The sequence below is a fragment of the Sphingobium agri genome, from assembly GCF_023051225.1.
Taxonomy (GTDB): domain Bacteria; phylum Pseudomonadota; class Alphaproteobacteria; order Sphingomonadales; family Sphingomonadaceae; genus Sphingobium; species Sphingobium agri.
On record NZ_JALKHS010000011.1, the window covers coordinates 1 to 57,671 of the forward strand.

General features: G+C 62.9%; 49 protein-coding genes and 1 tRNA gene (1 of these 50 running past the window's edge). 24 read left to right on the plus strand and 26 right to left on the minus strand.

The genetic code is table 11. From position 1 onward, the window contains the following. Positions 1-303: NAD(P)(+) transhydrogenase (Re/Si-specific) subunit beta (locus tag MU848_RS13730; RefSeq protein WP_247229521.1), on the plus strand; the 303-nt coding region annotated here is incomplete at its 5' end. Between the two features lie 83 nt (positions 304-386). After that, positions 387-581, plus strand: a complete 195-nt coding sequence (locus MU848_RS13735) for a hypothetical protein (RefSeq protein WP_201515942.1) — start codon at positions 387-389, stop codon at positions 579-581. 361 nt (positions 582-942) lie between these two features. Here the strand turns inward: MU848_RS13735 and MU848_RS13740 are convergent. Beyond that, positions 943-1,017 (minus strand) — tRNA-Gln (locus MU848_RS13740). A gap of 125 nt (positions 1,018-1,142) precedes the next feature. Between MU848_RS13740 and MU848_RS13745 the strand changes: the two genes are divergently transcribed. Further along, entirely contained in the window at positions 1,143-1,664 is a 522-nt protein-coding gene (locus tag MU848_RS13745) for a MarR family winged helix-turn-helix transcriptional regulator (protein WP_201515943.1), read from the plus strand. A 67-nt stretch (positions 1,665-1,731) separates the two neighbouring features. Next, complete coding sequence (locus tag MU848_RS13750) at positions 1,732-2,046, plus strand: hypothetical protein (RefSeq protein ID WP_247233330.1); 315 nt, start codon at positions 1,732-1,734, stop codon at positions 2,044-2,046. A gap of 19 nt (positions 2,047-2,065) precedes the next feature. Here MU848_RS13750 and MU848_RS13755 read toward each other — a convergent pair whose 3' ends face one another. From MU848_RS13755 to MU848_RS13770, 4 genes are all read right to left on the minus strand, one after another. Continuing rightward, positions 2,066-2,893 (minus strand): transglutaminase family protein, encoded by an 828-nt coding sequence (locus tag MU848_RS13755; RefSeq protein WP_247233338.1) that lies wholly within the window; start codon positions 2,891-2,893, stop codon positions 2,066-2,068. 147 nt (positions 2,894-3,040) lie between these two features. Continuing rightward, positions 3,041-4,882, minus strand: a complete 1,842-nt coding sequence (locus MU848_RS13760) for a response regulator (protein WP_247233340.1) — start codon at positions 4,880-4,882, stop codon at positions 3,041-3,043. Continuing rightward, a complete protein-coding gene (locus tag MU848_RS13765; protein WP_247233348.1) occupies positions 4,872-5,735 on the minus strand; it encodes a CheR family methyltransferase in 864 nt (287 codons plus the stop codon). The genes MU848_RS13760 and MU848_RS13765 overlap by 11 nt, the downstream gene beginning before the upstream one ends. Further along, a complete protein-coding gene (locus tag MU848_RS13770) occupies positions 5,732-8,830 on the minus strand; it encodes a response regulator (protein ID WP_247233350.1) in 3,099 nt (1,032 codons plus the stop codon). The genes MU848_RS13765 and MU848_RS13770 overlap by 4 nt, the downstream gene beginning before the upstream one ends. Before the next feature lie 243 nt (positions 8,831-9,073). Here MU848_RS13770 and MU848_RS13775 point away from each other — a divergent pair, with 243 nt between their 5' ends. Together MU848_RS13775 and MU848_RS13780 are read left to right on the plus strand one after the other, a co-directional pair. Then, positions 9,074-10,387 (plus strand): MFS transporter, encoded by a 1,314-nt coding sequence (locus MU848_RS13775; RefSeq protein WP_247233352.1) that lies wholly within the window; start codon positions 9,074-9,076, stop codon positions 10,385-10,387. Positions 10,388-10,576: 189 nt separating this feature from the next. After that, a complete protein-coding gene (locus MU848_RS13780; RefSeq protein ID WP_201515948.1) occupies positions 10,577-10,867 on the plus strand; it encodes a hypothetical protein in 291 nt (96 codons plus the stop codon). Positions 10,868-10,973: 106 nt separating this feature from the next. Here MU848_RS13780 and MU848_RS13785 read toward each other — a convergent pair whose 3' ends face one another. The 4 genes from MU848_RS13785 to MU848_RS13800 are packed head-to-tail and all read right to left on the minus strand — an operon-like array spanning position 10,974 to position 15,608. After that, positions 10,974-11,762 (minus strand): DeoR/GlpR family DNA-binding transcription regulator, encoded by a 789-nt coding sequence (locus MU848_RS13785; RefSeq protein WP_247233354.1) that lies wholly within the window; start codon positions 11,760-11,762, stop codon positions 10,974-10,976. Between the two features lie 19 nt (positions 11,763-11,781). Continuing rightward, positions 11,782-13,026 (minus strand): MFS transporter, encoded by a 1,245-nt coding sequence (locus MU848_RS13790; RefSeq protein ID WP_247233356.1) that lies wholly within the window; start codon positions 13,024-13,026, stop codon positions 11,782-11,784. After that, complete coding sequence (gene lldD, locus MU848_RS13795) at positions 13,023-14,177, minus strand: FMN-dependent L-lactate dehydrogenase LldD (RefSeq protein WP_247233363.1); 1,155 nt, start codon at positions 14,175-14,177, stop codon at positions 13,023-13,025. The genes MU848_RS13790 and lldD overlap by 4 nt, the downstream gene beginning before the upstream one ends. A 12-nt stretch (positions 14,178-14,189) precedes the next feature. After that, positions 14,190-15,608: an FGGY-family carbohydrate kinase gene (locus tag MU848_RS13800; RefSeq protein ID WP_247233365.1), complete on the minus strand. Its 1,419-nt coding sequence runs from the start codon at positions 15,606-15,608 to the stop codon at positions 14,190-14,192. Between the two features lie 89 nt (positions 15,609-15,697). Between MU848_RS13800 and MU848_RS13805 the strand changes: the two genes are divergently transcribed. Beyond that, complete coding sequence (locus tag MU848_RS13805; RefSeq protein ID WP_247233367.1) at positions 15,698-17,809, plus strand: bifunctional rhamnulose-1-phosphate aldolase/short-chain dehydrogenase; 2,112 nt, start codon at positions 15,698-15,700, stop codon at positions 17,807-17,809. Positions 17,810-17,832: 23 nt separating this feature from the next. Next, on the plus strand, positions 17,833-19,125 hold the full coding sequence (rhaI, locus tag MU848_RS13810) for an L-rhamnose catabolism isomerase (protein ID WP_247233369.1): 1,293 nt from the start codon (positions 17,833-17,835) through the stop codon (positions 19,123-19,125). A gap of 117 nt (positions 19,126-19,242) precedes the next feature. On the opposite strand, the gene MU848_RS13815 is transcribed toward rhaI, so the two are convergent. Next, on the minus strand, positions 19,243-19,593 hold the full coding sequence (locus MU848_RS13815) for a winged helix-turn-helix transcriptional regulator (protein WP_247233377.1): 351 nt from the start codon (positions 19,591-19,593) through the stop codon (positions 19,243-19,245). 101 nt (positions 19,594-19,694) lie between these two features. Here MU848_RS13815 and MU848_RS13820 point away from each other — a divergent pair, with 101 nt between their 5' ends. From MU848_RS13820 to MU848_RS13845, 6 genes are all read left to right on the plus strand, one after another. Further along, complete coding sequence (locus tag MU848_RS13820; protein ID WP_247233379.1) at positions 19,695-20,603, plus strand: NAD-dependent epimerase/dehydratase family protein; 909 nt, start codon at positions 19,695-19,697, stop codon at positions 20,601-20,603. Then, positions 20,600-21,385 carry an SDR family NAD(P)-dependent oxidoreductase gene (locus MU848_RS13825; protein ID WP_247233381.1) on the plus strand — a complete coding sequence of 262 codons (786 nt, stop codon included), beginning with the start codon at positions 20,600-20,602 and terminating at the stop codon, positions 21,383-21,385. The genes MU848_RS13820 and MU848_RS13825 overlap by 4 nt, the downstream gene beginning before the upstream one ends. A gap of 7 nt (positions 21,386-21,392) precedes the next feature. Beyond that, positions 21,393-22,229: an SDR family NAD(P)-dependent oxidoreductase gene (locus tag MU848_RS13830; RefSeq protein WP_247233383.1), complete on the plus strand. Its 837-nt coding sequence runs from the start codon at positions 21,393-21,395 to the stop codon at positions 22,227-22,229. Between the two features lie 8 nt (positions 22,230-22,237). Further along, entirely contained in the window at positions 22,238-22,660 is a 423-nt protein-coding gene (locus MU848_RS13835; protein ID WP_247233385.1) for a nuclear transport factor 2 family protein, read from the plus strand. Between the two features lie 114 nt (positions 22,661-22,774). After that, positions 22,775-23,845: a type III polyketide synthase gene (locus MU848_RS13840; RefSeq protein WP_247233387.1), complete on the plus strand. Its 1,071-nt coding sequence runs from the start codon at positions 22,775-22,777 to the stop codon at positions 23,843-23,845. After that, positions 23,845-24,924 carry an NAD(P)/FAD-dependent oxidoreductase gene (locus tag MU848_RS13845; protein WP_247233388.1) on the plus strand — a complete coding sequence of 360 codons (1,080 nt, stop codon included), beginning with the start codon at positions 23,845-23,847 and terminating at the stop codon, positions 24,922-24,924. The genes MU848_RS13840 and MU848_RS13845 overlap by 1 nt, the downstream gene beginning before the upstream one ends. Here the strand turns inward: MU848_RS13845 and MU848_RS13850 are convergent. Then, positions 24,911-25,627 carry a methyltransferase domain-containing protein gene (locus tag MU848_RS13850; protein ID WP_247233396.1) on the minus strand — a complete coding sequence of 239 codons (717 nt, stop codon included), beginning with the start codon at positions 25,625-25,627 and terminating at the stop codon, positions 24,911-24,913. The two genes, MU848_RS13845 and MU848_RS13850, sit on opposite strands and share 14 nt — an antisense overlap. A gap of 96 nt (positions 25,628-25,723) precedes the next feature. On the opposite strand from MU848_RS13850, the gene MU848_RS13855 reads away from it, so the two are divergent. Further along, positions 25,724-26,128 carry a DUF2147 domain-containing protein gene (locus MU848_RS13855; protein ID WP_247233398.1) on the plus strand — a complete coding sequence of 135 codons (405 nt, stop codon included), beginning with the start codon at positions 25,724-25,726 and terminating at the stop codon, positions 26,126-26,128. On the opposite strand, the gene MU848_RS13860 is transcribed toward MU848_RS13855, so the two are convergent. Both MU848_RS13860 and MU848_RS13865 read right to left on the minus strand, forming a co-directional pair. Then, entirely contained in the window at positions 26,125-26,961 is an 837-nt protein-coding gene (locus tag MU848_RS13860; protein ID WP_247233405.1) for a class I SAM-dependent methyltransferase, read from the minus strand. The two genes, MU848_RS13855 and MU848_RS13860, sit on opposite strands and share 4 nt — an antisense overlap. A 5-nt stretch (positions 26,962-26,966) precedes the next feature. Next, positions 26,967-27,167: a hypothetical protein gene (locus MU848_RS13865; protein ID WP_201515961.1), complete on the minus strand. Its 201-nt coding sequence runs from the start codon at positions 27,165-27,167 to the stop codon at positions 26,967-26,969. 421 nt (positions 27,168-27,588) lie between these two features. Here MU848_RS13865 and MU848_RS13870 point away from each other — a divergent pair, with 421 nt between their 5' ends. Both MU848_RS13870 and MU848_RS13875 read left to right on the plus strand, forming a co-directional pair. Then, complete coding sequence (locus MU848_RS13870) at positions 27,589-28,083, plus strand: hypothetical protein (protein WP_247233407.1); 495 nt, start codon at positions 27,589-27,591, stop codon at positions 28,081-28,083. A 146-nt stretch (positions 28,084-28,229) separates the two neighbouring features. Further along, positions 28,230-30,254 (plus strand): elongation factor G, encoded by a 2,025-nt coding sequence (locus MU848_RS13875; RefSeq protein WP_247233409.1) that lies wholly within the window; start codon positions 28,230-28,232, stop codon positions 30,252-30,254. Here MU848_RS13875 and trxC read toward each other — a convergent pair whose 3' ends face one another. The 4 genes from trxC to MU848_RS13895 all read right to left on the minus strand — a co-directional run bounded on the left by trxC (position 30,255) and on the right by MU848_RS13895 (position 35,051). Continuing rightward, positions 30,255-30,692 (minus strand): thioredoxin TrxC, encoded by a 438-nt coding sequence (gene trxC, locus MU848_RS13880; protein ID WP_201515964.1) that lies wholly within the window; start codon positions 30,690-30,692, stop codon positions 30,255-30,257. 17 nt (positions 30,693-30,709) lie between these two features. Next, on the minus strand, positions 30,710-32,746 hold the full coding sequence (locus tag MU848_RS13885; RefSeq protein ID WP_247233412.1) for a M3 family metallopeptidase: 2,037 nt from the start codon (positions 32,744-32,746) through the stop codon (positions 30,710-30,712). Positions 32,747-32,840: 94 nt separating this feature from the next. After that, entirely contained in the window at positions 32,841-34,187 is a 1,347-nt protein-coding gene (locus MU848_RS13890) for an amidohydrolase (RefSeq protein ID WP_247233413.1), read from the minus strand. Between the two features lie 63 nt (positions 34,188-34,250). After that, the gene (locus MU848_RS13895; protein WP_247233415.1) at positions 34,251-35,051 is read right to left on the minus strand and encodes an SDR family NAD(P)-dependent oxidoreductase; all 801 of its coding nucleotides are present in this window, start codon (positions 35,049-35,051) and stop codon (positions 34,251-34,253) included. Positions 35,052-35,159: 108 nt separating this feature from the next. Between MU848_RS13895 and MU848_RS13900 the strand changes: the two genes are divergently transcribed. The 4 genes from MU848_RS13900 to MU848_RS13915 all read left to right on the plus strand — a co-directional run bounded on the left by MU848_RS13900 (position 35,160) and on the right by MU848_RS13915 (position 37,994). Next, positions 35,160-35,972: an SDR family NAD(P)-dependent oxidoreductase gene (locus tag MU848_RS13900; protein WP_201515967.1), complete on the plus strand. Its 813-nt coding sequence runs from the start codon at positions 35,160-35,162 to the stop codon at positions 35,970-35,972. A 197-nt stretch (positions 35,973-36,169) separates the two neighbouring features. After that, on the plus strand, positions 36,170-36,634 hold the full coding sequence (locus MU848_RS13905; RefSeq protein ID WP_247233417.1) for a hypothetical protein: 465 nt from the start codon (positions 36,170-36,172) through the stop codon (positions 36,632-36,634). Continuing rightward, complete coding sequence (locus tag MU848_RS13910) at positions 36,634-37,089, plus strand: phage holin family protein (protein ID WP_247233424.1); 456 nt, start codon at positions 36,634-36,636, stop codon at positions 37,087-37,089. Before MU848_RS13905 ends, MU848_RS13910 begins: the two co-directional genes overlap by 1 nt. Beyond that, positions 37,086-37,994 (plus strand): DUF3618 domain-containing protein, encoded by a 909-nt coding sequence (locus tag MU848_RS13915; RefSeq protein WP_247233426.1) that lies wholly within the window; start codon positions 37,086-37,088, stop codon positions 37,992-37,994. The genes MU848_RS13910 and MU848_RS13915 overlap by 4 nt, the downstream gene beginning before the upstream one ends. Positions 37,995-38,053: 59 nt before the next feature. Here MU848_RS13915 and MU848_RS13920 read toward each other — a convergent pair whose 3' ends face one another. Both MU848_RS13920 and MU848_RS13925 read right to left on the minus strand, forming a co-directional pair. Then, the gene (locus MU848_RS13920; protein ID WP_247233428.1) at positions 38,054-38,446 is read right to left on the minus strand and encodes a VOC family protein; all 393 of its coding nucleotides are present in this window, start codon (positions 38,444-38,446) and stop codon (positions 38,054-38,056) included. Positions 38,447-38,516: 70 nt separating this feature from the next. Then, positions 38,517-40,940, minus strand: a complete 2,424-nt coding sequence (locus tag MU848_RS13925) for a TonB-dependent receptor (protein WP_247233430.1) — start codon at positions 40,938-40,940, stop codon at positions 38,517-38,519. Between the two features lie 330 nt (positions 40,941-41,270). Here MU848_RS13925 and MU848_RS13930 point away from each other — a divergent pair, with 330 nt between their 5' ends. Further along, the gene (locus MU848_RS13930) at positions 41,271-42,692 is read left to right on the plus strand and encodes an NAD-dependent epimerase/dehydratase family protein (RefSeq protein ID WP_247233433.1); all 1,422 of its coding nucleotides are present in this window, start codon (positions 41,271-41,273) and stop codon (positions 42,690-42,692) included. 167 nt (positions 42,693-42,859) lie between these two features. On the opposite strand, the gene MU848_RS13935 is transcribed toward MU848_RS13930, so the two are convergent. From MU848_RS13935 to MU848_RS13950, 4 genes are read right to left on the minus strand one after another with little or no spacing between them, the layout of a single operon-like run. Beyond that, a complete protein-coding gene (locus MU848_RS13935) occupies positions 42,860-45,295 on the minus strand; it encodes an alpha-L-rhamnosidase-related protein (RefSeq protein WP_247233435.1) in 2,436 nt (811 codons plus the stop codon). A gap of 5 nt (positions 45,296-45,300) precedes the next feature. Next, positions 45,301-46,308: an alpha/beta hydrolase gene (locus tag MU848_RS13940; RefSeq protein WP_247233437.1), complete on the minus strand. Its 1,008-nt coding sequence runs from the start codon at positions 46,306-46,308 to the stop codon at positions 45,301-45,303. Beyond that, a complete protein-coding gene (locus MU848_RS13945) occupies positions 46,305-49,175 on the minus strand; it encodes a glycosyl hydrolase (RefSeq protein WP_247233439.1) in 2,871 nt (956 codons plus the stop codon). Before MU848_RS13945 ends, MU848_RS13940 begins: the two co-directional genes overlap by 4 nt. 3 nt (positions 49,176-49,178) lie before the next feature. Continuing rightward, positions 49,179-51,398, minus strand: a complete 2,220-nt coding sequence (locus MU848_RS13950; protein ID WP_247233442.1) for a glycoside hydrolase family 3 C-terminal domain-containing protein — start codon at positions 51,396-51,398, stop codon at positions 49,179-49,181. 157 nt (positions 51,399-51,555) lie between these two features. On the opposite strand from MU848_RS13950, the gene MU848_RS13955 reads away from it, so the two are divergent. Further along, positions 51,556-52,206 (plus strand): TetR/AcrR family transcriptional regulator, encoded by a 651-nt coding sequence (locus MU848_RS13955; protein ID WP_247233444.1) that lies wholly within the window; start codon positions 51,556-51,558, stop codon positions 52,204-52,206. Positions 52,207-52,264: 58 nt separating this feature from the next. Then, the gene (locus MU848_RS13960) at positions 52,265-52,576 is read left to right on the plus strand and encodes a hypothetical protein (protein ID WP_201515976.1); all 312 of its coding nucleotides are present in this window, start codon (positions 52,265-52,267) and stop codon (positions 52,574-52,576) included. Positions 52,577-52,783: 207 nt separating this feature from the next. Here MU848_RS13960 and MU848_RS13965 read toward each other — a convergent pair whose 3' ends face one another. The 3 genes in view from MU848_RS13965 to MU848_RS13975 are tightly spaced (at most 2 nt apart) and all read right to left on the minus strand, a layout consistent with a single transcriptional unit that may run on beyond the window. After that, a complete protein-coding gene (locus MU848_RS13965; RefSeq protein WP_247233454.1) occupies positions 52,784-55,864 on the minus strand; it encodes an efflux RND transporter permease subunit in 3,081 nt (1,026 codons plus the stop codon). Positions 55,865-55,866: 2 nt separating this feature from the next. Beyond that, entirely contained in the window at positions 55,867-56,946 is a 1,080-nt protein-coding gene (locus tag MU848_RS13970) for an efflux RND transporter periplasmic adaptor subunit (protein ID WP_247233462.1), read from the minus strand. Continuing rightward, a protein-coding gene (locus tag MU848_RS13975) for an efflux transporter outer membrane subunit (protein WP_247233464.1) crosses the window boundary here: on the minus strand, positions 56,943-57,671 show its final stretch. Its footprint extends 732 nt past the window's final position; 729 of the gene's 1,461 nt are visible here — the last part of the coding sequence; the start codon falls outside the window, past its right edge; it ends in the stop codon at positions 56,943-56,945. Before MU848_RS13975 ends, MU848_RS13970 begins: the two co-directional genes overlap by 4 nt.

Sequence of the window (57,671 nt, forward strand, 5' to 3'; positions counted from 1 at the left end):
GACCTGGACGACATCAACCCGGAACTGCCGCAGGCGGATGTTGCGGTGATCATCGGCGCGAACGATACGGTGAACCCCTCGGCACGCGACGATCCCCAGAGCGCGATCGCGGGCATGCCGATCATCGAGGCGGACAAGGCCAAGTCGGTGTTCGTCATCAAGCGTTCGATGAACGCAGGCTTTGCCGGGATCGACAACCCGATCTACTATAACAGCAACACCCAGATGCTGTTCGGCGATGCCAAGGACATGGTCGGCTCCATCGCCAAGGAACTGGCAGGCGGCGGAAGCGGCCTCCACTGAGCCCCGCCTAAGGGGTCGGCTTTAGGTGAACTCTTCGGCTCTGCGGAGTTCGGAGGGATGGCAGAGGAGGCTAAGAAGGAACGGTGGTTGATGCCATCCGCCAGTTCAATGATCCCGCCTGTCAGATGCTGGAGGAGCGCAACGCTCAATACTGCTCCAGCCGGGGGGCTGCCCGAGCCTTGGCTGATTACCGCAAGGACGGCATGGCCCCTAACGAGGCCGAGCAGGAGATGCTGGGCTACATCCGGTCAGAGAGTCTTCCTGAGCCGCAGCGGTGATGCGGAAAAAGCCATCAAGATGACGCAAGGAGAGCTGTGGGATCCAACCCTTCAGCGCTCCCCCTCTTCGCGCTCTACGGCTCAGGAAAGCCCGTTAGTCCCAGCTAAAAAAATGCGAAGCGGTTTTCCCGGACTCTCTTTCGCTGCCCTGTGGGCTGGGAGGCTGGCGGGACGCCTTCGGAGATCGCAGCGATGCTTGGTTGGACGGTGACGACAGCGAACAGAATGCTTGATGTGTATCAGGCGATGACAGCGGCCTTGAGCAACTCGGCGGTCGCTAAATTGGAGGCTCGCAAGGCATGATTGGTGCGGAATGCCTGTGATAAAATCAGCGGAGATGGCTGAAACCCGCAGAAAACCTTGGCTGGGGCGGCAGGATTCGAACCTGCGCATGGCGGTACCAAAAACCGCTGCCTTACCGCTTGGCTACGCCCCAGCATGCGCGCGGCGGTGCCGGGCGCGGGGACGGCATATAGCGTCTCTTGCGCGAAAGGAAAGCCTAGTCATCACAGACTTGCTCCGCCAATATGCGGGCGTCAAACCCTTCCTGGAACGCCCGGCATGAATGCAAATAGTTCGCCCGCCAATGCACCGGCTTCGCAGGTCACGCCTGCCTCTCCCCTGTTCCTGCGGGAGGACGAAATCCGGCGCGGGATCGAGATGCTGTATTTCGGCTACTCCGCCTTGACGCGGTCCATCGATGATGGGCTTGCGGCGCAGGGGCTGGGGCGTGCGCATCACCGTGCGCTGTATTTCATCTCGCGCCAGCCTGACCTGACGGTAAAGGAATTGCTGCGCCTTCTGTCCATCACCAAACAGTCGCTTGGCCGCGTCCTCAACGACCTTGTGGAGCGCGGCTATATCGAAACCCGGCAAGGGGCGAATGACCGGCGGCAAAAACTGCTTCGGCTCAGTGCCTCGGGCAAGGCGCTGGAGGCTGAATTATTCCGTGCCCTGCGTGAAAAGATGGCGGCGGCCTATGCGCAGGCGGGGCAGGGCTCCGTCACCGGCTTTTGGCGCGTGTTGGAAGGATTGATCCCGGACGTCGACCGGTCCATGGTGTTCGGGTTGCGCAGCCGCTGACTGGCGAGCAACCATAATGTCTTGCGGTGGTTAAGTTCAGGCACTCTGCGGTAAGATGAGGAAGATCATGAGATTATCACTTCTGGCTGGCCTGGCGATCTCGGCGGGCATGAGCCTGTCCGCTTGCTCGGAAAAGGCAGCCGACAGCCTTGAGAATGCGGGATCGGCGATCGGTAATGATGTCAGCCGGGCAGTGGATCAGGCGGGCGAGAAAATCGACAACGGCCTCGACGATGCGGGGCGGGCGTTTGATGAGGGCGCAAATGAAGTCGGAGCTGCGAGCCGCAATGCAGCTCAGGATGCCCGGCGCGAAGCACGGGAAGCCAAGCAGGACGCGGGCGCCGCTATGGAGCGCGCCGGGAATGACCTCAGGCGGGATTGAACCCGCACCGGGCAGGGCTTTAGGCCTGAGATTGGCCGGACAGCTGGCTAAGCGCCGCTGCGACATAGCGGCGGCGTTCAGGGTCGCGGCTGATCTCCAGCATGGCGCATAGGCTCGCGCGCGCCGCCTCGACCTCGCCATGCACCAGCTGCAAGCGGGCAAGTGCCCACCAGCCGGCGTCATGTTCAGGCGCGACCACGGTCATCCGCTCATATATGGTGCATGCCCGCCATGTATCACCCGCATCCTCCGCTCGCGTAGCCTGATTCAGGAGCAGGCGGACGAGGGTCATGCGGTTCGACATCGGCTCGACGGCGGATTGGGCCTGGGGACCGGAAATGGCGGCCCTCGTCAACAACTCTGACAATTGTTCAGCCTGCACCAGTGCGCCACGCCGGAAGGGATCGATAATCGCCGGAGCATCCTCAGGCCCGATGCTGACCAGGACATGTCCAGGCGTATTGAGGGCGTGGGAACGCCATCCCGCCCGCCGCGCGGCTGCGACATAGAGGATGGACAGGCTGACCGGCAGCCCCAGCCGCCGGTCCAGCACCCGCACCATGTCCGCGTTCAGCGGTGCATCATAGCTCTCACTATCACCCGCGAAGCCGAACTGCGTGCCGATTACGCGCGCGAGCAGGGCGCCTTGGGCCTCACCCGATTGCAGCTCATCGTCCCCGGCGCCGGACCGCTCCGCATCGATGGCTTTGCCGATCCCGCGCAGCAGCTCCAGATAGGGTTCAACGTCGATCCCTTCATGATCGAGCGCGCTCAACATCAGCGCGGCGCTGTCGAGTTCGATCTCCTCATCGGCCAGCAAACCGAGATAGGCGATGCTCTCGTTCATCGAAGCACCGATGCGGCAGGAATGGAGGGAACCCGCGGCTCCCGGAAACTCACGGTCGAAAAACTTGCCATGCCCTGTAGATGGGGTCGCTCACGCCGCTTTCCACCAACCTATGAGGAAAAAGACGCTGGCGGGACAGGAAAGGCATTATTGTACAGCAATGGGTGGCGCTGCGAGGAGGACGATGTCGGCATCTTCGCACAGCTTCGCCGCACAATTCAATAATGCCTTGGGATCAAAGGGTTTGCCTATCAACATCCGGTCCTGAAAGTCCTCGGGCAGGCTTTCCCGGCCATATCCAGTCACAAAGGCGAAGGCGATGTTCCTCTGCGCCAGTGCCGCGCCAACATGATCGACGGACATGCCCTGCAAATTGCCATCGAGCAGCGCAGCGTCGAAGTCGGCGCTCTTGATCAATGCCAGCGCTTCTTCGGCCGAGCCAGCGATCGTCACCCCTCCGGCCCCGCCATCCTCCAACAGGCTTGCAATTTCCATCGCCACCAGCGGTTCATCCTCGATCACCAGGAAAGCGCGCCCGGTGATCGCGCCGCCTTCAGCAGCATTCAGCTCTTCGCCGAGATTGATCCCCGGACTTGCGATGTTGACCCGGCTGATGCGCGGCCCCCTGGGCAATGTCATGGTCCAGCAAACGCCGCTTTCCTCATAGCTCACGCGCGCCTGCCCGCCTTCCGCCTTCAGGCTGCGTTCGATAAGAGCGGTGCCAAATCCTCTGCGGGTGGGCTCGGCAACGCGCGGACCACCGCTTTCTGCCCAACGGATCGACAGATGCTCACGCTCCATCTTCCACGACAGCGACACGGTGCCCGCCGGTGTGCAAAGCGCGCCATATTTATGGGCATTGGTCACAAGCTCGTGCAGGATGAGAGCGACATGCAGCGCCAACTCGGGCGCCAGCTCCAGTTCCGGCCCTTCGATCTGCAACTGCCCTAGATCGATGGCGCCAATGTCGATCTGGCCATTGACCAGTTCGCGCAAAGACGCGCCCTGCCATGTGGTGCTGCTGAGCAAGGAGTGCGCGCGCGCAAGGGCATGGATGCGCCCTGTGAAGGTCGGGGCAAAGTCGGACGGACCCGAGGAATGGCGCAAGGTCTGCACGGCGATGGCCTGCACCGACGCCAGCGTGTTCTTGACCCGGTGGTTCAGTTCCCCGATGAGCAGGCGCTGCGTCTCTTCCGCGCGCTTCCGTTCGGTCACGTCGAGAATCTGGACATTGACGGACACGATCCGTCCCTGCCCATTGAGCAGTGCCGAACAATAGCATTCGCATTCCAGCGTCAGCCCTTCGGCCGTGCGCATGCGCAAATGCTGGACGGCGCGAACGCTGCGCCCGGCGATCAGGTCGCTCATCAACCCATCGAACGCGGCCTCATCATCGGGGTCGATCCATTTGAGTTCGCTCGTCTTGAACCCGGCCACTTCCGGCGATCGCCATCCGAACAGCCGCTCGGCGCCATTGGACCAGCCTATGATGTGGCGTGCCGCGTCAAATTCGATGATCGCGAGCGGCGAATTGTCACTATGCGCGTGCAGCCGGGCGAGGGCGGCGGCAATCTCGTCACGCTGGCGGGCCAGTTCCTCCCGCTGCCGGAAAAGCTCGACGAAGACGGCGGTCTTGTTCCGCAGGATATGCGCATCGACGGGCTTCAGCAGATAATCGACGGCGCCCGCCTCATATCCCCGAAATCGCCGCCTTTCATCGGTGGCGACGGCCGTCAGGAAGATGATCGGCACCCGGCGGGTCCGCTCGGTCCCGCGCATCAATTCGGCAAGCTCGAAACCATCCATGCCCGGCATCTGCACGTCCAGCAGCGCCAGCGCGACATCATGCACCAGCAGCAGTTCGAGCGCCTGCACGCCGGACCGCGCCCTCAGCAGCTCTACGCCTTCTCCAGCGAACAGAGCCTCCAGCGCGAGCAGATTCTCCTCGACATCATCGACCGCCAAGATCTTGGGCTTTTCATGCTGCATGGCGCAGATCCTCCAAGTCCTTCACATTGCGCCGGTAGATTTTCTCTGCCTCATGGAAATCCGCAAAGGCTGCGGAGTAGCGGGAGAAGCGGAGCGTCTCCTTCGATCCCAATCCCAGAAATCCGCCCCGCACCAGCGCTCCGCCGAACAGCCCGAGCGCCCGGTCCTGCAATTCGCGATTGAAATAGATCAGCACATTGCGGCTCGACACCAGTTGCACTTCGGCGAACACCTGGTCACTGGCCAGATTATGTTCGGCAAACACCGCGCGGCGGCGCAGCGTCTTGTCGAACACGGCCGCGCCATAGGCAGCGGTATAATAATCGGACAACGACTGCTTGCCGCCTGCCAGCCGGTGATTTTCCGTAAACTGCGCGATCCGGTCGAGGTCATAGATCCCTGCCTCCGCCTTCTTGAGCGCGGCGGGGCTGATGTCCGTGCAATAGAAGATGGTTCGATCCTCCAACCCTTCTTCCCGGAAAAGGATCGCCAGCGAATAAAATTCCTCGCCATTGGCGCAGCCTGCGATCCAGATCTTGAGCGAAGGATAGGTGCGAAGGTGTGGCACCACTAATTCCCGCAACGCCCGGAAATAGGCGGGGTCGCGGAACATCTCGCTCACCTGGATGGTCAGGAAGCCCATCAGGTCGGCGAACACCGCCGGGTCGCGCAGCAGGAGATGCTGAAGCTGCGACAGGCTTTCGCACCCATGCCGCTGCTGTGCCCGCGCCAGCCGCCGGTGCAGCGACCCACGCGAATAGCCGCGAAAGTCGTAATGATAATGCCGCCAGAGCGCCTCCAGCAGCAGGTCAAGCTCCAACTCCTCGTGGAGTGCGAATATCTCCTCGCTCATCGCGGCATCCACACGCGGGTGAGGCTCAGCAGCTTGTCGACGTCCAGCGGCTTGGCCAGATAGTCGTTCGCGCCAGCGTCCAGGCAGTCCTGCTGGTCTCGCGCCATGGCCTTGGCGGTGAGCGCGATGATGGGCATCTGCCTGCCCCATGGCTGGGACCGGATTTCCCGCGTGGCCGTGAGGCCATCCATCTCCGGCATCATCACGTCCATCAGCACCAGATCGACAGGATCGGAAAGGCCGCGCGCCGCCTCGTCCAGCGTCTGGAGCGCCTCCCGACCATTACGTGCGATCCGCACCTTGGCCCCATGCGGCTCGAATATGGAGGTGAGGGCATAGACGTTGCGGATGTCGTCCTCGACCACCAGAATTTCGCGTCCGTCCAACGCGGCGTCGCGGTTCAACGATTTGGCGATCAGCGCCTGCTGCGGTTCCGGAAGGTCGGACACCACCTGATGCAGGAACAGCGTCACCTCATCCAGCAAGCGCTCGGGCGATTTAGCGCCCTTGACGATGATCGACTTGCTGTAGCGCCTCAGCCGCATTTCTTCTTCGGGAGCAAGGTCGCGGCCGGTATAAACGATGACGGGCGGGAAACCGACAGCCTCGTCGGCGCTCAGCCGCTCCAGCAGATCGAGGCCGGACGCGTCGGGCAGGTTGAGGTCGAGCACCATGCAATCGAATGTCTCGCGGCCGAGCAGATCGAAACATCGCGCGGCGGAATGCGCCTCGACCGTCTCGACATCACGCGACGCGAGCAACAGCTTCACGCTCTCGGCCTGCTGCGCATCATCCTCCACCACCAAGACGCGGCGCAGGCGCTGGGACATGCGCGCTTCCAACCCTTCCAGCATATCGACCAGAGCGTCGCGCTTCACCGGCTTGAACAGATAGCCGATCGCGCCGCTGGACAGCGCCGCCTGACTATCGTCATCGACGGATACCACATGCACCGGAATATGGCGCGTACGCACGTCGCGCTTGATCCGGTCGAGCACCGAAAGGCCGGTATGATCCGGCAGGTTCATGTCCAATATGACGGCATTTGGCACATATTGCCGCGCCATCAGCGCGCCTTCGTCAGCGGTGGTCGCGATCAGGCATTGAAAATTCAGTTCGTGCGCGACATCGCAGAGGATCTTGGCGAAGACCGGATCATCCTCGACGATCAGGATGACGCGCGCATCGCCCGACAGCGTTTCCCGGTCGTCCTGCGCGGCCGGGCCTTTGCGGCGGCGGGCAGGCTTAGGGTTGGACGGGGCAGGGCGGAACTGTTCGACCGGCCGCAACATCTCTGCGGAACTGCTTGCCGCATCATCATAGCGCTCGGGCAGGATCAGCGTGAATGCGCTGCCTTCGCCAGCGATACTCTCCACCTGCACTTCGCCGCCAAGCAGGCGGGCGAGTTCGCGCGAAATGGAAAGACCAAGGCCGGTGCCGCCATATTTGCGGCTGACGGTGCCATCGGCCTGGCGGAAGGCTTCGAATATCACTTGCTGCTGTTCGGGCGGGATGCCGACGCCCGTGTCCCGCACGGTAAAGGCGATCCTGCCGTTGGCGGCTGCGTTCACGGCCAACGTGACTGATCCCGTCTCGGTGAACTTGATGGCGTTGGACAGGAAATTCTTCAGCACCTGTTCGATCCGCTGGGGATCGCTGTCCATTTCCGCAGGCGCGCCCGGCTCCTGCTTCACGCTGAACGCAAGGCCCTTCGATTTTGCGGACGGCGCGAAGACCGCCTCCATCTTTTCGGTGAGCGCACGGATGCTCATGCGGCGGGTATGCAGTTCCAGCTTGCCCGCCTCGATCTTTGAAATGTCGAGAATATCGTTGATCAGCGTCAGCAGGTCATTGCCTGACGTCTCGATCGTCTCGGCATGCCGTACCTGCTCTGGCGACAGGTTGCCGCCGCGATTTTCCGCCAGCAATCGCGCCATGATAAGCAGCGAGTTGAGCGGCGTGCGCAGTTCGTGGCTCATATTCGCCAGGAACTCGGACTTGTAGCGGCTCGCCTGTTCCAGCTCGCCAGCCTGGTTTTCCAGCGATCGCTGCGTCCGCGTCAGGTCGTCGCGCTGGATTTCCAACTGCCGCGCCTGTTCTTCAAGCTGGGAATTGGTCTGTTCCAGCTCCGCCTGCTGGGTTTCCAGCCTGGCGGCCGATTCCTGCAACTGGCGGCTTTGCTGCTCCAGCTCTTCATTATTGGCGCGCAGCTCCTCGCTTTGCGCCTGCAATTCCTCGGCCTGCTGCTGCGTTTCTTCCAGCAGTTCACGCAGGCGCGCACGATATTTGCCTGACCGAATGGCGACGCCCAGCTGCGCACCGATCCTGTCCAGCAATGCCTGTGCTTCGCTATCGGCGTCCTTGGGCAAGCCCAGTTCGATGACGGCGTTGATGGTGCCGTCGGCCTGTGTCGTGCTGATAAGCAGGCTGTCGGGCTTCGATTGGCCCAGTGCCGACCCGTAGGACAGATAACCGTCAGGCACGTCCTTGAGGAAAAAGCTGCGCTTGTCGCGCACCGCTTGGCCCAACAGCCCGTCGCCCAGCGAAAATCGCTCCGGCAGCGGCGCGTCCGCAGGCACCGCATAGGTGGCATAGCGGCGAAAACCTTCCCCATTGGCGATGTACAGCGCGCCCGCCTGCGCCTTCAGATAATCCGCCAGAAATGTAAGCGCGCTCGTCGCCAAAGTATCGAGGGGCTGTTCGCCGCCGACCGCCTTTGCAAGGCCGACCTGTCCGCCTTGCAGCCACTCCTCCCCCGCGATCGCCAGCCGGTTGCGGATGAACAGCACGCCGATGATGGCCAGGACCCAGCAGGTCACGCCTGCCAACGCACGGTTGGTGATCGCGACCTGGGGATCGACGCCCGGGGGCGCCAGCGTGAAGCCGACGATGGTCAGCAGCGTCGCCAGCGCGGTAACGATCAACGGAACCTGCTGCCGCCGCGCCACATAGGAAAGAACGATGGGAAGCAGATAGGCGACCCATACCGCCGTCCCAAGCGGGAAGATGATGTCGGCTGCGAAGGGCAGGGCGAGAAGAACGGCCAGCGCACCATAAAGCCAGGCCTGCGTGATCGGCGATTTAGACTGCTGCATCCGTTTAAAAAAAGCCCCTGTCGCGCGGTCCGCGCCACAGGAAGCCCACTTCCCCCTTTTTGCCCTTCGCCCGACATGCACGAATAGCCCCTAAAAAGGGTTTTCGGGCGTGCCTTGAAGGGCTGCAACGACCGAAGTGGCGAATGGTTCCCTCACAAAGTTCGCCGCCCACTCAACTCGCGCTTGTTCCTTGAAGCGCTTCGCCCCTATGCAGATGACCATAGCGAACAAGGGGGAGGGCGGATGAACGCGCAAATGGATGCCGCCGACAGGGCAGTCAGCATGCGGGAACTAAGGACAGTCGTCGGCGCCAGCCTTATCGGCACGATGATCGAATGGTTCGATTTCTTCATCTACGGCGTCGCGTCCGCTCTGGTGTTCAACCGCCTGTTCTTCCCGTCCTTCGATCCGTTGACGGGCACGTTGCTCGCCTTTTCGACCTACGCGCTCGGCTTCCTCGCCCGGCCCTTGGGTGGGATCGTGTTCGGCCATTTCGGCGACCGCATCGGGCGCAAGACGTTGCTGATGATCAGCCTGCTTACCATGGGCCTTTCGACGACCGCCATCGGCCTGCTGCCTACCTATCAACAGATCGGCACCTGGGCGCCGGTTTTGCTCGTCCTGCTCCGCCTGCTCCAGGGCTTTGCCGTGGGCGGCGAATGGGGCGGCGCGGTGCTGATCGTGGCGGAGGTCGCACCCGCCTCGCAACGCGGCTTCTGGACCAGCTGGCCGCAAGTCGGCGCCCCCGCGGGCAATCTGCTCGCCGCCGCCATTTTCGCCATGTCTTCGGCTCTGCTCACCGAAGCTGACTTCATGGCCTGGGGCTGGCGCATACCTTTCCTGCTGTCGATCGTGCTCGTGTTCGTTGGCTGGTGGCTCCGCCGCGCCGTGTCCGAAAGCATGGTCTTCGCGCGCGAAGCAGCCGCTGGCGGCGTCGAGCGCTTCCCCGCGATCGAGGCGCTCCGCCGCAAGGGCCGCGCCCTCCTCATCGGAGCGGGGCTCCGCTTCGGCGAGAATATCTGCTACTATGTCGCCGCCACTTTCGCGATCACCTATTGGACGGAAATCAAGGGCGGAGACCGCTCGCTCGTCCTCAACGCCGTGCTGATCGGCTCCGCGCTCGAATGTCTCACCATGCCCCTGTTCGCCGCCTTGTCCGACCGTATCGGGCGCAGGCTCGTCTATGGCGCGGGCGCGCTGTGCGTAGCCGCCTGGTTCCTCATCTTCTTCACGCTGCTTGATGAGGGCACCATCTGGAGCGTTGGCATCGCCATAACCGTCGCGATGGTGGCCCATGGCGCCATGTACGCCCCGCAGGGCGCGATGATCACCGAGCTTTTCCCCACCCGCCTGCGCTATTCGGCCGCCAGCATAGCCTATCAGGCGACATCCATCATTGCGGGCTCGCTCGCCCCGATCATCGCCCTGTCGCTCTACAAGGCGAGCGGGGGCACCGGCATGGTCGCCGCCTATGTGATCGGCGGCCTGCTTATCACCCTCATCGCCGTTGCGGCGGCACCCGAAACGCGCGGGGTGGATCTCAACAAGGTGGGGTGATCGCGAACATTATCGAAGCCCTAACCTATGTACGCGCACCCCTGTTTCCGCTCGCCTAAAAGGAAGATGTTCAGGGAAGAGATGGCGAGAGACCCGGCAGCTACCAGCCCGTCTCTCGCCACCCTTTGATACTCTTACGGAACAAGCTGAAGCTCCATCTGTTCACTATCCACCAAGAGGAGGATAGAGATGGCCGAAGTTCACAGAGATCCCTATACCGGAGACCGGACGGTCGTTCACAAAAGCCGCGGCGGGCGAACGCTTGCAATAGTATTGATCCTGATCCTGGCAGTCGTCGGCATCCTGTTCGCCACGGGCTTCTGGAAGGCCGATGTCAAGGGCGGCGACATGCCGGAAGTCAGCGTCCAGGGCGGCGACCTTCCCAAGGTGGACGTCGACTCGAAGGAGGTCGTCGTTGGCTCGAAGAAGGAAACCATCGACGTTCCGACCGTCGGCGTGAAGGATAATGGCGAAGAATAACCTTCGCTAAGAAGCCGAGAAACAGTTTAGCGGGTGAGACGCCATGGCAGCATCAAAGGGCTGCCACGGAGTTTCGCCCGCTTTTTCGATCAAACACGTCGCGGCATCACGCGTCCGCGATGATGACTTCAGCGCCCGCATGTTCCAGCATGGCGATGGCGCGCGGCTCGACACCCCGATCCGTGACCACGACATCCACCTCGTTCAGGCCGCAAACGATCGCTCCTGACGACGACGTGAATTTGGAACTGTCGACCAGCAATATGACCTGCTCCGCCCGATCGATCAGGCGGCGTTCGGCGGCGACCAGAATGACATCCTGCTGCATCACGCCCTGAGGCCCCACGGCCGCTGCGCCCATGAAGAGCTTGGGCGCGTGAAATCGCGGCATCGATTCCTCGCCCGCAGGCGCCAGGATGATGTTCTGTTCCCTGAACAGCGTGCCGGACGGTAGGAGTATCTGCGTGCCAGTCTGCGGCAGCAGCGCGTTGGCGATATGCAGCGAATTGGTCAGCACCGACAGGTCCAGCCCATCGATATGCGGGCACATCTGCAACGTCGTCGTGCCGCCATCGATCATGATGCCTTCGCCATGCTGGCACAATTCCGCGGCAGCCCGGCCGATCGATCGCTTCTGCGCCAGATTTTCCGTGATGGATTGGGCAAAAGGCGTGCCCGCCAGCCGTGCCCCGCCATCCGGCTTGCCGCCATGGCTTTCCGTCAGCCGCGCCCCGCCCCGGACGCGGTGGATCACGCCCTCGTCCTCGAGCCGGGAAAGGTCGCGGCGGATCGTGGCCGGGGACGCTGCAAGCCGCGATTCCAGGGCGCGATAGCTGACGAAGCCGGTAGGGCCCATTGCTTCGATGATCAGCCTTTCGCGTTCCTCCGCGTGCATTGTCCCCGAACCCCCTTGATCAGGCAGCCGCCCGTTCAGCTTCAAGCTGTTCCAGCGACTTGCCTTCGTTGCGCGGCGCCCAAAGGGTGCCGATGACGCCGCTAATGACGAGGAAGCCTGTCAGAATCCACGCCAGCGTCGTGAAGCCCGTAGCGCTCAGCATCGGAACGAAGAAGCTGAATATGCCAAGGCTGATGCGAACTATCGCAAAGCACAGGCCCTGCGCGGTCGACCGCAGCATCGTTGGGAACATCTCCGAACTCCACAGCTGGAAGAAGCTCTGTGCGCCGAAACCGCCGCCGAACTGAAGCAGGAAGACGTGCAGCAGCGCGATCGGGATGGTCAGCGGGAAGATGGCGAGCAGGACCATGCCGATCACCTGGATGACCGCCGAGATCGCGAACAGCGTTCGCTGATTGACCTTGTCCGCATAGCGCATGAAGACCAGGCCGATGGAGGCCATGCCGATCGCGAAAGACAGCGCCTGAATGGCGACCGACTGCGCCTGCGTCGCCGCGCCCACCGTGCGCAGGATATAGGGGAAGAAGAAGCCATTCGTCCCCGCCCACAGGTTCCAGAAACCATACATGCCGACCAGGCCCAGGATGGACGCCAGATATTTGGGCTGGAACAGCGTGGACACTGGCAGCTTGGTCACGCCTTCCGCCTGCGCGGCTTCCCACCGTTCGGATTCCTTCATCCGCGAACGCAGGAAGGTGAGGCCGAGCGCGATCACCAGCAGATGGGCAAAGACGATCCGTGCGCCAAGTTCGCCAAGGCTGGTCAGCGCCAGGCTGAGCAACAGCACGACGACGGGCCCCAGATACCAGAGCACTTGCGCCACGCCGGAATGCTTGCCGCGCCGGTCATCGGGCGCTTGTTCGGCAATCAGCGACCAGGATGCCGGAATATCCGCGCCCACGGCTACGCCGACGATCAGGAAGCCGACCACGATCATCCACGGCGCGAAGGCAAAGACCAGCATCGCCATGCCGATCGCATAGACCAGCATGTCCCACTGGTAGATCTTCTTGCGGCCCAGCTTGTCGCACAGCCGCCCGCCGACATAGGCGCCCACGCCCGCGCCGATCGCATTCGGCCCGAAAGCGCCGATCAGGCCGATGAAGTCGTTCGACAGCCCATAGCTTTCCTGCCAGAGCGCGAGTGCGGCAGAGCCAGCGACGATAGACCCCGCGTCGATATAGTTGGCAAGTCCAGCAAGGATCGTGTCCCGCCAATTATCCTTCTGTGCTCCCGCACTCATACCATGTCCCTCCCGGTCAAAATGCTCTGGTTTATGTCCGCGATAGTGGAACAGCCGGTGAGCGCCATCGCCACCCGCATCTCCGCTTCGATCAATTGCAACATCTTCGTGACGCCGGCTTCACCCTGCGCCGCCAGCGCATAGGCCCAGGCGCGGCCGAGCAGCACGCCCTTCGCGCCCAGCGCCAGCATGCGCACCACGTCCAATCCCGAACGGACGCCGCCATCGGCCAGCACCGTCAACTTGTCACCCACAGCGTCCGCAATCGGGGGCAGGGCGCGCGCTGTCGACAGAACGCCATCCAGCTGCCGCCCGCCATGGTTGGACACGACGATACCGTCCGCTCCCAACGCAGCGGCTTCCCGCGCATCCTCGGGGTCAAGCAGCCCCTTGATGATCAGAGGGCCCTTCCATTCGGACCGGATGAAATCCAGATCGCGCCAGTGGATCGACGGATCGAAATTATTGCGCATCCAGGCGAAGAAATCCTCGATACCGGTCTTGCCCTGCAACACCGGCGCGACATTCCCCAGCGTATGGGGACGGCCGCGCACGCCCACGTCCCAGGCCCAGCCCGGCCTCATCATCGCTTGCGCCGTGCGCCAGATCGCGCCCTTCAACCCATCCGCGCCAGCAAGGCCGCTATGATAGTCGCGGTAGCGGCTACCCGGCACCGGCATGTCCACGGTGAAGACGAGGGCGGAGCATTGGGCGGCAGCCGCCTGCGCCAGCAAATCCTTCATGAAGGCGCGGTCGCGGATCATGTAAAGCTGGAACCAGAAGGGCTGCGACGCGGCACGCGCGACTTCGGCCAGAGAACAGGCGCCCACCGTCGAAAGAGTGAAGGGCACGCCCGCCGCTTCGGCAGCACGCAACGCTTGCGTCTCGCCGCGCCGTGCATTCAATCCGGCCAGGCCGATCGGGGCGAGCGCCACCGGCAGAGCCTGCTTCCGGCCGAACAGGCTGGTGGATAGTTCTAGGGCCGACACGTCGCGCAACACCCGCTGGCGCAGCGCGATGTCACTCAATTCGCTCACATTCTTGCGCAGCGTCACCTCGGCATATGAGCCGCCGTCGATATATTCGAACAGGAAACGGGGCAGGCGGCGTCGGGCGGCCTCACGAAAATCGGCGACGCTGGCTATCGGCATGCACGAAACCTTTTAAGAAACAAGCTCACCAATTCCAGCTAACCATCTGGAACGGTAGGAAGAAAGATCCTGGTCAAGCGGCTCAACCCGACTCAACGATCCTTGCGGCTTCAGGCTGGGATCGATCAGGCGGAGCGCGCCGAAGGACACGTCATTGTGGGCGTTGGCGGTATAGACCTCCATATCCGGCCGCAAGGAAGCCAGCGCCCGCACGAACACTTCGGCATCGGCAAAGCGGCCCTCGACCAGCAGCCGGTCTCGTGATCCAATCAGGTCCAGCATCGTGTCGGCAACCAGCGCAGCGTAGAGGCAAACCGCCGCGCGCCGCTGATACCAGTCGTCCGGGCGCTCCGTCCAATTGCCGGAACCGGCGGGGTAGGGGCCAAAGCCGGGCGCGAGCGTCGGCAGCAGCATCGCCCCGGATTTCAGCACGTCCGGAACCGCCGCGATCAAAGCTGGCTGATCAGGCTTGATGTCGACCCGGCGCGTGTCAAATTCGATCACCGTCTCGATTTCCCGGCCGCCCATGAAGCGGGCTGATGGAACGGCGCTGCCATAGGCGTCGACATTGACCAGGCAATCCCGCCCTTCGGCAAGGCTGCTCGTTGCCAACGCTTCCTGGGGCAGGCGCATGGCGATGAACCAGGTGCCGGTAGAGAGGATGGTTGAATCGCCCTGCGCGATCTCATCAAAGCCGCGCGCCGCCAGCAGGGCCGCATTGGAATCATGCAGCCCGGCAAGGACGCGGATGTCGGCAGAAAGGCCGGTGCGAGCCGCAAGATCGGGCCGCAGCGTACCGATGCTGTCGGCCGCCTTCACCAGCGGTGCGAAGCGTTCAGCCCAGCCCATCCGCTCGGCCAGCGGAGAGAAGCGGCCAGTATCCGGCGTCCAAAGATCGCTATGGCAACCAAGGCTCGTCACCTCGGTGGCCGCCGTGCCGGACAGGAACCAGCCCCAATATTGCGCCCAAGGCAGCAACGTTGCTGCCGCCATTTCGGCCGGGTAGAGGCGATCGAGCCAGAACAGCTGCGATCCGATGTTCAGGCCATCGGGCAGGGCGGGTGAACCTGTGACCGCAAAGGCGTCGCGCTCCTTGCGGTAGGCGCTCATGATGTCGTCCGGAATGGACTGTTCATAATCGAGCGGCGGGAAAGCCAGCTTGCCATCGGTCAGGGCAGCGACGCCTGCACCATGGGCTACGGGCACGATCACTTCGACATTGCTGGAGGCGTAGCGTGAAAGTGATTCGACGAGCCAGCCGCCGATGCCGTCCGTGTCGAGGCGGCGGATGCCGTCCTGCGTTCGCACCTCGTTCGGGCGCACCTGACGGTCCAGAATCCGGCCGTCGCGCGACCATAGGGACACTTTGCTCAGCGTCTTGCCGATATCGACGATAATGGCGAAGCCGAGGTTCAGTTCGTCCTCCCGCATGAAAATTTTCTCATCTTGTTTGATCGAATATGATCGATTAATAACGCAAAGGATTGATTGAGGAAAGCGCAAATGATAATAGGAGCGCCATGAACATGCAAAATCCCGTCTCGTCCTCGGCACTTCCCTTTGCCGTTCCTTCCAGCCGCTGGGATGACGGCGTCGCCGCGACTCTCAGCCCCGCCGAACTGCTCCTTTACCGGTCGAATCTGCTCGGTTCGGACCTCACGGTGACCAATTTCGGCGGCGGCAATACCTCCGCCAAGATCGTGGAGACCGATCCCCTGACGGGTGAGAAGGTGGAAGTGCTCTGGGTCAAGGGCTCGGGCGGCGACATCGGATCAATGAAACTCGACGGCTTTTCAACGCTCTACCAGGAAAAGCTGCTAGGCCTTGAGAAGCATTATGGCGGCCCGGACGACGATGACAAGATGGTCGGCTACCTGCCCCACTGCACGTTCAACCTCAATCCCCGCGCCGCGTCGATCGACACTCCGCTGCATTCGCTACTTCCTTTTGCACATGTCGATCACGTCCACCCCGACGCCATCATCGCGCTCGCAGCTTCTTCGGGTGGCGAAGCCGCAACCAAGGAAATCTGGGGCGGCAAGATCGGCTGGCTGCCCTGGAAGCGTCCCGGCTACACGCTCGGCGTCCAGTTGCGTGACTTCGTCAGGGCAAATCCCGGCGTCGAAGGGGTCATGCTTGCGGGTCACGGCATCATCTGCTGGGCCGACACCGCCAAGTCCTGCTACGAACATACCGTTCAGCTGATCGCGGACGCCGCCGAATATCTGAACGCAAAGTTGGCTGAAAAGCCAGCCTTCGGTGGTCAGGTGGTTGCGCCCAATACGGACCGTGCAGCGATCGCCGCCGACCTGATGCCGCGTCTGCGTGGCCTGATGACCGGCGCGCGTGCCAAGGTCGGACATTATTCCGACGACGCCGAAGCTTTGGAATTTGTGGGTTCAGCCGATTTCCTGCGCCTCGCCGCGCTGGGCACGTCCTGCCCCGATCACTTCCTGCGCACGAAGATCGCACCGCTGCCGCTCGATCCCGCAAAGCTGCAGGATGACGCTTATCTCGCTGACCAGATCGCCGCCTATCGCGATCTCTATGCCGCCTATTATGAGCGGTGCAAGCGGTCCAATTCGCCCGCCATGCGCGACGCGAACCCGATCGTGATCCTCGTGCCGGGCGTCGGGCGTATCACCTTTGCCGGTGACAAGACCACTGCACGTCTGGCCGGAGAGTTCTACGGCAACGCCATCAACGTGATGCGCGGCGCCGAGGCGATCGGCGAATATATTGCCCTCGATGAGCAGGAAGCATTCGACATCGAATATTGGCTGCTGGAGGAAGCAAAGCTCCAGCGCATGCCAAAGCCCAAGCCGCTGGTCGGCAAGATCGCACTGGTGACGGGCGGCGCGGGCGGCATCGGTGCCGCGACCGCCGCGCGGCTGCTGGCGGATGGCGCTTGCGTAATGCTCGCCGATCGCGATGCCAATGCGGTCGAAGAGGTTCGCGCAGGTTTCGCCAAGCAGTTCGGCAAGGATGTTATCCGCGCCGCCGTCTGCGACGTGACCGATGAAGCGCAAGTCCAGGCCGCGTTCGACGATTGCGCCCGCGAATTTGGTGGTCTCGATATTCTCGTCGCTAATGCGGGCATCGCTTCCTCGGCTCCGATCGAGGAGACCACGGTCGCGCTGTGGCGCAAGAATTACGACGTGCTGGCAGAAGGCTATTTCCTCACCGCCCGCGCTGCCTTCCCCCTGATGAAGCGGATGAAGGAACAGGGCGGCGCGTCGATCGTGTTCATCGGCTCGAAGAACGGCGTTGCCGCCGCGACCAACGCGTCGGCCTATGCATCGGCCAAGGCTGCCGCCAACCATCTGGCGCGGTGCCTGGCGCTGGAGGGCGCACCCTTCGGCATCCGCGTCAACACGGTGAACCCCGACGCAGTGATCAAGGGCAGTAAGATCTGGGACGGCGACTGGCGCAAGGAACGCGCTGGCGCACATGGGATCGACTCCGGCAAGGAACTGGAGGAACATTACCGCCAGCGCTCGATGCTGAAGCGCGATGTGCTGCCGTCCGACATCGCCGAGGCGGTTTACTTCCTGGCTGGCGACATGTCGGCCAAGTCGACCGGCAACATGATCAATGTCGATGCGGGCAATGCCCAGGCGTTCACGCGCTGATCGGCAACGGAGAGGTTATTATCATGAGCAACCTGCCCATTTCCGCCGAACTGATCGCGGAAGCAAATGCCCGCGATGCGGACGCGCTGGACGAAGATTATGCCGCGCTCGGACGTAAGCTGTCGCGCGCCGGCATCGACATCGAAGCAATCAAGGATCGGGTGGCGGGCTTTTCCGTCGCCGTGCCCAGCTGGGGCGCGGGACGGGGCGGCACGCGCTTCGCCAAGTTCCCGATCGCTGGCGAGCCGACCAACATCCATGAGAAGCTGGAAGATTGCGCCGTCATCAACCAGTTGAGCCGCGTGACACCGCGCGTGTCGCCGCATTTCCCTTGGGACAAGGTGAGCGATTACAAGGGTTTGCGCGAGGAAGCTCAGAGCCTCGGCCTGGGTTTCGATGCCGTCAATTCCAACACCTTCCAGGATCAGGCCGGGCAGGCGCAGACCTACGCCACCGGATCGCTGTCCTCTACCGTGGAAGCGACGCGCCAGCAGGCAGTTGAGCATAATATCGAGTGCATCGAGATCGGCCGTCAGTTGGGTTCGACTGACCTGACCGTTTGGGTCGGCGATGGCACGAACTTCCCGGGTCAGCAGGATCTGGGCCGCAGCCTGGACCGCTATCTGGAAGCTGCCGCACAGGTTTATGCCGCGCTGCCCGACGACTGGCGAATGCTGCTGGAACATAAGATGTTCGAGCCCGCCTTTTACTCGACGGTCATCTCTGACTGGGGTTCATCGATCCTCGCCGCGCAGGAACTTGGCCCCAAGGCGAAGTGCCTCGTTGACCTTGGCCACCACGCGCCCAACGTCAATATCGAACAGATCGTGGCGCGCCTGCATCGCTTCGGCAAGCTGGGCGGCTTCCACTTCAACGATAGCAAATATGGCGACGACGATCTAGATAGCGGTTCGATCAATCCGCACCAGCTCTTCCTCGTCTTCAACGAACTGGTGGAGGCAGAACTGCACCCGCGCGACGGGTTCAACCCCAGTTACATGATCGACCAGTCGCACAATGTGACTGACCCGATTGAATCCATGCTGTCATCGGCGGAAACGATCACGGCCTGCTTTGCCAAGGCACTGCTGGTCGATCGCGAAGCGCTGCATGCGGCGCAGGAAGCCAACGATACGATGATGGCGTTCCAGGCGCTGCGTCGCGCTTATAATATCGATGTGGCGCCGATCATCGCCAAGGCGCGACTGGAAGCTGGCGGCGCGATCGACGTGCTGTCGACTTATCGGGCCAGCTTGTGGCGTGAGCGCAAGGCGCAGGAGCGCAAGCCTGTAGGCCTCGGCGCAGGCATCGTCTAAGCTCAAGCAGATTTGGGGCGCTGGCAATATTGTCAGCGCCTTTATCCCCCTCTGCTATTTAACATAATCCTTATTATCGACCCATCTCGTTTGTAAAACGATCTGGCTTTTCATACCTCACGCAGCAATTGTCTCTCTTCGACGCGCCTCCTCCAGCGCTTCGTGATTGTCGCCGATCCAGTCGCATATCCCGCTTACAGTTCCCAAGAAGCTTCGGCCCAGATCCGTCAGCCGATATTCCACGCTTGGCGGCATCGTCGGCAGCACCTCGCGTGAGACCATTCCGAAGCGCTCAAGTTCGCGCAGGGTCTGCGTCAGCATCTTGGAGCTGATCGGTGCAGCACATCGCTTGAGATCAGAAAAGCGCATCGCGCCCTCTCCCAAACGATAAGTGACAAGCATTGTCCATTTGTTTCCGACAAGCTCTAGAATCTCGAGGGCAGTCTGGGGGTTCACTGTGGTATCCATAAGATACCTAATACCCGATCGGTGCCTTGTTGCAAATCGAAACTCGAATCGATACCTCTCTCGATCAAGAGGCGCGGCGCGCCCATGGAGAGGACCCTATCATGAAAATTCTCGTTGTCGGCGGCACCGGTATGATCGGTGGTCATGCAGCCCTTCATCTTGCTTCCAAGGGTCACGATGTCACGGTTTCAGGCCGCAAGCCTCCCCAACAAAGCACAGAACTTTCTCCCATGCCGTTCCTCAAGGGCGATTATGTGGAGGGCAGCTTCACAAGGCAGGATCTAGCGGGATTTGACGCCATCATCTTTGCAGCGGGCAATGATATTCGTCATGTTCCCGAAGGCACTGATTATGACGCCCATGTCTATCGCGCCAATGCAGAGGCCGTGCCACAATTCGCAGCGCTCGCCAAGCAGGCCGGGGTGCGCCACTTCATTCATGTTGGCAGCTTCTACCCCCACGTCGCGCCGGAACTGGTGGAAAAGAGCGTCTATGTTCGTGCCCGCAAAATGGCGACGGATGGTATCGCAGCGCTGGCGGATGACAGCTTCCATGTCGTCAGTGTGGATGCGCCCTTCGTCGTGGGCACTGTCGCCGGCATGAGCCTGCCGATGTTCGAGGCCTATACCCGCTATGCCGAAGGACAACTTGGCATTCCGCCCTTTGGCCCTGCTGGCGTAACCAACTTCATTTCGACCCAGTCCTTGTCTGAAGCGATCGAAGCCGCGCTCGAACGAGGAGAAAATGGCAAGGCCTATCTCGTGGGTGACGAAAATCTGAGCTTCGCCGATTACTTCAAGCTGTTCTTCCAGGCTGCCGGTAACGACGTCGATGTACCTTCGCTCGACCAGGAACATCCGATGCTTCCCGATGTCGCGATCTTCACCGGGCGCGGCAATGTCGTGCAATATGAGCCTGACGCGCAAACGATGGCTGACTTGGCGTATCGCCGCAATGATGTCGCTCGCGCGGTGAAGGAAGTTGTTGACCAGTTTCGGTCAGTCAAATGAGCGCCGCTCCGCTTGCGGGTATGACAGCAGTCGTCACTGGCGGCAGCGGTGGGATCGGTACTGCCTGCGCCAGGGCCTTGGCGGCTGATGGCGCCCGCGTGCTCATCATGGGCCGCAGGGAAGAGGCCCTTGAGGCCGCACGCAGCCGGATCGTCGCGGACCTACCCGATGCGCAGGTCGCTGTCTTCGCTGGCGATGCCTTATCCGAAAAGGATGTCGGGGATGCTCTGGCGAAAGCCTATGCCCTGGCCGATCGGCTCGACATATTGGTTCCAGCGGTCGGCGGTGGCGGCTTTGCGCCCTTCCTGTCGAGCAGCGTCGCGGATTTGCGCCGGGATCTCGACCTCAACATCACGAGCGCGTTCATCGCTATGCAGCTCGGGGCGAAATTGATGCGAGAGGGAGGGTCGATCATATGCATATCGTCGACCGCCGCGACACTCCCCTTCCCCGCGCTTGCGACCTATTGCGCGAGCAAAGCGGGGCTCGAAGGCTTGATCCGCACCGTGGCGGATGAACTGGGGGCGCTCGGCATTCGCGTCAATGCAGTGCGTCCAGGTCTTACCCGCAGCGACGCGACCAGGGATATGTTCGCCAGCCCAGCAGTCATTGACCGCTTTTTGGAGCAGACGCCGCTCAAGCGGACGGGAGAACCGGAAGATATAGCAGCCGCGGTGGCCTATCTTGCCAGCCCTGCTGCATCCTGGGTCACCGGCCAGTCTTTCGCTGTCGATGGCGGGCAGGAATTGCGGCGCAATCCCGATCTGTTGGGCGCGGCGTGATCAACGCATGAATGAAAGCAAGGATTGGATGATGCTGGATTTTACGGGCAAGTCGGTTTTGGTGACCGGAGGAGGAGCGGGCATCGGGCGCGCCTGCGCCGATGCTTTTGCGCGGCAGGGTGCGCGGGTTTTCATAGCGGAAATCGATCCGGAGCGCGGCACAGGTTTTACGGCGGGCACGGCCATTCAGTGCGATGTTACGAAGCCGGAACAGGTTGACGCGCTGGCCAGGACATTGGAGCAGGAGACAGGCGGGAAGCTCGATATTCTTGTCAACAATGTCGGGCATTTCCTTCATTCCCGACCGTTTTCTGATCTCAGCGGGAATGAGATTCAGGACATTATCGGCGTCAACCTGATCAGCCTCATGCAAGTGACCAACCGTCTGCTGCCGCTGCTCAAAGCGGCGGCGCCGGGCGGTTCGATTATCAACATCACCTCGATCGAAGCCTATCGCGGCATTCCCAACTGCGCCGTCTATGCTGCCGCCAAGTCGGGCATCACCGGCTTTACCAAGAGCCTGGCCCTCGAACTCGCGCCGCTCGGCATTCGGGTCAACGACATCGCACCTGAAACCACGGACACGCCGCAGACGCCGATCGACTATATGGTGCCGCCGGAAAATCGCGAGCATGTGGAAAGATGGGTCCCGCTCGGACGCTTTGGCCATCCTGATGATTGCGCTGGCGCTGCCCTCTACCTCGCCAGCCCGCTGGCGTCCTGGGTGACGGGCACGGCGATCCATGTGGATGGCGGTTCATTGGCGGCGGCAGGGTGGATCCGCGACGTCAAGGGCGTCTGGACCAACATGCCGATCGTCACCGGCAATGGCATGAACCTGTGAGCGGCGCCATGAACAGACTGGCGGATGAAGCGGCGCTGCGGCGCACAGCCGACCTTTATGCCCAAGGAGCCGATCGCAAGGACAAGCAATTGTGGCGATCCGTGCTGGCGGAAGATTGCCGGATCGAAGGCCCCGGCTTCGTGACCGAAGGACTGGATGCGACGCTGCAATCCATCGATGCGCTGGGGCAGATGTTCCGGTCAACCTTTCACAAGGTCCATAATCAGATGGTTATGATTGATGGCGACAGGGCGAGCGGAGAAACCTATTGCACCGCCGATCATCTCCTCAATGACGTGGATCAACTGCTGCGCTGGACGATCCGCTATGTGGATGAATGGCGCCGGGAGGGCGAGGACTGGCGGTTCACGCGCCGCAAGCTGGAGCTGCTTTGGGAAGAGACGGTTCCCGTAACCGTCCGCCAAGGTTGATGTAGCTGCCAGTTTCATTTGGCAGCAATCATGATCGCGCTACACTGCCGCAAACGGCCCGGATCATCTGACGCACCGTCGGCGTTAAGGGTCTGAGCAACAAAGTGGAACGCGATGAGCGACAGACGTGCCTGCATAAACGCCATCGGCTGCGCCGTTCCTGATCAGGATGTGCACGTCGCTTTCATCAACTGGGCCAGCCGACAGATCGCGGATGAACGGGCCCGCAGCCTTTTCACCCGGATGGCGGAACGGAGCGGCATCAACCATCGCTGGTCGGTCCTGCCGCCAGTCGATGCGGGCGGGTCGCCGGTCGATCCCGGCGGCTTCTATGCGGATGCCATGCCTTCGACATCGAAGCGCATGCAACTTTATCACCGCTTCGCGCCGCCGCTGGCCCTGCGTGCGATCGCGGACCTGCGCGCCAGGACAGCGCTGGACGGCATCACTCATCTCGTGGTGGCAAGCTGTACCGGCTTCGTAGCGCCCGGCATCGATCAGATCATCGCGGATGCGCTTGGCCTGGCGGGTGTGGAGCGGACGCTGGTCGGCTTCATGGGCTGCTACGCGGCAGTCGCGGCATTGCGGACGGCGCGGCATATCGTCCGATCGGAGCCACAAGCCCGCGTGCTGGTCGTCACGGTCGAACTATCCTCCCTACATCTTCAGCCCGAGCAGCAGGTCGAAAGATTGCTGATGATGCTGCAATTCGGCGACGGCGCGGCGGCCGCCTTGGTCAGCGCGGAAGATCATGGTTTCGCTATGGATGCGCCCTTTGCCATCAGCCTGGAGGCCTCTGCCGACCTCATTCGATGGGAAATCGGCGACACTGGGTTTGTGATGCACCTGTCGGGCGAAGTTCCGTCGCGTATTCAGGCTGCGCTGCGGGACGATGGCGTAAGAGAGAAGATCTGCGGTTCATCCGATCCAGCGTCGATCGGGAACTGGGCGGTTCATGCCGGAGGCCGATCGATATTGGACGCGGTGCAGAATGGCCTGGATCTGGGGCCTGATGCCCTGTCGGTCTCGCGCGGGGTGCTCGGCCGGAACGGCAATATGTCATCCGCCACATTGATGTTCATCCTCCATGACCTGCTTCAGGAAGAGCGGCGCGGCAATGGCGTCGCGCTTGCCTTTGGCCCCGGCGTCGCTGCCGAGGGTTTCCGCTTTTCCAGAGCAGGCTGATGCCGGAAACGCTGATCATCGGCGGCGGTCCTGCTGGCTCGGCAGCCGCCATCACGCTGGCGCAGGCGGGCATGCGGCCGCAGTTGATCGAGCGCCACCGGACGGCCCCGGCTGGCGTGTGCGGCGGCTTTCTCGGATGGGATGCCATTGCGGGACTGGAGGAACTGGGAGTCGATCCCTGGAAGCTTGGAGCGCGGCCGATCACACGGTTCCGGCTGGCCACGGCCAAGCGCTGCATTGAAGCCTCCCTGCCTGCAACGGCTGCCGGAATTTCCCGCCGCACCCTGGACGACGCATTGATCGAAGCTGCCGGACATGCTGGCGCTCTCGTCAGCCGGGGCCGAACCGTACGGGCCATCGATCCGGACACACGCACGGTGCGCTTCGACAATGGCCAGGACAGCGCGGCCGACGCTGTTTTCATCAGCGTGGGCAAGCATGAGTTGCGGGGCGTTGGACGCGATTTTTCATCCTCGTCCATCGGTTTGCGAACCACCCTGCCCCCGTCCCACATCCTGCATGATGCTTTGGAGGGCATGGTGGAATTGCACCTGTTCGACAGGGGCTATGCCGGGCTGCTGTTGCAGGAGGATGGATCGGCCAATCTCTGTCTGTCAGTCAGCCGGGAGAGGTTGACCGAAGCGGGCAGCGTTCCCGCGCTGATCGATCAATTGCGGCAGGAGGCACCGCTGCTGAAGGCGCGGTTGCAGGGTGCGTCCTCCCGCTTCGACGCGGTAGCGGGCGTCCCCTATGGCTGGCGTGCGAGCGTGACGCACAAGGGCATCTTTCGTACCGGCGATCAGAGCGCCGTCATCGCATCACTCGCAGGCGACGGCATCGCCATAGCATTGGCCAGCGGGACGAGCGCCGCCCGGGCGATGCTGACGGGCGGACCTGATGCCGCCCCGGCATGGCAGCGCGCGTGGCGCAGGCAGTGCGGCATGCCCGTTGGCATTGCCGAAGCGCTGCGCCACGGCGCCGCCGCGCCGCTTTCGCGAAGCCTGCTCATGACGGTGCTGAAATGCGCCCCGGCGCTAGGAACGGGCGCCGCCGCATTCACCCGGATCAGGAGAGTGTGAGCGGCTCTTCCCGCACCCGTTCAACACACAGGCGAAAGGCGAAGCGGCGTACGATGCGCACCTGGTCGGCCGTGATGCCCGCCTCCGCCAGCGATCCGATCCAGTCGGCACGGCGGAAGGAGCGGGCGATCGAAAGCTGGCCATCCTCGCGCACGATCCGGTGGACGCGCAGCAGCCGGGCCAGGATGGGATAGCCCCAATGGGCAAAGCCATGGCGGTGCAGATCGCAGATCAGCCAGCCCATCCGCGCCTTCGCTTCCATATGATGGAGAAAGGTCATCAGCTGTGCATCGGTCATGTGATGCGTGACCTGGCTGGAGATGATGAAGTCGAAGGATTCAGGCTGGTCCTGATAATCTCCTGCCCGATAGTCGATGGATAGCTCGGGAGGCGTCGCGCTCCGAGCCGCCGCCAAGCTCTTTTCGTTGAGGTCCACGCCGACAAGCTCGGCATCGATGCCCTGCTTCCGCGCCCAGCGCGCTATCGCGCGAAGGACATCGCCATCACCGAACCCGACATCAAGCAGGCGGAACCGCCTGGCGCTTCCCACCGCCCGCCGGAGGAAGGCGATGCTTGGCCAGGCCGTGAAGGTCCAGCGGTTCACCCGAGCGAGATCGTGCAGCACCCGCTCATATGTGGCGGGGTCTAGGTCAGGCGCGTCCATCTGCTCTTCCTGACGCGATCTTGTGCTTAGGTCGGCCATGGTTCATTCACTCCCCTCACCCACCTACACCGGGAACGGAGTTGATGCGCCAGACTTTTGGGATCACCGTGAAGGCGAGATGATGGGAGAATGACGATGTTGGCGGCTGCCCTGCTCATGCTGGCATCTTCGGCTGCGGCTCCTGCTGCCGACGTGACCGGGCTTTGGATGACGGACGATGGCAAAGGGCTCGTCCGGATCGCGCCTTGCGGCGCAAAGCTGTGCGGGAGGATCGTCAAGGTGCTGGACACAGGGCCTGACGTCCCAAGGACCGATGTGCATAATCCTGATCCGCGCCTTCGCACGCGTCCTTTGGCGGGTCTGCTCACGCTGTGGGATTTCACCCGGTCGGGATCGGCCTGGACCGGAGGGCGGGCCTATGATCCCAAGAGCGGGAAGAGCTATCGCTCGTCGCTTGCGAGAAACCCGGACGGGTCGCTGAAGCTCACCGGCTGCGTGCTTTTCATCTGTGAATCGCGGCGCTGGACGCGAGGCGGCTAGATCGCCTCCCACTGAAATATCCCATAGCGCATCGCCCCCGTTCGCAGGGCGAGGATGAGGCGCGGCAGGCTCAATATGAAGTTGCGGCTGGTGGTGGCCCGGCTGAGCGCCAGCTGGCGGATGCCGCGGTCGCTGAACAGGCTCTGCGAAAAGCGCGCGAGGCAGATCGACCAAGTGCGCCGAACCTCCCGGCTGACGTCCTGATAATCCATCAGGCGAAATCCGGCGGCGGAGGCCCACTCCAGATAGTCTTTCCGGCTCCCCATGCTTGGCAGCCTGCCCTCACGGCAGATCGGCAGCAGCAGGTGCCGCACTTGCCAGGCAGGAACGGCCTCTCCTTCCAGCCAGGCGCACACGATCAGCCGCCCGCCCGGGCGCAATATCCGCCTGGCTTGCCCGAAGAAGCGCGGCTTGCTCGTCATATGTTCCGAGCTTTCGATGGCATAGGCGCCGTCGAATGATCCCGGATCAAGGCCGTTGTCGAGCCAGTCCCGCAGCAGGCAAGTGAAACGGGGCGAGCGGGCGCTCCCGATCCTGTGCTGCGCGGCCGAAAGGGTAAGACCGGTGATCGACACGTCATGGCGGGCCAACATATCGGCTGCGGTCGCGCCATAGCCGCAGCCGATGTCGCAGAGTCTTTGCCCCGGCTCGATGCCAAGCCTCCGCTCCACTTCGGCCACCAGCTGCCCAGCCGCCTGCTCCGGCGTCTCGTCGCCTCGGCGCCAATAGCCATGATGGACATGATCTCCCCAGATGCGGCGATAGGCGAGGTCCAGCTCGTCATAATGAAGGGCGACGCTGGCCGTGTCTGACGGTTGATCAGGGACGATCATGCCGGTCAGGGCACCGGCCGGTCTGCATGCGTCGTCGTGAGAAAAGAAGGATAGAGCAGCGTCACCGAAGCCGCCGCTATGATGATCAGCGCCGCGATCAGCGCGAAGCCGCTATTCACCCTGCCCCTGTTGCGCGCGTAGAGCACCAGGCCCAGCAAGGCCGCGGCGATCAGGATGATGATGGCAGTAAGACCTGTTAGCGACATCGATCACACTCCTGAGGTGGGAAGATCAGCTCGCCGGGATCGCAAACACTGCAATCACCGAGCCGCCAATTCGTTCCGGCTCTCATCCCCTGGCGCCGCTGCCGAGGACGCAGGAACCTGGGCATCTGACGTACGGGATGCCGGGTCCGGCGCCCTGAGGCTGGTATAGGCGATCAGCGCGGCGAGAGCCAGACAGGCGGCGACGATCGCCCATAGCCATCGCTTGGCACTGCGCCTTTGTCGTCGCTCTGGATCGCGGGGCATTGTCTCACCTTTCCATACATCGGCGCGCGGATGATCGGGCGAAAGGTCCTGATGTCCTAACCTGGGTAAGTGATCGAAGCGGATCAGCGGCTTTGCCCACGCGTTTCCTCAATCGAACGACGGGCGAACCAGTTCCCGGCTGATGAGGATGACTATTATGAATGACCGCAACGCATTTCTTCAGGGACAGGGCTCTCCGATCAAGGACGATGCCGCGCCGCCCGAACAGGGATGGCGCGGGGAACGATCGGCCAATGAGGTGGCGGGCGCGCAATCGCAGCGCCGACATATTCCGGGCGTAGGGCCCGAAGTGGAGGAGATTTCCGGCACAGCCTTTGCCGAGGCGAAGGGGCTCGATCAGCCCCCCCAGGATGAGGACGGGGAAGAAAAGCGGACCTTGCCTGAATCAGGATCGCGGGGCGAGCAAGGCGGCGATGGCGTCAGCGATCTCAGCATGGCGGGGAGCAGCCCCGGTGGCGAAAGCGCCGGAGCCCCCTACCCGCACGGCCGCCGCAAGACCGGCAACGATCCGGGCAGCATCATGGGCCATGGCGGGCAGAGCGAGATCGACTATCACGGTCCCGGCCATCTCGGATCGACCAATACGGGCGACGACGACAATCGCAACGGCGTCGCCGAAAAGGATGACTGATAGGCTCATCCACAATAGCCAAGCCCGGCTGGGCGGGCGGTTCGGCAATCGGGCCCAACCCCCCTTGCCTTCCCGGCGCGATAGGCAGAACATCGCTCCCTCACATAGACCGTCTTGCCCGACAAAGATGGATGAGGAGAGCAAGGATGAGCGGCACTCAATCGCGCTCCATTGCGCTGATCGGCCCCGCCGGCGCGGGTAAAACCAGCCTCGCTGAAGCATTGTTGCACATCAGCGGGGCTATCACGCGACAGGGATCGGTAGAGGCAGGCACCAGCGTCGGCGACGCGAGTCCGGAAGCGCGCGAGCGGGGAAGCTCCACCGAAATCAACTTCATGCAGTTCGAATGGATGGGCGATCCCTTTTCGCTCATCGACATCCCCGGCTCCCCGAGCTTTGCGGACGATGCGGCCATCGCGCTCAACGCCGCCGATCTGGCCATCGTCGTCATCGATCCGGACCCGGCGCGAGCCCCCCTGGCAGAGCCCGTCCTGCGCAAGCTCGAACGTGCAGGCGTCCCGCACGCGCTGTTCGTCAACAAGATCGAGCAGGCCCGGGGCAGCATCCAGGAATTGCTTGCCGCCCTCTCGCCAATGAGCGCCGCCGCTCTGGTCGCGCGGCAGATCCCCATAAGGTCGGGCGACCGGGTCGATGGGTTCGTCGATCTCGCGCTGGAACGCGCCTATCATTATGAGGCAGGCAAGCCGTCGCAACAGATCGCCCTGGCCGAAGAGTTGAAGGCTGATGAAAGCGACGCGCGCTTCCACATGCTGGAGCAGCTTGCCGACCATGACGACATCCTGCTCGAACAGCTTCTTTCGGATGAGCAGCCAAGCCTCCAGACCATCTTCGCCGATCTGGCGCAGGAGACGGCGAGCGGCCTGATCGTGCCGGTGCTGTTCGGCTCCGCCGCCAACGGCTTCGGCATTCGCAGGCTGCTCAAGATGCTGCGCCACGACACGCCTTCACCGGAACAGACCGCCGAACGGCTTGGGATTGACGGCGCGGCGGCGCAAGTGCTGAAGATTTCCCATGCAGCCACCGTCGGTCGGCTGGCGATCGCGCGACTGTTCGGCGGAAAGCTGACAGACGGCGCGGAGTTGCAGGATAGCGCGGGCCAGACCTTGCGCGCAGGTGGCCTGTTCGCCCTTCAAGGCAGTGCCACCGCCAAGATAGCCTCCGCCGATCCCGGCGCGGTGCTGGGCATTGCGAAAGTCGACACGGCAAAGGCGGGCGATCTGATCGGCATTTCAGCAAGGCCGGGCGGCGGCGCTCTTCAAGCCGATCGCCCCGCGACCAATTGCGCCATCGCAATTGCCGCCAAGGATCACAAGGATGAGGTGCGCCTGTCCACAGCCCTCAATCGGCTGGCCGAGGAAGATCACGCCCTTCACTGGACGCAGGACGAGGCATCGCGCGAGACGCTGCTGCACGGGGTGAGCGACGAGCATCTGAACGTCGTGCTGGCTCGCCTCAGGCGCCGCTATGGCGTGGCTGTCACGGCGCAGCCACCGACGATCGCCTACCGGGAGTCGATCCGCAAACCCGTCACGCAGCGCGGACGGCACAAGAAGCAATCCGGCGGCCATGGCCAGTTTGGCGATGTGGTGCTGGAGGTGCGTCCGCTGGAGCGCGGCGAGGGCATTCGTTTCGAAGAGCGGATCACGGGCGGCGCCATTCCCAAACAGTGGATACCCGCCGTGGAAAAGGGCGTCCAGGACGCCATCGCCAAAGGTCCCCTTGGCTTTCCGGTGGTGGATGTCGCGGCTATCTTGGTCGATGGCTCCTTCCACAGTGTCGATAGCTCCGAGCTCGCATTCCGTACGGCAGGGCGTATCGCGATGAGCGAGGCGCTGGCCGCGGCCTCCCCCTATCTGCTGGAGCCGATCGCACATGTGACGATCATGACGCCCGGTTCGGCATCGTCCCGCATCACCTCCGCCATCGCAAGCCGGCGCGGCCAGATGCTGCGCATGACGAGCCGGGAAGGCTGGTCGGCCTGGGACGTGATCGAAGTGCTATTGCCGGAAGCAGGGCTGCAAGGGCTCGAAGCGGAGGTCCGATCCATGAGCCAGGGCATGGCTTTCTTCGAAACGCATTTCGATCATCTCGCTGAAGTGGCGCCAAAGCTCGCCAGCAGCATCGTCCAGCGCGTCAAGGAACCGGCCTGATCACGCCGGGAGATGCTGCCGTGCCCAGTTGACAATGGCAGCCGTGGGCATCGCCCCGGCGTTGCGGGCAATTTCCCGCCCCTTGTGCACGATGACGAGCGACGGGATGCTGCGGATCGCATAGCGGGCGGCAAGATCGGCTTCCGCCTCCGTATCGACTTTCGCGAGCCGGACGCGCGGTTCCAGCTGCGCGGCGGCAGCTTCGAACGCGGGCGCCATCTGGCGGCACGGCCCGCACCATCCAGCCCAGAAGTCGATAAGAAGCGGAATGTCGCTGCTTGCGGCATGCTGGGAGAAATTGCCGCTGGTGAGCGTGATCGGCCGTCCTTGAAACAAGGCCTGCTTGCACCGTCCGCAGCGCCCCTCCCCCAGCCGCTCCTTCGGCACGCGATTGAGCGCGGCGCAGGAGGGACAGCTGACGAGGAGAGGGCTGGTCATGCTGGACAGCCTTTCCGTTACGCTGCCAGCCCGCGCGAGCGGAGCAGGGCGTCGACCTCCGGTGCGCGGCCCGCAAAGGCGCGGAAGTTGTCCGCGGCCGGGCGGCTGGCACCCGCCGCCAGGATTTCCCGGCGGAACGCGCTGGCCCCGCCCCCTGGCAGATCGGCGTGCGAGAAAATCTCGAAAGCATCTGCCGACAACAGTTCAGCCCAGAGATAGGAATAATAGCCAGCCGCATATCCGCCCGCGAATATGTGGCTGAAGGCATGGGCGAAGCGGTTCCACTCAGGCGGACGGACGACCGCCACCGCCGCGCGCACCCGGTCCAGCGTCTCGATGACACGCGCTCCCTGAGCGGGATGATAGTCGCGATGCAGCGTCAGGTCGAAGGTCGCGAACTCGATCTGGCGCAAGATTGCGAGCCCGGCCTGAAACTGACGCGCGGCCAGCAGACGATCGAACAGTGGTTCAGGCAGCGGCTCGCCTGTGTCCACATGTCCGGACAGACCGATCAGCGTGTCCTTTTCCCACGCGAAATTCTCCATGAACTGGCTGGGCAGCTCGACCGCGTCCCATTCGACGCCGGAAATGCCACCGACCGAAGGCAGATCGACCTCCGTCAGCAAATGATGCAGCACATGACCGAACTCGTGGAACAGCGTCACCACGTCATTATGGGTGACAAGCGAGGGACGATCCCCCGCGGGCGGCGCGAAGTTGGTGGTCAGATAGGCGATCGGCCGGTGGAAAGCGTCCGCGTCCCGGAACCGCGCCCGGCACACATCCATCCAGGCGCCGCCCCGCTTGCCCGCCCGAGCGAACAGATCGAGATACACGCCCGCGAAGACTTCGCCGCTCGCATCCTGCACATCATAGAACAGGACATCGGGATGCCAGGTCGAAACACCGCTCCGCTCGACCAGACGTACATCGAAAAGCCGCTCGATCAGCTTCTGCGTCCCCGCCAGCACGCGCGGCAGCGGGAAATAGGCCTTCAGCGCTTCCTGATCGACGCCGTGCAAGGTCCGCCGCATGGCTTCTGCCACATAGGACAGGTCCCAGGGATAGAGTTCGGTCAGGCCGAAATGTTCAGCGGCAAAAGCACGCGCCTCTTCCAGCTCCTTCTCGCCGACCGGGCGGGCGCGCCTGGCAAGGTCGTCAAGAAAGGCCAGCGCTTCATCCGCATCCGCCGCCATCTTGGTTTCCAGCGAATGCGCGGCGGAATCGTTGAAGCCCAATATCTGCGCGGCTTCATGCCGCAGCGCCATGATCTGTTCGATCCGATCGCTATTATCATGGCTGCGGTCGTCCGACTGATCGGACGCGCGCGTATTATGGGCGCGATAGACACGTTCCCGCAGCGCGCGATCATCGGCATGCAGCAGGATCGCCAGCACGCTTGGCTGGCGGAGGGTAATCAGCCAGCCGGGCAGGCCCTTTTCCTGCGCATAGGCGGCCAGTATCGCCTTGTCGCTCTCCGGCACCCCGGCGAGTGCCGCTTCGTCAGTGACATGCTCGCTCCATGCTTCCGTCGCGTCGAGCACGGCGTTGCCGAAGCGGGTGCTAAGGTCGCTCAGCGCCACGCCGATGTCGAGGAAGCGCTGGCGGGCTTCGCCTTCCAAGGCCACACCCGCCAGGCGGAAAGCCCTCAGCGCCAGATCGACGGCACGCTTCTGCGCAGGCGGCAGGCCGGCAAAGTCCGGCCGTGCAGCCACGCGCGCGACGGCATCATGATGCGCGCGGTTCTGCCCCGCTTCCATCAGGTAACTGGTCATCAGCGCCTGCGCCGACGCATGGGCCTCCCGCAACTCGGGGGTGTCAGCGACCCCTGCGAGGTGGCCGACGGGCGACCATGTCCGCGACAGCAGGAAGTCGGCCCGCTCCGCCGACAGAATGACGCTGCCAAAATCGTCCGCCTGCCCTTCGGTGATCTGCGCGATCGCAGCGCGATGCTGCTCTATCGCTTCTTCGATCGCGGGAACCACATGGGCCGCCTTGATGGCCGCGAAGTCGGGCAGGTCGGTGTCGGCAAGGAGGGGATTGGGGGAGGTCATGGCTACTCTTGGCTGGGATGTCCCGAAGGACTGAAGAGTTGCATAATTGGGCGATCCCCCTCCGCTGTTCAAGCTCCCATCCTGCCCGAGAAGCTCAGCGCTCCGTGATTCCGTTGATCGCCAGCACCGACAGGGCAAGAGCCATGGTCCCGCTGCGGATCGCGGGCGCGGCGGCCGGTGCATAAAGCGGTGAATGGTTGGTCGGCGGCGCGACACCCTTCGCCTTGTAGTCCGCCAGCTTTTCGGGCGTATCACCACCGATCATCAGATAGGCCGACGGAATACCGGCGGCTCCGAACTCCGAAAAATCCTCGCTTCCGGAAAAGCCGGGTGCACTCGCGGGAATGGAGACCACGCCCTGCCCGAATGCGGATTTGAGCGCAGGCGTAATCCGGGCGACCAGCGCCGGATCATTGAGGGTGGCGGCCGCGCCATTCAGGCGCGTGATCGTCGGTTCGGGCGCGCCCGCCATCATCGAGGCGGCCTGAGCGGTCTTTTCCACGCCGTTCAGCAGCAGCTTGCGCACCTCCGGCGTGAAGGACCGCAGGCTGAGCTTCAGACGCGCTTCATCAGGAATGATGTTGCCGACCGTGCCGGATTGAAAGGTGCCGACCGTGATCACGCCGAAGGTAGCTGCATCCTTCTGGCGGCTGACCACGCTTTGCACGTCGGATACGAAATGCGCGCCCATGACGATTGGGTCGATCGACGAGCTGGGCGCCGAACCATGCGCGCCCTTGCCATGGAAAACGACCTCCAGCGCGTCGGACGCCGACAGGATCACCCCCTCCTTCATCACCACCGTGCCCAGTGGCATAGCCCCGGCGATGTGGGCGGCGAGCGCATAGTCGGGCTTGGGGAAACGGGTGAACAATCCATCCTTCACCATGGCACTCGCCCCGCCCAGCACTTCCTCGGCCGGTTGCGCGACGAAGACCAGCGTGCCCTTCCATTGCTCCTTCAATGACAGCAGCGTCTGCGCGGTTCCCACCCACCAGGCCATATGCGCGTCATGGCCGCAGCTATGGGCAACGAAGGTCGGCTTGCCATCCAGCACGGCCTGCGCCTTGCTGGCGTAGGGAAGTCCTGTCTTCTCCTCCATGGGCAGCGCGTCCATGTCGGTGCGCACCAGCGTGACGGGACCGGGGCCATTGCGGTACACCGCGACGACCCCGGTCGTGCCGACCTTCTCAGTGACCTCGAACCCCAGCGCGCGCATCTTTGCCGCCAGCAGCTTAGCCGTCCGTTGTTCCTGGAAGCCGAGTTCGGGATGCTCGTGAAGATCCTTGTAGAGCGATTCCAGCGCGGCGATATTCTTGTCCAGAACCGCGTCGATCGCCGCCTTGCCCGGTGTGGGCGCAGCCTGCGCCAGCACGGGCGGCGCCAAGAGCAACGATAGTGACGAGATGGCTAGGCTCTTCAACATGCTGACGCGTTTCAACCGCAGTCTCCTGACAAGATAATCTGTTCTTGGACCGAAGCCGGACAGGCTTTTCAGCCCGACTTACTGTTCAGGGCCAAGATCGGGCGCCCATGCGACCCCGTTGATATGAGCCCCGCCGTCCACGAACAGGGTGTTGCCCGTGACATAGCGGGCATCCTCGCTCGCCAGGAACAGGGCGACGCCACCGATATCCTTTTCCGGATCGCCCATGCGCCCCATCGGGTTGGCGGCGGCGGCCTGCGAAGCCTGCTCCGGCTGAAGCTCTGCAAAATGGCGGAAACTGGCGGAAGCGGCGGCCGGGCAGATGATGTTCGCGCAAATCCCATGTTGAGCCCATTCGCGGGCAGCCGAGCGCGTATAGGCGCGAAGCGCTTCCTTCCCGACATTATATTCCGCAGTGCCGATATGGGCGTTGACGCCGTTCAGCGATCCGATGTTGATCACCCTGCCCCAACCCCGCTGGCGCATGTGCGGGAATGCCGCCTCCATCGACCATTTGACGGCATACAGGTTGAATTCCAGGCTCTCCGCGAAGATGTCGTCGCTCTTCGTTTCGATGCGGGTCATGTTTTCGCCGCGATAGGCATTGTTGACCAATATATCGATGGAGCCGAACTCCTCGACACAGGCGCCCACGATGCTCACGATCTGCTCGCGGTTCCTGACGTCGCACCGCCGGAAAGCTGCCCGCGCGCCCATGTCCCGGAGGCTCGCGGCTACCGCCTCCCCCTTCTCGACATTGATGTCGACCACCAGCACGGCAGCCCCTGCGGCGGCGAAGCGGCGGGCGATCCCTTCGCCGATGCCGTCACCTGAGCCAGTGATGACGGCCGCACGGCCAGCCAGTAGGGCATCAGTCATATCTCTCTCCCTGATACGGCGCGATGCAGCCGTCATTAAAGCAACGCCTATTGTATTAACATGGTCGGGCTGGCACAGCCCATGCAAGCAAAAAAGACGTTGAGGAAGATGATGCACAAGACCGCATTGGTGACAGGCGCCACCCGTGGGATCGGCCGCGTGATTGCCCTGGCTCTCGCCCGCGCAGGATTTGAGGTTGTCGTGACCGGCCGTACGCTGACTGCCGGAACCGGTCATCATGACGCAATGGGCGGCGTCCCGATCCCAGGCAGCATCGAGGAAACGGTCGCCGAGATCGAAGCAGCGGGCGGGGCCGCCTATGGCGTGCGCCTTGACCTGGCCGATCGGGCGTCCATCGACGCCGCGGTGGAAACGGTGCTCCAGCGGTCCGGACGAATAGACCTGTTGGTCAACAACGGCATCTATCAGGGCCCTTCCATCATGCAGAAGGTCCTGGATATCGACCTGGCCGATGCCGAGCGCGCCACCGCCGGCAATTTCATCAACCAATTTCATCTCAGCCGCCTTGTGCTGAAGGCGATGATCAAGCAGGGCGGCGGCCGCATGATCTTCATGTCGACGCGCTCCTCTGTCGACCCGACCGAGACTGGCGGCGCGCTTTTCTATACCGGCCCAAAAGCGGCCTTCAACCACATCCCCGACTATATCAATTTCGAACATCGCGCCGACGGCATCAGTGCATTCCTGATCGAGCCTGCCTTCACCATGACGGACACGTTGCGATCCGCATGGGCAGATGCCGAGGCGGAGGTGGGTCTTGGCACGAAGGCCCATGATCCGCAGGAAACGGCCGACACGGTGGTGTGGTTGGCGACCAACCCCGAAGCGGTGCGCTTCGCAGGGGCGCAACTGCATAATGCGCCCGACTTCTTTGAAGATCATCAGATCTCGCCCGATTGATGCAGCACTGAGCGTGATCAGAAGCGCTTGAGCGCCAATCCTGAGAATGCTTCCTTATACCGCATGCTAATTGTCACGTCATGAAAATCCCCTGGCCAACAGCATGGATTAACAATTTGCCGCAATAGCCCGGAGGAAGCGGAACTCCACATGATCCTTCCTGTTCACTTGCTGGAGTTGGACAGGAAGGATCATATATGCAGCAGCCCCCCGAAACATCGGGCGATCTGCGCGAAGAATTGCGCGGGGACGCCCAAAAACTCACCAGCACCGCCGCTGAGCGCCTGCAAAGCGAGGCGGACGCCCGCAAGGGTCCTGCGGTAGAACAGGCCCGCTCGGTAGCCTCGGCCCTGAACAAGGCGGCCGAAGATCTGGGCGGCGGGCAAAGTCCCGGCTGGCTCAAATCGCTGTTCGAACAAGGCGCGCAGCAGATACAGCGCCTTGCCGATACAGTGGAACAAAAGGATTCCCGCCAATTGATGAGCGATCTTCGTCAGGTCGCGCGCGATAATCCCACAACCTTCCTTGCAGCCTGCGCCGCCGCCGGGTTCGCCGCAAGCCGCGTGCTTCGGGCAGAACCCGCCGTGCCAAGCAGTCAAAGCTTTTCCGCCCCACAGGGTGGTTGGTCCGAGCCTCCAAGTCCAAGCGTGGGGGCGATCTGATGGCAGACACGATGAACAGAACGGCAGGCCCGCCGGTCGAGGGCGGTGCGCCATCGGGACGGGACGACAATATCGTCTCGCTTCTTAGGGACTTGACCAGTCAGGGGTCTCATCTTGCCGAACAGCAACTCGCGCTGATCAAGGCCGAAGTGCGCGAGACCGGCAATGACATGAAGAAGGCGATCGGCGCGATGGCAGGCGCGGCGGTCGTCGGCATCGCGGGCCTTGGCGTCCTGTTGATGGCCTTCGCCTATCTCCTTGCCGACGCGATCGACCATCTCGGCCTTGCGACCTTGATCGTCGGGGTCGTGACGCTGATCGTCGCCTACATTCTTTACAGGGGCGGCGCGGCGAAGATGCGTGATGTCGATCTGGCCCCCGAACGCACCCAGCACAGCCTTGAAAGAACGCCCGCGGCCCTTCGCGGAGACCTTCACCCGGAGGATAAAAGATGACCGACACTCTCGAACGGGACCCCGATGCGATCGAGCGCGACATCCGCCGCACGCAGGAGGATATGAGCCGGACGATCGACAAGATCGGCGATCAGCTTACTCCCCGCAAGATTTTCGACGCTTTGCTGGACAAGGCGGACGAAAATAATGTCGATGCCCGCATGCTGCTCGACGGCGCGCGCCGCAATCCCATCGCCTTGGGATTGATTGCGGCAGGCACGATCTGGCTGATCAGCGACAAGGACTCCAAATTCCCCAGCCTTCCCTCCCGGAGTGGGGGGCGTGAGCAGCAGCCCCGCGACCTTGACGTGCATCACCGCGATTATGTCAGCCACATGTCGGCGGTCGAGATGTGGGAGGGCGAAGATTTCGCCGCCTACCAGCGCCGCCGCGATCAGGCGCGCGCCAATTACCTGATGCTGGAACGGCGTGCCGATGAAGATGACAGCAGCTTCCGCCAGCGGCTGGACGAACTGACCGACCGGTTCAGGGAGAAGCGCCATGCCTGGGCGGAAAGCTCCAGCAGGGCTGGGCAGGCAACGGCGCGCGGTGCGAGCCAGGCGGCAAGCAGAGCGCAGGATCTGTACGAAAGCAATCCGCTGGTCGGCGGCCTGATCGCCGCGGCTGTCGGCGCTGCCCTTGGTTCAGCCCTGCCGATCAGCCGGGTCGAGCAGGAAAAGCTCGGCTCCCTGGGCGAAAAGGCGCGCACGATGGCCAGCGAGCAGAAGCAAGGCCTGACCGACACATTGCGTGAAAAGAAGGACGATCTGGTCGGCCGCGTCGATGACAAGCTGCAACAGGGCGACAACACGGGAAGCCAGCCCGGCAATCAATCGACGGGAGACGCCTTCCACGCCCAACATGATCAGGGAAGCGCCCGGGATTTCGGAGCGCCCAAGATCTGACGACCGGCGGACATGGTTGGGAGTTGGCGGCGCGGGCTTCACCCATGCCGCCACTCATATTATTTGGCCAGAAGCTCGACGACCTCGATCAGATGACCTTCGGGATCGGTCACGAAGGCGACCTTTACGCCATGCGCTTCCTTGACCTCGATCGGCTGCACCACGCCGCCGCCAGCTTTTTCGACTCGTTCGACAAAGGATACGAGATCTGTGGTCTGGAAACCCAGAATGACCTCATCTTTCGCGGGAGCGTCACGGTCGAGGAACTTGAACAGCACGAAGGTCGCGCCGCCCTCACCCGTGGCATTGAACAGGATTTCATCGATCTGCCGATCGCCGACCGCATCCTGCACGCGCGCCATTTCGACCAGGCCTGCGACTTCCTTGTAGAAGGCGCCCATGGCTTCGAGGTCCTGCACAACAAGCTTCGTGAAACCGAAATGTGACGTCATTCATCCTACCCTTGGTCATGCTTATGAAGAAAGGGCCGGTTGGTGATCCAACCGGCCCCTGCCTTTATCTTTAGAACTTGAAGTTGCCCGTCAAGCCAAACTCTCGTGGGTTGGTCACGTTGACCAGGCGATAGCCGGAGTCATAATCCAGTCCGGGCGTAGCTGTGCCAACGGTCGCATTGCCAAGGCTGATGTTGGCAATCCGCTTCTGGTTCAAGGCGTTCTTAGCGAACAGCGTGAACTCCCAACTGCTGTCCGGGGCGCGGACACCGACAAACAGGTTCAGCAGTTCGCGGCTGCGATAGTTGTAATCCACCCGATCCGAATAAAAGCCCGGGCGATAGGTGAACAATCCGCGCAGGAACGGCGTGACATTGTCCATCGGGAACCGGATTTCCGTATTCGCGGTCAGGCTGAAGTCCGGAGTATCGCTGAGGCGGCCATTGCTGACGCAATAGCTGACATTGCCCGGCCCCCTGACGGTCGCCGGTCCATCCTGGTTGGGGCTACCCGTGCCCGCAAAGTCATTGCAGGGCAGGAGCGCATTCTTGAAGCGGGCCCGGGTATAGGCCGCGCTGATCCCGAAGTCCCAATCGCGCGTGATACGGCCGTCCAGCGATCCTTCGATGCCCTTGATCCGGGCATCGCCATTATAGTTGAAATCGAAGAAGCCGGTCGGCGGCGAGGCGATGGTCGATTCGTAATAGATGTTGGTGAAGCGGTTCAGGAAGTTGTTGAGCTTCTGATAGTAGACCGACACCGCATAATGCAGACGGCGGCCAGCGAAGCTGCCCTTGATGCCTGCTTCGATCGCGTCCGTCTTTTCCGGCTGGCCGACGATCAGATCATCGCTGAGCCCATCTGGCAGGCCGACACCGACAACACCGGCACGGAACGAGTGGCCATAAGAGGCAAAGATGTTCATTGACGGCATCAACTGGTAGCTGATGGTCAGACCGCCGGTGATCGGCGTATCTTTCGTGCGGCGAAAGCGATCAGGAATGATTTCCGTAGCCGGATAGGTCGCAGGCAGGCAGCCGAAGGATACCGCATCAACCTGCGGATCGCCCGTGCAGGCCAGAATATTGCCCGGCGTGCTCAAGGTGAGCTGACTGCTGTTTACAGACTTGATGATCGAATAGCGGATGCCTCCTTCGATCGACAGGCCACCCCCACGGAAGTTCGCATTGGCATTGAACGACCAGACGCTACGGTCGACCGGCACTGCAATGGCAGTACCGATAGGCAGATAAGGCAAGGCACCGGCGGTATTCAGGCTGTCGTTCGGCTCCAGCGGGAAGAAGAAGCTGTCACCGGGCTGGTTGAGGCGTGTCGTACCACCCATCTTGTTGTAGAAAACGCCGATGCCGCCGCCGAAGCCTTCCTTGTTGTTCGTCGCCAGGCGCAGCTCGACCGTGTCATATTTGAAGGGAATGGATCCCGTCGAATTGGAGATGTAGTTCGGAACGGCATTGGCGACATCCAGGTCGCGCTGGGTCTTCAGCTTTGTATATTGATGCGCGCCGACAAACGACAAGGTCGCCGGGCCCAGATCCCAATCCACCGCCAGGTTGACGATGTGACCTTCATTCTGGTTGCGGACCCTGCCTTCGCTGACTGCGGCATAGTCATCCGCCTCAAGCGGCGGACCTGAACGCACCGACGTGTTCGGCACAAGGACGCCGCCGAAGAACGGGCCGGCCTCAAACGTCGAATTATTGCCTGTCCCGATAACCTGCTGCGGCTGGAAGTTGTCTGCATACAGATACTGATAGGTCAAATAGGCTGTGACATTGTCCGTCGGACGCAGACCTAGCGTCAAGCGCGCGCTCTGGGTGCGGCTGCGCGAACGTTCGCCGGTCGTGATGTTGCGCACGTTGTTCAGGCGATTGCCATCCACCAGCGCCGCGACGCGCAGTGCCACCTTGTCAGAAAACGGCAGTGAAACGCCGCCCTGGACGTTGAAGCCGTCGCGCGTGGTCGCGGTAGCTTGCGCATAGCCTTCGATCTCGTCGAAGCTCGGGCGCGCCGTGGAAATGGTGATCGCACCGGCGGGGGCGGAGATACCACGCAGCAAGCCCTGCGGACCGCGCAGCACTTCGATCTGCTTGATATCGTAAAGCGCCGTATAGACCGTCTGCGCATCAGTCGGAATTTCGTTGAAGTAAACCTGAACCGCCGGATCGGTACCCTGGTCAGGATCGAACGAAATACCACGCAGCGTGGTGGAATTGTTACGGCCCGTGGTGTTGGTCATTTCAAGGCCCGGAGCGAGCTGCTGCACATCCTTGGCGTCGAAAATATTCAGTTTCTGCAACTGCTCGCCAGTGGCCACATTGACGCTCATGGGCACTGACTGGAGCGAGCGGGCTTCGCGCGTCGCCGTCACGACGATCTCGCCACCGCCATCGGCCGCATCCTGCGCCCAGGCGACGGCAGGCACGATCAGCGCTGCACCGCACAACAACCCAGAAACATAATTCCCCTTTTTCATGACTGCTTCCTTCTATCTAGCAGGGCCAAGTCCACAATGTTGACAGTTGCTAACCATCGTGCAGGCACCCCGCAATCCGCGCAGTCATTTTTTTGTAAATTTTTCGAAATCCGCGTGCTGTATGAGCAACATCCCTTAATTCCGCAGCCGTGATATACGCGCATAAATCTGGCACGGGATGCGCATTTCTAAGGAATATTACCAATATTATTGCGGAAATCGTGATACGCTGCTCCTGTCGCTTCGGGGGCTGATCCGCACCTGAAACCTCTCCCCTTGTTATTGATACGACGACGTGCGATTGTGTCGAAATTATTCGAGGGGAGCAAAATGATCGACACTCGCAAGACAGTTTTCCTTACCGGGGCCACCGGCAATATGGGCCGCGAGACGGTGAAGCGTATCGCCGCGAAGGCGGATTCGCTGCACTTGCGAATATTGGTGCGGCCGGAAGAAAGGGCGCATCCCGTGGTAAAGGATGTTCAGCGCCGGGGCCTGGCCGAGATCATCTGGGGAGATCTTACCGATCCGGCATCGATCCGCGAAGGCGTGAAGGGCGCCGACATCGTTCTGCACGTGGGCGCGCTGGTCTCGCCGCTCGCAGACCGCCTCCCCGCCGATCTGGTGACCCGCGTCAATGTGGGCGGCGCCCAGAACATCGTCGACGCGATCCACGCCGTGGGCGATCCCAAGCAGACCCGGCTCATATATATCGGTACGGTCGCCGAAACCGGCAGCCGCAATGCGCCTGTCCATTGGGGCAGGACCGGTGATCCGATCAAGATCAGCGCTTACGATCATTATGCGGTGACGAAGACACAAGCAGAAGCGATCGTCGCGCAGAGCGGGATCACCCATTGGGCCTCAATACGCCAAAGCGGCATGGCGCATTTCGAGATGTGGAAGATTTTCGACCCCATCATGTTCCACAATCCGCTCAACGGCGTGTTCGAATGGTCTACTGCCAATGACAGCGGCCGCCTGATGGCCGCGCTCTGCGGCGATGATGTGCCCGGCACGTTCTGGCGCAACTTCTACAATCTGGGCGGCGGTGCTTCTTCGCGGGTGGTGAACCATGAGTTCATGGAGAAATCCATGCCCAACTACCGCAAGGTGCTGAAGCCGCACTGGTTCGCCACGCGGAACTTCCACGGCCAGTGGTACTCGGATTCCGATCGGCTCGAAGCCCTGGTGCCGTTCCGCGAACAATCGCTGGATGACTATTTCCGCGAAGCGCCCCGCCATATTCCATGGATCGCGCGCACAGTGCCAAAGCTGATGCCCGGCGTCGTGTCGAAGCAGATCGAAAAGCTGGCGAACGGGCCGGACGGCAGTCTCAACTGGTTCGCCACCAACAACGAAGCCAAGATCCGCGCTTATTTCGGATCGCGGGCAGCGTGGGAGGCCATTCCCCGCAACTGGGACGAGTTCCGCTTCGCGCAGCCGTCGCGGGAACCGGCCTTGCTCGACCATGGCTATGACGAGAGCCGCTCGCCCGACGACTGGCGGTCCGACGACCTGAAGGCAGCGGCGGAATATCGCGGCGGCAAATATCTCGGCAGTTCGTTCGACGGCCCGGATGCGCCGGTGGAATGGCAGTCGGCGGCAGGCCATCGTTTCACCATGACGCCGCGCCTTTATCTACAGGGCGGCCATTGGTGCCCGGTCACCATGCTGGATCCCGCAGCCTATGAAGCGGAGGCCGCGCGCAATCCCTTCTTCGCGCAGGTATGGGGCGACGCAGCCGGCTAAGCTGGGCAGGGCCGGGGTGATCGGCCGTTCCGTCGGAGCGCAATGGACGATCCGCCTAACGCCAGCAGGGTGCGATCACCCAGGAGTGGACGGCGCGTTGTTCCGTTAAATCGACCTCAATGGCTTCGGGGCGAAGGACGCCCCGAAGCGCTGAGTGCGCTGCCCCTCTAGCGGAGCGGCACCTTGAGCTTTGTCGTCGCGCGAGTGAGCGGATAGCGCTTGCCGTTCCAAAGGAAATCCCCCGGCAATGCGGCTGGCCGGGTGATTTGCGCATTCAGGGTGCTGCCGGAAACCCGATAGCGAACGCTGACCGGCCCCTGCGGCGTGGCAGCGGTCGCGGACAGGCTCTTGAGCAAACCTAGCGCGGGCTCGACCTTCAGCCTCGCATAGCCCGGCGCGGCGGGGCCGATGCCTGCAACGATGCCGAGCAGATCGGCGCTTGGATGCGCGCTCCACGCGTGGCTGTCGGAACGGGTCGACTGCCCCTTCCCGCCTTGGCCCGCATCGTCGCGCTCTTCCGGCCAGGTCGTATAGTGCATTGCCAGCAGATCGCGCCACGTCTTGAGCATGTCGAGATAGCGGTCGTTCTTCCCGGCATGGACCAGAGCCTGAGCCAGATACCATGAGAAATAATAGCTGACGCTGGTGATCCCTTCCGGCGCGTCGATGCCTTTGCCCGGCACCATGATCCGGTCGATGATCGCCCCGGCTTCGTCGCGGGTGGCGACATCATAGAGGATGGCCAGCGCATTCATATGCTGGCTGAACCGGTCGCCATCGGGATTGTCCGCGTAGAGACCCCGGGCGGGAACCCAGCAGCGGTTGCGGATCGCGGCCTTGACGGTGTCGGCACGCGCCGCGTAGCGCTGTGCCACGCTGCTGTCGCCAAAGGCAGTCTCGATCGCCGCCCCCTGCTGAAGCGCGCCAAGCCAGCTGACGCTCATCAAACAGCTTTCATCCGTCTTTCCGTAGGACGGGAAGATGGTGCGGTCGGTCGCCGGCTGGCCTACCCAATCGATGAAATTCCATTGCGGGTTCTTGCCGAGCAGGCCGCTCGGGCGGCGGTAGGTTTCGAACCAGTCCAACACCCGGCGCATGCGCGGGATGTTGCGGACGATCGGTGCAGCGTCAGGCTGGCGCAATCGCCAATCGTCCAGCATGCCTACCCACATCAGCGCGAAGGGCGCGATCACATTGTTGCCGCGCGTCGGCCATGCGCCTTCCATCAGGCCGCCTTCGGCATCCGACGCGGCGAAGGCGTCGATCGCCTGCTCGGCCAGGCGCGGATCGCCCGAAACGGCATAGGAAATCAGCATCTGAAGGCGCGTGTCGCCGGCATATTGCAGCTGTTCCCAATAGGCCGTGTCCATATAGGTTTCATGCGCGTCGATCCGCGCAGTGCGCCAGCCAATGTCGAAAATCCGTGCAAGTTCAGGATCATCGCTCGCGAACTTGCCAACCTGTTGAAACGGGTAGCCGGTTTCGTAGGCGCGCAATCCCTCCAGCACCAGCGGCTGATCCTTGGTTTCGACCGTGATCTCCGCATAGCGCCAGGTCCGCCACCAGAGCGGCGCGAAGCTGCGCTTTTCCCCATCGGCTATGAAGCTGTCCCATATGCCGATCGGCTTGCGGTCCTCGATCAGGTTCCGGTCGCCCTTGCGGCTCTTCGCATCATACAGCGCCTCTGCCCACAGCAGCTTGATCGAAGCACCCTTCCCGCCCGACACATCGAGTTGCGGATAAGCCGAGACCATCGCGTCGCGCTGGATTAGCAATGTCGCCTTGCTGTTGGCGGGGATCGTCACCGCCCGCGCGGGGAAGGTCATGGCGGCGGGCAGGTCCGTCCGCACCACCTTGCCCGCTGCCACCGGGGTATAGGATTGCTGCGGCAGCCGGTCGGGCACCAACGTCCGCTTCGCCGCATCGGGAGCGGGAACCGCGTCCTGCCAGCCCTCGCCTTTCTCCTGCGGCCCGGCGGCGTCGAAGTCGGCCTTTGCCGCGTCGATCTTTTCAGGGTTTCCGGCGACATAATACCATCGCTTCACTTGCCCCCAGCCATTGGCAAAGCCGCGGCCCTGGTCGCGCTTCACCCGCCAGCCCGCACGATCCGTGGACAGTTCCGCCGCATCGCCTTCACCGATCAGGCGAAAGCCGGTCGCGACGCTCTGTTGAAACAACGGCGCTGTGTTGGTGAACAGCGAATTTCCCTGCGCCGCCGAAACTTGCGCAGGCGTTGGGTTGGCGGGCAGCTTCAGCGGCTGCACGCCGTTCCACACCGTCGCCGCGACGACATTGACGCCGCGCTTCATATAGGGGGCGAGGTCGATGCTCTCCTCACGCCAGTGAAGGATATCGCCTGTCGAAGGACCGGTCGCAACGCGGGCGCCGTTCACGAACAATATGAAGCGGTTATCGGCCGTCACTCGCACCTTGTAGGCGCGCGGTTTGCCGGGCAGCGTGACGGTGCGGCGGAAATGCAGGACGATCGGACGCACCGCCGGCCCCGCCTCCGCATGACTGATCCAGCCCTCGGCTCCACCGGGCTGAGCGATAGCGGCGGGCGCAGCGCCCATCATCAGCGAAGCGGCCAGAAAGGTGCACATTTTCATCATTTCTTCTCCGGCGATAAGGCACGGGCAAGCGCTGTTTCCAGCGCGGCATTGAACTGCTGGGATATGGCCGCGCGCGGCGCGATCATCTGAAACCCGTGGAAGGCGCCCGGTATCACCAGCAATTCGGTAGGCACGTCCGCATCGATGAGGCGGCGGGCGAACTCCACATCCTCGTCGACGAACAGGTCGATCGATCCGACGCCGATGAAGGTCGGCGGAAGAGCCTTGAGGTTTTTCACGCGCGTGGGCACCGATCCTTCAGGCTGGGTGGCAGCACCGGGACGCCGCCCCAACAGCGCCTGCCAGCCCTTGCGGTTCGACTCCGCCGTCCAGATCAGCTGGCCGATATGCGGCGGCACCGGACGCGACGATCCCGTCCGATCGTCCAGCATGGGATAGACAAGCGCCTGGAACGCGACCGGCACCTCGCCCCTGTCCCGCGCGGCGATCGTCAGCATGGCGGCCAGGCCACCGCCCGCGCTTTCGCCCATGACCACGATCCGGCGCGGATCGACGCCCAGCGTAGCGGCACTGCCATGCAGCCATTTCAGGCCCGCATAGGCATCCTCCAGCGGCCCGGGAAAGCGTGTCCCCGGCGCCAACCGGTATTGCACCGATACGATCACGCAGTTCAGCCGCTCGGCCAGGCTCTTGAGCGCAGGCAGATTCTCCCGCGCGTCGCCGCCGATAAAGCCGCCGCCATGAACGAAGAAGATCGCCCCGCGCGGCGGCCCCTGCTCCGCACCGGCGTTCACGACGTAGACCGGCACCGGCGGATGCCCGCGCGATCCCGGTGCCTGCCGTTCCTCAACCCCTGCGGGCAGACGGCCGGGCTTCCAAGGCTTGTACGTCGCTCCTTTCCGCTGCGCCTGCATGATGCCGCGCGCGATCGGCCGCAACTCCGGGTTGACCGACTTCAGTTCCGCCTCGGGCGAAGGGGCGGCCGGGGCAGCCGCTATCAGCAGGCAGGAAGCGAGCGCGGCAGCGAAGCGCCGCCCTCTCAACGCTGTGCCTCCAGTTTCGCCGGTCCAACCCATCCCGCCGCAACGGGCTTCAGCTTCTTGTAGATCGTGTCCTTGGGATCGATCATCGCATTTTGCGGAACGTTGGCGATCGCGACACTGATGTCGTTCTTGCCAGCGCGAACCAGCTTCGTCACATCGACGCGGAACGGAGCGCTGAACAGCGTGGGCAGGCTCTGCCCGTTGACCGTGACCGTCGCGACATCATGCACCTTGCCAAGGTCGAGGATGACGCGCGTACCCATGGTCAGCCAGCCGGCATCGACGCTGATCGCTCGGCTATAGGTCGCCGTTCCCGCAAAGCGCGACAGTTCCGGCACCTCCGCCCAATCCTTCAAGCTGACCGAAGCGAAATCATGCGCATAGGGCTTGCGCTGCACATGACCATTGGCCTTAAGCCGCCAGCCCTCCACCGGCAATGCCACGCTGCCCACAATCGCCGCAGCCGGGATGGTGACAGCCTTGGTCTGCGGATCAAGCATCAGCAAAGCGCTTTCCCCCGCCTTTAGGCTAAGCGGCACGTCCGTGCCTTGTCCCCCGGCTTGCGCGGAAACGGGCGTCGCCGTCCCATCCATCGCATTCCACCGTGTGACGCCGCCAGCGCCCGGCAACGTCACTGTCACCTGCCGATCGGCCTGCCCCCGATTATAAACGAAGGTCGCCGTCCGGCCATCGACACGCCGCTGCACGAAATACAGGTCGGCTGCATCGCCGGTGAAGCGCAGATTGGCCGGGATCGCCGCCGCGCGCAGACTATCCGTCAACCCGGCAGCGGGCACCACCTTTGCCCCCGCCTTCAAAGCGGCCGCGATCGCTTTTTTCACCCGCGCATCGCGTTGGCGCGCCTGGGCCAACCCCTCGTCACGTGATGGAGCGCGGTCGGTGAAGAATATCGGCAGCCCCGCCTTTGCGAAACGCGCGATTGCCTCCGCCGTCTCTGCCTGGATGCCGTCGATCGGGGGCAGCACCAGCACCGGATAGCGCTGGCCGCCCTGCGAAACGAGCTGTTTCCCTTCGATCCGGGCATGCGCGATCGAATCGGGGTTGATCCGGTCGAAATCATAGCCACCCGCCAGGAACGCCTTTTCGGCTGCCTGCTTGCCCGCGCCATCATCCTCGATGCCGATATAATAGCCGTAGCGTCCGTAGAAATAGGCGACCGGGACCACTGCTTCGCCAGCCTGCATCACGGCCTGCAAGCGGCCGATATAGGCCGCCATCGGCTTCATCGCGGGCCACACCGGGTTGGTCTCGTTCAACATGCTGGAAAAGCCGCCCGCAAAGGGGCTTGGCTGGAAAGCGTGCCAACCGGGCCAGTCTTCGGCATGGAAACGGTAATTATAGCCGTGCAGGATCATCGAATTGACCCCGCCCGAGATCAGCGCATCGATCCTGCGGCGCATCTCGTCCGGCGTTACCTCATAGGGGCGGTTCGGCCATGCCAGGCTCTCTGCCGACACGATGGGCCGCCCATAAAGATGCGCACCCGACCGCGCCATCCGCATGAAGAAGGGATCGCCCTCATGCGGTAGATCTTCTGTTTCCGGGATATCGGCCAGCCCATATCCCCGGATCGTGTCGAACGCGCCGCCATGCGCCTGGAACTTTGCCTTTAGCCCTCGCGCATGGTTCCATGCGACAAAAGGTTGGATGAACCCCTCGATCATCATGTCGGACACCGTGCGGCGATAGTCGGCGCGCACCCGCTCTGCCACATCGCTGTTCGGCGTATCGAAATAGGGGGGCGACCAATGTTCGGCCCAGGCCTGCATCCATCCCGGCTGCACGACGAAAGGCAGATAGGGCGTCAGGTCATAGCCGCGCCGCTTCCTGAACTGCTGCAGCAATTCAGGTCCCCACTGAATATCCTGCATCAATTCCAGGCTGTCGACGAATGTCGATCGGATACCGGCCGGGTTCTTGCCCAATGGATCGCCGACCCTCGCGGCATGCGTCGCAAAGGCTTGCGGGTTCATGTGATCCAGGATCAGCTGCGGCCCCTGTCCCGCAGCGCCCAGCACGCCGACATCGGACGCATATTGGCGGAACACGAAAATCTGCCAATCGCCCGGCGGCGGGGTCCAGTTCAGCGTGCCGTCATCGCTCATCTTGTCCGTAAGGAGGATGCTGGAGGACGGGTCCAGCGTTCCCGCCGTCACCACGTCCCGCCATGGCGTCAGTGTAAGGCCCATCGCGCCGGGCGCGGACGGCTGAAGCACGGGCGCCTTCCCCTTCACGGCGACCACAGCCACCGTGCGGGCGCGGGCGTCCATCCGCTTGCCCCAATCGGCAACCTTCGGGTCCTTGACGCGCGCATCCAGGAAACTCAGCGCACCCAGGCGGCGGGTGCGCTTGGGGATGTTCAGCTTGATTGGTCCTGCCTCGCCACCCTTCACCTCCGTGCTCGCCATGGCAAGCTCGGTAAAGGCCAGTTCCGGGGTGATGGCAAAGCCGCCGCCCGATGGCCAGGATGACCCAAGCGTATAGTCCAGCGTCAAACCAGCCTGCCTTGCGGCATCCGCAGCGGTGCGGACATGTGCGAAGAAGGACGGTTCGGCATATTGATTGACGCGCAGCTTCTCGTCCGGCGTCAACGTAACGAAATTGGGCGTGAAGGACTGGATTTCGGCACCGGCAAAGCCCGTGTCCGCCATCAACTTGATCTCACGCCGCAATTCTTCGTCCGTCACGGCATCGCCCGGCCACCACCAGCGCAGCCGGGGCCGCGCCTCCATGGGGGGTTGCTGGAAATGATCGTCGAGTGGAGCTGCAAAGGCCGGGGCCTCCGCAAGCGCAAGGATCGCGGCGGCTGCCAGCAGGCAGGTTTTCATCGAACGCTTGGACATCATGGCTCAGGGCCTCCGGGTCATGCGGTTCAACCGTGCCGTGCCGGTCAGCACCGGATCGGCGGCAGATGTGCCCACCTCCACCTTGACGTCGCCCGCCGGGACAACCCAGCGCTTCGCCTTCGCATCATAGTCGGCCAGGACGCGCATGTCAGCGGTCACCGTAACTTCCTTGCTCTCGCCAGGCTTCAGGTTCGGTTTCGCCCATCCGATCAGCCGCTTGGCCTTGCCGGGCCGGGTCACGTAGACCTGCGGCACGTCGGCGCCTTCCCGCTGGCCGCTGTTGGCCACGGTAAAGCGCACCGACAGCGTCTTGCCGCCGGTCACCTTCAACCCTTCATAGCGGAACTGCGTGTAGCTGAGGCCGTGGCCGAAGGGATAAAGCGGCTTCAACCCCTTTTTGTCGAACCAGCGATACCCGGCGTCCGATCCTTCGGGATATACGATGTCGAACGGCTTCAGACCGGCTTGCAGGCCATAAATGGCGCGGGTTTCCTTGTCCGCTGGCGGCGCGTCGGATCCCGGCAGCACCGGATTTGGCAACTGATCGACAGAGGCCGGGAAAGTCACGGGCAAGTGGCCGGACGGGTTCACCTTGCCGCTGATGACGCGCGCGATGGCTGCGCCGCCGCGCTGACCGCCATACCAGGCCGAAAGGATTGCCGGCACTTTGGCCTGCCAGGGCATCAGCACGGGATTGCCGGTTTCCAGGACGACGATCGTCTTGCCGTTCGCGCTTGCGATTGCATCGATCAGTTCGTCCTGACCTTCGCCCAGTGACATGTCCTTATGGTCCATTGCCTCGGTCGCATATTTCTCGGCAAAGGCGATGACGATGTCCGCAGCCTTCGCGGCTTGGACGGCGGCAGCGACATCCTTGCCGTCCAGATAGGTGATCGCCGCATTGGGGAATTCGGCGCGCAGTCCGTCGAGCGGCGGTGTGCCGCCATAGCCACGCCGCGCAAATCCAGCGGCCGGACCACCCTCGGCAGGCTTGGAGACGCGCTTCAACCCACCCACGGGATTGACCTGGCTCGATCCGCCACCGCTTGGGACGCCGACATCGGCATTGCCCCCGACGACCAATATCTTCTTCGCCGTTGCGGCCAGGGGCAGGATGCCGCCTTCGTTGCGCAGCAGGACGATGCCTTGTTCGGCGGCCCGCTGTGCGATGTCGCCATTGGCGTCATAGTCGATCGGCTGCCCTGCCTTCAGCGGATTGTCGGCCACCCCATGGGCATAAATCGCGTAAAGGACGCGTCCTGCTGCCTTGTCTACAGCCGACTGCGGCACCTTGCCAGCCTTCACCGCTTCGACCATCAGGCTGGAGAAATAGGGCTTTCCATCGATCTGCTCGCCTGATTGCTGGTCGAGCCCGGCGACGATCGCTTCGGTCGAGTGCACCGCGCCCCAATCCGACATCACATAGCCCTTGAACCCCCAGTCGCGCCGCAGCACGTCGTTCAACAGGAAGGGGTGCTCACATGCATAAGTGCCGCCAACGCGATTATATCCGCACATGACCGAACCGGGATTGCCGCGTTCCATGCCGATCTGGAATGCCAGCAGATCGCTTTCGCGCATGGCCTGCTCATCCATGTTCACCGACGCGATATTGCGTCCGGTTTCCTGATCGTTGAGCGCGAAATGCTTGATCGTACCGATGATGTTGTTGGACTGCACGCCACTGATCTGATTGCCGACCAATTCACCCGCCAGCAAAGGATCTTCGCCCAGATATTCGAAATTGCGGCCCGCGCGCGGATCGCGGACCAGATTGACGCCGCCAACCAGCATCACGTTGAAGCCCTTGGCGCGCGCTTCGGCACCAATCATCGCCCCGCCCGCGCGCGCGATTTCCGGGTCCCAGGTGGAAGCCAGCGAAAGTCCCGATGGCAGAGCCGTGGCAACATCACCCTTGCGCTGTTCCATCAGATTGGACACGCCCAGGCTCGCGTCGCTTTCGACCAGCATCGGAACGCCTAGCCGCTCGACGCCCTCGATATATCCCGCGCTGATGGGCACGTCCTTCGGCCTCTTGGCTACAGGCACCAGCGCGGTCATCGGCCCGTGGATCAGCCGGATCTTTTCTTCATCCGTCATTTTCGCGAGCGTTTCCGCCGCCCGGCGCTCTGCAGCGGTCTTGGTGTCACGGGCATGTCCCGCAAGCGGCGTCAGCATCGTCCCGGCTATTGCGAGCAACAGGATTGATGAGGAATTCTTCATGGATGTTCAGCCCTCTCCGCTGGTGGGACATTTTGAGCATGTCGGCAGTTTTCATACTATGGGCTGAAACGACGGGCGTCAATATTCGATCGGGGGCGTTCGATTGATTTGGGACAGGCCATTGCTTCCGCCGATGGCTTGAGTCAGAGAAGTGATCATGCCAGCTACCAAGATGGAAAAAACCTTTACCCCCAAGCGGGGCCGCCCCGACGCAAAGCAGGTTGCGGCGATCGACAAAGCCATCCTCGCGACGGCGACGCGCATGTTCCTGGAATTGGGCTATGACGGCGTCGCGATGGAAAATATCGCGACGGAAACCGGCGTGTCCAAGGGCACGCTCTACGCGCGCTACCCTTCAAAGGAGGCGCTGTTCACCACGGTCATCCAGGACCGGGTCAGTCAATGGTCCCTCGCTTCGGCGCAGCAGGATCACCTGCTCACCGACGACATTGCCGAGCGGCTCCACCATCATGCCCAGACCATCGCCAGGTCCGTCCTCCAGACGGAGGTTCATGCGTTTCAACTCCTGACGCTCGCCAACCGGGAGCGATTCCCTGAACTTGCCCGCGCGATGTATGAGGCAGGCTATCTCTACATCGTCCGCCTGATCAGCAACGACATCAGCGAAGCGGCGAAGCGTGACGGCATTCCTGCGCGCGATCCCTCCGCGGTCGCGCGGATGTTCGTGTCCGCCATCACCGGGTGGGAATTGCAGGAAAGCAGCGCAGGCCCCATCAAGGAAGCGGAGTTCATCAAAGCTGCGCGCCAGACGGTCGAACTTTTTATGGCGGGCCGCGCAAGTTGGTGACTTGAATTTAGAACGTAGCCGTGCGATATAGGCCCGGTCATAATGGAGGATCCTGTTTATGCGTCTTTTGATTCTTGCCGCTGCTGCTTTGTCGGTTGCCACCCCCGCGCTCGCGCAGACGGCTGCCACCCCGGCCCCCGCACATGCGGCCCATGCCAAGCTTAACACGACCGACACCGAACTCGGCGTTCTGCTGGACAACCCCGCTGCCAAGGCGATCATTGAAAAGCATATCCCGGGTATGACGGCCAATGATCAGGTCGACATGGCCCGCGCCATGACGCTGAAGTCGATCCAGCAATATGCGCCTGACGATGTCACCGACGCGCGTCTTGCCGCGATCGATGCGGACCTTGCCAAGCTGCCCTGAACCCGTCAGCCTGCAGCAATGAAAAGAAAAGGGCGCGAAAGCGCCCTTTTTTGTGCCCGCTCCTCTTGCGTCCCATTGCAACAGGCAAAGAAAAGGCCGGCTTTTGGCCGGCCCAAGTAGGTGTAGGAGAGTGCCTAAAAGGCATCTCTAATTGAACATGCTTGTATGATAGGTCAAGCAATTAGTGAGCGTCCGTCAACAATTTCATCATGTGGGAAATGGATCGTCGTCCCCCGCTTGACGCGGCGTCACCAGCCGAGCGGCGCGCGGCGCGATCCATCTTTCGATGCTATCGACGATCTCGTAAATCACCGGAACGAAGATGAGCGACAGGGCCGTCGAGGTGATCAGCCCCCCGATCACCGCCAGCGCCATCGGCTGACGGAACTCCGCGCCCTCGCCTATCCCCAGCGCAGTGGGCAACATGCCCGCGGCCATCGCGACCGTCGTCATGACGATCGGCCGCGCGCGCTCACGGCAGGCATTGCGCAGCGCCTGCGTCATCGGCGTTCCCGCCCGCTCCTCCTCGATCGCGAACTCCACCAGCAGGATGGAGTTCTTCGCGCACAGCCCCAGCAGCATCAGCAAGCCGATCATCGCTGGCAGGTCCAGTGTCTTGCCGAACAGCACCAGCGCGGCAAAGGCGCCAAGCAGCGACAGCGGAAGCGCCGCCAGAATGACGGCCGGTTTGAAGAAGCCCTTGAACAGCAGCACCAGCACCGAAAATGTCAGCCCGATACCCGCGACGATCGCCAGCATGAAGCCGCCGAACAGCTCCGACATCGCCTCCGAATCGCCAACCTTGGCCTCTTGAACACCTTGGGGCAGGTTCCGCATGACGGGAAGCGCGGCGACCTCCTGCAGCGCCTGGCCAAGCGTTCGCCCGGCTACCAGGTCAGCCTCGACCGACACACGCCGTTCCCGGTCATAACGCACGATCTTGCCCGGCCCCGCTTTGAACTGAATGTCCGCGACCGCCGACAAGGGCGTCGTCTGCCCATCGAGCGTGGGCACGCGCAGGTTCGCGATCGTGTCCAGATCCTGACGCGCTCTTTCGGGCAGGCGCACGCGAATCGGCACGCGTTCGTCGCCATCCGAATATTTGGCCACGCTCGCGTCGATGTCGCCGATGGTCGCGATGCGCAGTACCTGGGCAAGCGTCCGGCTGTCCACGTTCAGCCGCGCCGCTTCCTCTGCCCGGGGCGTCACGATCAGCTCGGGGCCAGCAGGCGGAGGCGCTGGGCGCGGGTCGGAAATGGACGGCACCTTGCGCATCTGCCGCAGCAATTCGGTCTGCGTGCGCTCCAGCGCCTGGCCGTCCTCACCGGCAAGGACGATGTTCACCGATGCCGATCCGAATGTACCCTGGTTCGACAGACGAACGTCCGGAATGTCGCGCAATTTCGGCCGGATGATCGATCGGAATTCGTCGGTCGTCACATCGCGATCATGCTTCAACACCACCGTCAACGTGCCGGTGCGCATGTCGTCGCCCGCGCTGAAGCCGCCCGATGTCGATCCCACCTGGGCGAAGACGCGCTCCACGGCGGGCTCTGCCGACAACATGCGGGTCGCATCATTGACCGCCCGCGCCATGTCGTCCCGCGTCGCGCCCGGCGGTCCCTGCACGGCGATGTAAAGATAACCCGGATTGCCGACTGGCTGGAAACCTACCGGAGCGAAGCTTGCGAGCAGAAGCGACAGGGCGAAAATTCCCGCGCCGATTCCCATCGTCTTCCAGCGATGCGCCAGCGCCCAATCCAATATGCGGCCATAGATCGGGTTGACCGGCCGCTTCTCCCGATGCGCGCGATCCTTCAACGGAACGAGGAAATAGGCAGCCATCAGCGGTGTCAACAGACGCGCGACCACCAGCGAGAAGAGCACCGCCACCGCGACCGTCAGGCCGAACTCGCGGAAAAACTGCCCCGCCTGTCCAGGGATAAGCGACACCGGCGCGAACACCGCGATAATCGTCGCGGTGGTGGCGATCACCGCAAGCCCGATGGCATCGGCACCGATCAGGGCTGCACGATAGGGCGTCTCTCCCGTCTCGATCCGCTTCTCGATATTCTCGACCTCCACGATCGCGTCATCTACCAGAATGCCGATGACCAACGTCAGTGCCAGCAAAGTGATGCTGTTGAGGCTGAACCCCATGGCCGACATCAGGACGAAGGTCGGGATTAGCGACAGGGGCATGGCCACTGCCGCAATGATCGTCGCGCGCCAGTTGCGCAGGAAGATGTAGACGACGATCACCGCCAGGAAGATGCCCTCGATCAGCACATGCTGGGTCGATGCAAAGGTCCGCCGCGTCGAATCCACCGTCGACACGAGCTTGGTGAAGGTGACGCCGGGATGATCGGCCTGAAGCTGGGCAATCACCTTGATCGCCCGGTCCTCGACACTGATGTCGCTTGCTTCACGCGTCTTGCTGACCTGAATCGCCGTAACCGGCCTGCCGTCCAGACGCGCAAAGCCGCGCTGCTCGGCCGATCCGTCGCCAATCTCCGCGATGTCGGCCAGGCGGACGTAGCGGCCCTGCACCGGAATGGCGAGTTCACGCAGTCGGTCGATGGTCATGGACGATCCAAGAACGCGGATCGTCTGTTCCACCGCACCCACATCGGCGCGGCCGCCCGGATCGTCGCTATGGAACGCGGCCAGGGCATTGTTCACCTGCGGCGCGGTGACGCCCAATGCCGCCATGCGCTGCGCATCCAGCACGATGTTGATTTCGCGGTCGGCCCCGCCAATGCGGTGAACCTGCGCGACGCCCGCCTGCGCCTGCAACGCGCGCGTCACCACCTTGTCGATGAAGCGCGACAGTTCCGTATCGCCCATTCCCGGCGCACTTACGGCATAAGTCAGGATCGGCGCGCTATCGATGTCCAACCGCTGCACCAGCGGCGGGTCGATGCCCGGCGGCAGATCGATGCGCGCTCTTTCGACAGCGGTGCGGACATCGTCCGTCGCCTTCTGCATGTCGCTGTGCAGTTCGAACTCGACCGTCGTGGTCGATGATCCCAGCACCGCCGTCGAACTGATGTGCTTGACCCCCGCGACGCTGCTCAGGGCATTTTCGATTGGCCGGGTGATTTGGTTTTCGACTTCGCTCGGCGCCGCGCCATTTTGCGTGACCGTCACGCTGACGACGGGAAAGTTCACATTGGGGAACTGCTTGATGGGCAGCCCCACATAGGCCACGATCCCCGCGATCGTGAGCAATATGAACAGCGAGACGACGGGGATCGGATTCCGGATCGCCCAGGCGGAAATGCGCATGTCTATGGCCTCCCGCTCGGCGCTATCCGCACGCGGTCGCCTTCGAGCAGGAAAGCGCCGCCGCCCAATACAGCCCGAACACCGGGCTTCGCGCCGCTCACTATCTCCACCATCCCTGCCGCGCGCCGTCCCGTGCGCACCGATGCGCGATGCACGCGGTCCTGTTTGTCGAGCAGCAGCATATAGGCGCCATCGGCATCATAATGGACCGCGCGTTCAGGCGCGCTCAGCACTGATCCTGTGGCCTTCACGAAATCCGCCTTGGCAAAACCGCCAGGGCGCAGTTCGGGATTTATCGGCAGCGCGATGCGCGCGCGTGACAAGCCTGTCTGATTATCCACCCGCGCGCCCAGCAGCCGGACCTTGCCGGTCAGCTTTGTGCCCGACGCCAAAGTCACCGCGACCGGATCGCCGATCGACAATGTGCCCATCGCCGCTTCGGGGACTTCCGCCTCCAGTTCGACCAGATCGTCCCGCGCGATGGTGAAGAGTATCGTGCCCGAGGCCGATGGTTCGCCCGGCCGTGCCGATCGTTGCAGCACCCGCCCCGCGACGGGCGACCGCACGATCAGCCTGCGTTGACGCGTCAGCAGGTCGTCAAGCTGCGCCTTCGCCACGCCGACGGCGGCTTGTGCCGACCGGGCAGCGATGCGGCGCTGGTCGATGGCTTCCTGTGAAAGCACGCCCTGATTGTCGAGCCCCGCGACGCGTCCTGCTTCCATGCGCGCTCGTTCATAGGCCACCTGCTGCTGGCTCAATTGCGCGCGCGCCTGATCGATCTGCGACCGCAGGAGTGTGTCGTCCAGCACCGCCAGCACCTGTCCGGCGCCTACGCGGGCATCCTCCTCCACCATGACGCGCGCAATGCGATAGCCGGAAAGCTCGGGCGCGACCGCCACTTCCTCGCGCGGGATCAACCGGCCCGAAGCGCTGAGCCCTCCTGCCAATCCCCTTTCGCCGACCAGCGCGACACTGACGGTCGGCGGCGGCGGCTCCTTCGCCCCGTCCGTGCTTCCCCCGCAGGCGGTGAGCAGCAGCGTCAGGGAAAGCGTCATGGCAAGGGGACGCGGCTTGAAGATCACGGCAGTTCCTTGGATTGGATAGGCAGGGCGACGGCGGGCTGTTCAGGCGCCGTCGCGGGATCATCGGGATTCCATCCGCCGCCCAGCGCCCGGAACGCGCCAACGACGTTGGTCAGCGCCTGCGTCCGCGCATTGGTGAGCGCCCGGCGCGCGGCGCGCCAGGTCTGTTCGGACTGGAGCAAGGTGGTGAGGTCGGTAAGCCCTGCGGCAAAGCCCTTGCGTCCAGCATCGAAGGCAAAGCGCGCCCGCTCCTCTGCAAGGCTGAGGTCAGCCAATCGCGCCCGATCGGCTGCAACCAGCGCAAGGGCGATGTCGGCATCTCGAAAGCCTGCCTGCACAGCCGCCTCATAGCCTACCACGGCCCGCTCACCCTGTGCCTGCGTGGCGCGCAGCTGTGCCATCAGCCGCGTGCGGTCCAGCACCGGCAGGCTCAATCCGGCTGCGATCGACCAGATGCTCGAAATGCCCACGGCCGGGCCGGCGGTGCGACTGATATTGCCATTGCCTTGAAGAGTGAAGCGCGGGAACAGGGCCAACCTGTCCACCTTGACCGCGCTTGTGGCTGCCGCAACCCGCGCCTCGGCGGCCAATATGTCTGGACGACGCGCCAGCAGCATGGCGGGCATCAAAGCCGGGACCTGCGGCGGCGTGTCGAGCCGCGCGTCGATGGCGAGGCTGCTCGTCGGCGCGTCCGGCGATCCGATCAGGACCAGCAGCGATCGCTT

Bases quoted from the DNA above. Each gene is read 5' to 3' on its own strand.
- MU848_RS13745 (WP_201515943.1), top strand. From the start codon at position 1,143: ATGAATGCAAATAGTTCGCCCGCCAATGCACCGGCTTCGCAGGTCACG.
- MU848_RS13750 (WP_247233330.1), top strand. From the start codon at position 1,732: ATGAGATTATCACTTCTGGCTGGCCTGGCGATCTCGGCGGGCATGAGC.
- MU848_RS13755 (WP_247233338.1), bottom strand. From the start codon at position 2,893: ATGAACGAGAGCATCGCCTATCTCGGTTTGCTGGCCGATGAGGAGATC.
- MU848_RS13760 (WP_247233340.1), bottom strand. From the start codon at position 4,882: ATGCAGCATGAAAAGCCCAAGATCTTGGCGGTCGATGATGTCGAGGAG.
- MU848_RS13765 (WP_247233348.1), bottom strand. From the start codon at position 5,735: ATGAGCGAGGAGATATTCGCACTCCACGAGGAGTTGGAGCTTGACCTG.
- MU848_RS13770 (WP_247233350.1), bottom strand. From the start codon at position 8,830: ATGCAGCAGTCTAAATCGCCGATCACGCAGGCCTGGCTTTATGGTGCG.
- MU848_RS13775 (WP_247233352.1), top strand. From the start codon at position 9,074: ATGAACGCGCAAATGGATGCCGCCGACAGGGCAGTCAGCATGCGGGAA.
- MU848_RS13780 (WP_201515948.1), top strand. From the start codon at position 10,577: ATGGCCGAAGTTCACAGAGATCCCTATACCGGAGACCGGACGGTCGTT.
- MU848_RS13785 (WP_247233354.1), bottom strand. From the start codon at position 11,762: ATGCACGCGGAGGAACGCGAAAGGCTGATCATCGAAGCAATGGGCCCT.
- MU848_RS13790 (WP_247233356.1), bottom strand. From the start codon at position 13,026: ATGAGTGCGGGAGCACAGAAGGATAATTGGCGGGACACGATCCTTGCT.
- lldD (WP_247233363.1), bottom strand. From the start codon at position 14,177: ATGCCGATAGCCAGCGTCGCCGATTTTCGTGAGGCCGCCCGACGCCGC.
- MU848_RS13800 (WP_247233365.1), bottom strand. From the start codon at position 15,608: ATGCGGGAGGACGAACTGAACCTCGGCTTCGCCATTATCGTCGATATC.
- MU848_RS13805 (WP_247233367.1), top strand. From the start codon at position 15,698: ATGAACATGCAAAATCCCGTCTCGTCCTCGGCACTTCCCTTTGCCGTT.
- rhaI (WP_247233369.1), top strand. From the start codon at position 17,833: ATGAGCAACCTGCCCATTTCCGCCGAACTGATCGCGGAAGCAAATGCC.
- MU848_RS13815 (WP_247233377.1), bottom strand. From the start codon at position 19,593: ATGGATACCACAGTGAACCCCCAGACTGCCCTCGAGATTCTAGAGCTT.
- MU848_RS13820 (WP_247233379.1), top strand. From the start codon at position 19,695: ATGAAAATTCTCGTTGTCGGCGGCACCGGTATGATCGGTGGTCATGCA.
- MU848_RS13825 (WP_247233381.1), top strand. From the start codon at position 20,600: ATGAGCGCCGCTCCGCTTGCGGGTATGACAGCAGTCGTCACTGGCGGC.
- MU848_RS13830 (WP_247233383.1), top strand. From the start codon at position 21,393: ATGAATGAAAGCAAGGATTGGATGATGCTGGATTTTACGGGCAAGTCG.
- MU848_RS13835 (WP_247233385.1), top strand. From the start codon at position 22,238: ATGAACAGACTGGCGGATGAAGCGGCGCTGCGGCGCACAGCCGACCTT.
- MU848_RS13840 (WP_247233387.1), top strand. From the start codon at position 22,775: ATGAGCGACAGACGTGCCTGCATAAACGCCATCGGCTGCGCCGTTCCT.
- MU848_RS13845 (WP_247233388.1), top strand. From the start codon at position 23,845: ATGCCGGAAACGCTGATCATCGGCGGCGGTCCTGCTGGCTCGGCAGCC.
- MU848_RS13850 (WP_247233396.1), bottom strand. From the start codon at position 25,627: ATGGCCGACCTAAGCACAAGATCGCGTCAGGAAGAGCAGATGGACGCG.
- MU848_RS13855 (WP_247233398.1), top strand. From the start codon at position 25,724: ATGTTGGCGGCTGCCCTGCTCATGCTGGCATCTTCGGCTGCGGCTCCT.
- MU848_RS13860 (WP_247233405.1), bottom strand. From the start codon at position 26,961: ATGATCGTCCCTGATCAACCGTCAGACACGGCCAGCGTCGCCCTTCAT.
- MU848_RS13865 (WP_201515961.1), bottom strand. From the start codon at position 27,167: ATGTCGCTAACAGGTCTTACTGCCATCATCATCCTGATCGCCGCGGCC.
- MU848_RS13870 (WP_247233407.1), top strand. From the start codon at position 27,589: ATGAATGACCGCAACGCATTTCTTCAGGGACAGGGCTCTCCGATCAAG.
- MU848_RS13875 (WP_247233409.1), top strand. From the start codon at position 28,230: ATGAGCGGCACTCAATCGCGCTCCATTGCGCTGATCGGCCCCGCCGGC.
- trxC (WP_201515964.1), bottom strand. From the start codon at position 30,692: ATGACCAGCCCTCTCCTCGTCAGCTGTCCCTCCTGCGCCGCGCTCAAT.
- MU848_RS13885 (WP_247233412.1), bottom strand. From the start codon at position 32,746: ATGACCTCCCCCAATCCCCTCCTTGCCGACACCGACCTGCCCGACTTC.
- MU848_RS13895 (WP_247233415.1), bottom strand. From the start codon at position 35,051: ATGACTGATGCCCTACTGGCTGGCCGTGCGGCCGTCATCACTGGCTCA.
- MU848_RS13900 (WP_201515967.1), top strand. From the start codon at position 35,160: ATGATGCACAAGACCGCATTGGTGACAGGCGCCACCCGTGGGATCGGC.
- MU848_RS13905 (WP_247233417.1), top strand. From the start codon at position 36,170: ATGCAGCAGCCCCCCGAAACATCGGGCGATCTGCGCGAAGAATTGCGC.
- MU848_RS13910 (WP_247233424.1), top strand. From the start codon at position 36,634: ATGGCAGACACGATGAACAGAACGGCAGGCCCGCCGGTCGAGGGCGGT.
- MU848_RS13915 (WP_247233426.1), top strand. From the start codon at position 37,086: ATGACCGACACTCTCGAACGGGACCCCGATGCGATCGAGCGCGACATC.
- MU848_RS13920 (WP_247233428.1), bottom strand. From the start codon at position 38,446: ATGACGTCACATTTCGGTTTCACGAAGCTTGTTGTGCAGGACCTCGAA.
- MU848_RS13925 (WP_247233430.1), bottom strand. From the start codon at position 40,940: ATGAAAAAGGGGAATTATGTTTCTGGGTTGTTGTGCGGTGCAGCGCTG.
- MU848_RS13930 (WP_247233433.1), top strand. From the start codon at position 41,271: ATGATCGACACTCGCAAGACAGTTTTCCTTACCGGGGCCACCGGCAAT.
- MU848_RS13935 (WP_247233435.1), bottom strand. From the start codon at position 45,295: ATGTGCACCTTTCTGGCCGCTTCGCTGATGATGGGCGCTGCGCCCGCC.
- MU848_RS13945 (WP_247233439.1), bottom strand. From the start codon at position 49,175: ATGATGTCCAAGCGTTCGATGAAAACCTGCCTGCTGGCAGCCGCCGCG.
- MU848_RS13950 (WP_247233442.1), bottom strand. From the start codon at position 51,398: ATGAAGAATTCCTCATCAATCCTGTTGCTCGCAATAGCCGGGACGATG.
- MU848_RS13955 (WP_247233444.1), top strand. From the start codon at position 51,556: ATGCCAGCTACCAAGATGGAAAAAACCTTTACCCCCAAGCGGGGCCGC.
- MU848_RS13960 (WP_201515976.1), top strand. From the start codon at position 52,265: ATGCGTCTTTTGATTCTTGCCGCTGCTGCTTTGTCGGTTGCCACCCCC.
- MU848_RS13965 (WP_247233454.1), bottom strand. From the start codon at position 55,864: ATGCGCATTTCCGCCTGGGCGATCCGGAATCCGATCCCCGTCGTCTCG.